The organism is Asanoa iriomotensis (genome assembly GCF_016862515.1).
GTDB lineage: Bacteria > Actinomycetota > Actinomycetes > Mycobacteriales > Micromonosporaceae > Asanoa > Asanoa iriomotensis.
In genome coordinates, this window is record NZ_BONC01000009.1 from 115,344 (window position 1) to 156,757 (window position 41,414).

The following is a 41,414-nucleotide window of genomic DNA, read 5'->3' on the forward strand; positions in this document are numbered from 1 at the left end:
GCCATGAACCAGGCGCTCGCGTTGATCCACTGCGTGGTGGGGTCGGGCACCGCGCGGTGGAACGCGACGAACGCCACGCGGACGTCGCCGATGTCGTCGAGGAACAGCACGTTCACCTCGGTGACCTCGGCCGTGATCCGGAACGCGCCGGCCCGCTGGTGCCCCAGCACGAGCCGGGCCAACTCCTGGACGTATCCGGGGTCCGCATCGGCGAGCCCGCCACGCACGGGGCTCACCCGCAACCGCTCGGCCCACTGCTGCATCCTGTCGAAGTCGCTGACGCCGCCGCCTTCGCCGTGACCGGGACCGGCGGGCAACCCCGCCCATCCCCCGATCGCGATGACGGCGACCAGGCCGAGCCCGGCCGCGGTCACCCGCCTGCGGCGAGCGCGGCGCTGTCGAGCCCGCAGCCGACCGCTCGGATCGGGCACCGCCCGGACGCCGTCCGCCGCGTCGGAAAGCAACTCCCGGACACGCTGATCCACACTCATCGCACCTTCTCCTTCACCGGCTCCGCAACTCCGAGCAGGTCACGCAGCCGCGAAAGGCCACGCGACGACTGGCTCTTGACCGTGCCCAGCGGCCAACCGAGCAGCGCGGCCACCTGCGCCTCCGACATGTCGTCGAGATACCGCAACACGACCACCACGCGCGTACGTGCCGGCAGCTTCCGCAGCGCGGAGAGCACCGCCTGCCGTTGCACCACCCGGTCCGTCGCGTCGTCGACCGCCGGCTCCGGCGCCCGCACGCCGACCGCCTCCCGCGAACGCAGGCGATGCCACCAGGTGATCTGCTCGTTGGCCATGGTCCGGCGCAGGTACGCCAACGGGTCGTCGACCTTGTGCCAACGCCGCATCACTTTGGCCAGCGCCGACTGCACCAGATCCTCGGCGTCATGACTCGAACCCGTCAGCAGGTACGCCATCCGCAACAGCTCGCCGTAGCGAAGCTCCACGAACTCGTTGAAATCGCGATCGTCCCGCGCCACCCGGCACCCCTTCGACGGTTGCTGATACCTACCTGACCTGATCCCGGCCAGGAAAGTTCCACGCCGGTCGGCGGGTGGCGAACGCATTCACCGCACGGATGCGGTCGGCAGCCGAGGTGTCGATCGCCGGTCTCATCGAGCAGGCCGCGCCAAATGTCGCTTACGGCCCGCGGCGACGTTGCCGCCGGCCCAGACGCAGGTCGCGGGCGCTGCGTTGCTCGTCAACGTCTGGGCGCTGGCCCGTGCCGAACCCTCTCACGATGGGGTGCCGTTGACACTGGACGCACCCCGCCAGACGGCGGGGTGCGTCCACGATGAACCGACGTCGGTCTGGCCGTCAGACGCGTCGACGCCCCCATCCGCCGGCCGCGATCGCCACGCCCACAGCGGCGAACGCGACCTGGATGAACAGTTCGATCCAGTCGATGCCCGCGGTGTCGGCGACGCCGATCCAGCCGGCGACCAGCGTGCCCAGGAAGGCGGCGACCACGCCGATGACGAGCGTCAACCAGATGGGGATGTCCTGCTTGCCGGGAACGACCAGGCGACCGAGCGCGCCGATGATCAGGCCGATGACGATGGCGGTTATGACGCCCGAGATCTCCACGAGTACTCCTCAAGAGCATGTGCTGCGTTTGACGGTCGGCGCCAACATTCCCTCGAGGACTCAGCCGCGAAACGTCCGCTAGGGCGTCCAGCCCGGTGCGACCTGCCGTCCTGAACCCTGCAGGTATGTCGACGGTTCGCCGGAGCGGGACAGCACCCGCAGCGTGGCGTGCGCCGGGACGTAGACGGCGTCGCCGGCGGCCAGGCAGGCGGTGGCGTAGGTCTCGCCGTCCTCCTCGTGCACGTCGACCCACAGCTCGCCCGAGGTGACGACGAGCATCGACTCGTCGTCGACCTTGCGTGGATCCTCGACGTGACCCGCGTAGACCCGACCGGTGGAGACCGTGAGGTGCTCGGTGTCGGCGAGCAGGCCGACCAGGTGGGTCGGCGACTCCGCGGCGAAGCCCCAGACGGCGTCGTCGGGGCGCACGACGTGCAGCCTGGTCGTGCTCAGGCGCTCGGCCCGGGCGTCCGGCCAGCGGCCCGACCAGCGCTGGTCGCGGTACTGGACCCGCTCGAGCATCGATTGGTGCCGCGCGTACTGCGAGGCGGTGCCGCGGCTCGGTGGCGGAGCGAAGAACTCCAGGACACGCAGCGGGCGGGCCGACGGGTTGAAGCCGTGGTGCCACGTGTCACGGTGGAACAGGACCTGCTCGCCCGGTGCCACCACGCGGACCTCGCCGTGCTGCGGGTCGGCGAGGACGAGCTCGCCCTCGAGGACGCAATACATGACGTCGGCCGCGAACACGGTCTTGTTGGTGGCACTGTGCCGGAACGCGCCGCCGGGCTCCAGCTCGAACTCGAGCACGTGCAGGGCCGAGGACGACACGTACACCCGGTCGGTCACCAGCCCGGCCTCGGTGTCACCCCAGACGTGATGGGCGGTCTCGCCGCGGCGGACGACGGCCGCCCGTTCGAAGGTCGGACGTGGCGTCGCTCGACGGCGCGGCATCGCGTCCGCCCGGATGCTCTTGTCGGCCTCATCCATCGCCGTTCTCCTTCCGACCAACCGCGCGGCAACGGATAGTACCATGATACCAATTGGTATTACCCGGATCGGAACGCACGGCCCGAGGACGGCTGGACCATGGGCACGGCGCTGCCGGCGGTCAGCCGGCTGCGGAACCGGTACCGGTCGCCGCGATAGGTGATGAGACCGGCCACGATGAGCCGGCCGGACTGATCGCTGACCTCCGACTCGGCGACGAGGACGGGCGATCCGGGCACCGTGCCGAGCAGCCGCGCGACCCGGATGTCGGCCGCCCGCGCCTCGACCGAGTAGTCGGCGGCGACGGGGGTGTGCCCCGCGGCCGTCAGCCGGGCGTAGAGCGACTCGTGCGACCAGTCCAGGTCCGGCAGCTCCGGGTCGATCGCCAGCGGCAGCAGGGTCGAGTCGATGGCCACCGGCAGGTCGTCGAGCGTCCGCAGCCGGTCCAGCTCGAACAGCGACGCTCCTGGCGCGATGCCGAAGGTCTCGGCCTCGTCCAGGGTCGCCGGTCGCGTGTGGACCCGCAGCGGCTGTGCGGCGACGGAGACGTACGTGTTGGCGACGAGGTCGTGGAAGGACAGCAGGGTGTTCGGCGGCTCGGCGAGCCGGTCGGCGGCCACGAACGTCCCTCGTCCCTGCACGGAGTAGACCAGCCCGTCGCGGGACAGCGACGCGAGCGCGCGCCGCACCGTGACCCGACTGACCCCGAACTCGCCGCTGAGCTCCCGCTCCGTGGGTAGCTGGTCGCCCGGCCTCAGGTCGCCGCGGGAGATGCGGTCCGCCAGGACCTGGCGGACGCGGGTCGTCAGGCGGCCGCTGCTCGAGGTCGTCACGGATACGGAGACTATCGCGGACTGCCCGGTTGCATGCATTGTCTTACGTGAGGTCTACTTGTATCGTCCGGGGACGATCATCCAACGGTGCGGCGTCGCCGACCGGAGAGGACGTGATCCCGATGAGCAGAAAGGTTCTGATCGCTGCGGCCGTGACCATGGTGGCCGCGCTGGCCACGGCCTGCACGACGCCTGGCTCGGCCCCGGCCGCCAAGGTCGACCCCTCCCAAGCCGTGCAGACCGACATCTCCGGCCTGCCGGCCACCACGCTCAGCGTCTGGACCTCCGAGAGCGGCAACCGGCTGGACATCCTCAAGCGCCTCGGTGACCGCTTCCATGAGAAGTACCCGAACGTCACGGTCAACTGGACGGTCCGCGACTTCGGCTCCTACCCCGCGCAGATCAAGCTGGCGCTCAGCTCCAACGACGGCCCGGACGTGGCGATCGGCAACCTCGGGTGGTCCCTCGACGGCCCGCTGATCAAGGCGGGCCTCTTCCGCCCGCTCGACGACTACGCCAAAGCCTACGGTTGGGACACCCGCTATCCGGAGGTCGGCCTCCGGCAGCTCAGGTTCACCGAGGACGGCAAGAAGTACGGCGAGGGCCCGATCTGGGGCACGCCGTACGCCTCCGACGTCATCGGTTGGTTCTACAACGGCGACCTCCTCAACCAGATCGGCGCGCAGGCGCCGGCCACAATGGACGAGCTCGAGGGAGTGCTCGCGAAGTCGAAGGCGGCCGGCCAGCAGCCGATCGTGTTCGGCAACAAGGACGGCTGGCCGGTCTGGCACCTGGTCTACGACCTCGTCGGGCAGTACTGCACGCCGGATCAGGTCGCCGGCGTCGTCTACGGCGACCAGGGCGCGACCTACCAGGACGCGTGCATCGCGCAGGCGGTGAACAAGGTCGTCGAGTGGAAGAACGCCGGCTACATCCGCGACGACGTCAACGCGATCGCACAGGCGGACGCGGGAGCCAACTTCCGGAAGGGCCAGGGGCTGTTCTTCCCCGCGGGCTCCTGGGAGGCCTCCGACATGCCCGCGCAGGTGGGTTTCTTCCTCACCCCGCCGCGCCAGCAGGGCGGCCCCGTCAGGGCGGTGGGCTCGTTCGGCTACGCCTTCCACATCGCCGCGCGCAGTGACAACGTGGCCGCCGGGGCGGCGTTCGTCGACTGGATGTCCAATGAGGACGCGGCCCGGGAGTTCTTCGCCTCCGGCGACATCGCGCCGCTTCCGGTCGACAGCCCCAAGCTCAAGGACGGCAAGGTGTTCTCCGACATCTACGGCGCGTGGAGCACCGTGCTGGAGAACGACAACCTGCTGCCCTACCTGGAGTTCGCGACGCCCACGTCGGCCGAGGTCAACTACCCGGTGCTGCAGCGGATCCTCGGCGGGCAGCAGAGCGTCGACGACGGCCTCAAGGCGATCGAGGAGAGCCGGGCGAAGTTCATAGCGGAGAACGCGGGATGACCGCACAGGGCGCTCCGGCCGTCAACAGTGCCGCACGGCGCCCCGCCGCGCCGGCGCCGCTCCCCCACCCGGGGGCACGGCGCCGGCGGCGACGCCGCAACCTGACGGCGTACCTCTATATCGCACCGGCGATGGTGCTGTTCCTGGTGTTCGCGCTCGGCCCGTTCCTGCACGCGGTGTGGCTGTCGTTCTTCGACTGGGACGGCATCACCATCGGCACCTGGACGGGTCTGGGCAACTACCGCGCCGTCCTGACCGACCCGATGATCAGGGAGGCGTTCGGGCATTCGCTGGTGTTGATCGCGATGTTCGCGACGATCCCGGTCGCGATCGGGCTCGCCATCGCCACGATCATGACCACCGTCCGGGTGCGCGGGTCGACGGCGTTCCGGGTCGCGATCTTCCTGCCCCAGGTGGTCTCCTCGGTCGTGGTCGGCGTCATCTGGAACTGGCTGTACGCCCCGGACGGGCCGATCAACGAACTGCTGCGCAGCGTCGGTCTCGGCAGCCTGGCCCGCCCGTGGCTGGGCGACTTCACCTGGTCGCTGCCCTCCATCGGGCTGATCGGCGCCTGGATGCTGATGGGCCTGTGCATGGTGCTCTTCGTCGCGGGCATCCAGCAGATCGACGGCAACCTGTACGACGCCGTCCGGGTCGACGGCGGCGGGCGGTGGCGCGAACTGCTCACCGTGACGATCCCCAGCCTGCGCTACGAGTTCGGCGTCGTGCTGACCCTGACCATCGTCGGCGCGCTGCGCACCTTCGACCTCGTGTTCGTCATGACGCGCGGTGGACCGGGGACGGAGACGACCGTGCCCGGGCTGCTGCTCTACAACCGGGCGTTCGTCGACGGGCGGGTCGGCCAGGCCTGCGCGATCGCGGTGATCCTGGCGATCCTGGTCTTCGCCATCACCGTGACCATCGACCGCGTCGCCGCGAAAGAGTCGTGACCGTGGTCAGCACTCGCGAGCGGGTCCTCGCCTACGCCTTCCTCACGTTCTTCGCGCTCACCGCGCTGTTCCCGATCGTCGGGGTCGTCATGCTGGCACTCAACCCGCGCGACGCCCAGGTGTCCGGCTTCAGCCTCCCCCAGGAGTTCCACCCGCAGACGTTCGTGGAGGCGTGGGAGATCGCGCAGCTCTCGACGTACCTGCGCTCGAGTGTCATCGTGTCGTTCTTCGTCGTCATCGGCACGACCGCGCTGGCGATCCTCGCCGGCTACGCGTTCGGCACCATGCGGTTCCGCGGCCAGGACTGGCTGTTCTACCTGATGCTGGCCGGGATGATCCTGCCGTTCGAGGCGGTGATCGTGCCGCTCTACTACGACCTGCGCCAGTTCAACCTGACCGACACCTACGCCTCGCTGATCCTTCCGCAGATCGGCGTCAACGTGTGCTTCGGGACCTTCTGGATGCGGGCCTACTTCCGCTCCGTACCCCGTTCGATGCTGGAGGCCGCACAGGTGGACGGCGCGGGCTCGATCCGCACCCTGCTCCGGGTCGCCCTGCCGCCCGGCAGACCTGCCGTGCTGACCCTGGTCGTGCTGCTGTTCATGTGGTCCTGGAACGAGTTCCTGCTGCCGCTGGTGATGGTGACCAAAGAGACGCTGCGCACCGCGCCGCTCGGGCTCGCCTTCTTCGCCGGCCAGCACACGACCGACCGGGTCGGCATGGCGGCCGCGGCGGTGATCGTCTCGGCGCCGGTCATCCTCGTCTTCGTCATCTTCCAACGCTCCTTCATCAGGGGCATGGCCGCCGGCGCGGTGAAGGAGTAGCGCGTGGCCCACGTGGACCTCGTGGGCCTCTGGCACGAGGCCTCCTTCCGACTCGTCGAGACGTACGACGTGGCGGTCGAGCGGGGTTGGCGGATCGCCCTGGACCGGCAGCCGTACGGCGAGGTGGTGCAGGTGCTCTCGGGGCACTGCCGCTTCTCGCTGGGCGGCGAGCACCGGGACGTCGGACCGGCGGAGGTCGGTGTGCTGCTGCCCGGCCCGGACCGGGTCACCGCCGACGTCGGGCCCGAGCCGCTGCGGTTGCGCGGCTTCGGGTTCCGGGTCGAGCTGTTCGGCGCGATCGAGCTCTCCGGCCTGCTCGGCCTGCCGCTCGCGATCTCGCGCCCGTGGCCCGACCTGGTCGACGGGCTGGCCGAGGCCGTGCGCTGGGGTCGCGTCGGCGGCCCGGCGGAGGCGTTTCGCGCCCGTGCCCACGCCGAGCTTGCCACGGCCTCGCTCGTCGAGCACCTGGGCGAGGTGCGGGCCCTCGGGGGCGCCGTGCGGCCGGAGGTCGCGGCCGCGCTGGCGCTCATGGAGCAGGAGGCCGGCGGCGCCCTCGACCTGGCGACGTTGGCGGCCGCGGTCCACCTCTCGCCGAAGCATTTCGCGCGGCTGTTCAAGCGGGTGACCGGCGTACCGCCGATGACCTATCTGCAGGCCCTGCGGGTCAGCCGGGCCCGCGCCGTGCTCGCGGAGACGCAGCGGCCGGTCGCCGCGATCGCGAGCGACCTCGGCTTCGCCGACGCCGCACACCTCAGCCGCGCGTTCCGCCGGGCGTACGGGACGACTCCACGCGACTTTCGGTCAGGTGCACGCTCCTCGGCGTCAAGAACTCGGGCGCCGGCGGGATGACGATGGCAGGTACCACCGAGGCAGAGGAGACACCGATGGTCGAGGTCACGTTGACCCAGGCACAGGTTGACCGGTTCCACGAGCGGGGCTTCCTGCGGCTCGCGGCGATCACCAGCCAGGAGGAGGTCACCCGCCTGCAGGGCGTCTACGACGGGCTGTTCGAGCCGGGTGCGCTCGTCTCCGAACGGGACCGGTACGAGCTCGCCGGCAGCCCCGACGCACCGCCCGCGCTGCCGCAGATCGTGAACCCGGAGCGTTACGCCCCGCAGCTCCTCGAGACCATCGCGTACCGCAACGCCACCCGGGTCGCGGCCCAGTTGCTGGGCGACGACGTGAAGCCCGGCGGCATGCACGCGATCCGCAAGCCGGCCAAGGACGGCGCGGCGACCCCATGGCACCAGGACGAGGCTTACTGGGATCCGGCGTACGAGCACCGGGGCATCAGCATCTGGATACCGCTACAGCCGGCGACCCTGGAGAACGGCTGCATGCAGTTCGTGCCCGGCAGCCACCACCTCGGCGTCCAGCCGCACCAGCTGATCAACGCCGACTCGCACGGCCTCGAGCTGGCCTCGCTCGAACTGGTCGAGGAGGCGGTGGCCTGCCCGCTGCCGCCCGGCGGCGCGACCATCCATTTCAGCCGCACCGTGCATTACGCGGGCCCCAACACCAGCACCGAACCGCGACGCGCCCTGATCATGGGCTTCTCCACGCCGCCGACCCTGTTGCCGCAACCGCGGCACATGCCGTGGCAGCGCCCCGAGTGGTACGCCTGACACCTGCCGAAAGGATCAAGAACATGCCCATGCGCCTCGGAGTCCTCGGACTCGGCAGCGTCTTCTGGGGTCCCTACTCCTCGTTGATCCAGCGGCTCGCCGCTGACGGCCAGGCCGAACTCGTGGCCGGGTACGACGTCGACGCCGGCAAGCGGAAGGCGACGGCCGCCCGCTTCGGCATCGACACCGACCTGGACGGCCCGGACGCGCTGCTGTCCCGCGACGACGTCGACGCCGTCCTCGTGCTCACCAGCATGAACGAGCACGGCGACCTGGCCCTCGCCGCCCTCGAACGGGGCAAACACGTGCTGGTCGAGAAGCCGATGGCGACCAGCCTGGAGCAGGCCCGCACGCTCGTCGACGCGGCCGCGGCGTCGGATCGGCTGCTGGTCTGCGCGCCGCACATCGTGCTGTCGCCGACCTACCAGGAGATGCACAATCGGGTACGGGCCGGCGAGGTCGGACCGTTGCTGCTGGGCCGCGCGCGCTACGGCTGGTCCGGCCCGTGGTGGGGCAAGTGGTTCTACCAGCCCGGCGGCGGCTCGCTGTTCGACCTCGGTGTCTACAACCTGACCGCACTCTGCGGTTTCTTCGGGCCGGTGCGCCGGGTGACCGCGATGGTGGGAGTCGCGATCCCGCAACGCGAGGCGGAGGGCGAATTGCTCGAGGTCCGCTCCGACGACAACGCCCACGTCGTGCTCGACTTCGGAGACAACCGGTTCGCGTCGATCGCGTGCGGCTTCACGATCCAGAAGTACCGGTCGCCCGCCATTGAGCTCTACGGCCGCGACGGGGTGCTCCAGATGCTCGGCGACGACTGGGCTCCCGAAGGGTTCGAGCAGTGGCGCAACGACCGCGGCTCGTGGGAGGTCGTGCCCGAGACCGACCGGAACTGGCCCTGGACCGACGGCCTGCGGCACCTGGTCGACTGCGCCAGGCGCGGCGTCCCGACGGTCAACCGACCCGAGCATGCCTACCACGCGTTGGAGGTCATGCTCGCGGCGAAGCGGTCGGCCGAGGAGGGCCGGGTCATCGAGATCGAGAGCAGCTTTCCCGCCCTGGACTACAGCGCGGTGGGCGACACCGGCGCCGACCACCGCCGGCTGCACGACCCCCGCTCGACATGACCGTTCTGGCGCTCGACCTGGGCGCCACCAATCTCCGTGGCGCGCTTGTCGACCGGGACGCCATCCTGCGCCGGGAGACCATCCCGACGAAGTCCGTCACGCTCCACGATGGACTAGAACGGCTGGTAACCGGACTGCTGCGGGTCCCGATCGCCGGAGTGGGAGTCGGCGTGCCCGAGTACGTCAACCAGGGCACAGTGACAAGCGCCGAGGTGCTCGACTGGACCCCCGACACCGCCGCACGCGTCGAGCGGCTGGTGGCCCGTCTGACGGGCGGTCCCGTCCCGGTCTTCGTCGAGGCCGACGTGCGGTGCGCGGCGAGCGCCGAGCACAGCCGACTCGACCGTCCCGACCGGATGAGCCTGCTCTACGTGTCCTGGGGCTCGGGCGTCTCCAGCACGCTCGTCCTGCCCGGCGGCGCCTGCTGGGCGGGAGCGCGCGGCGAGGCGCTGGCCCTCGGCGAGTGGCGCGACGAACGGGACCGCCGCCTCGAAGACGTCGCCTCCGGCCACGGCATCGAACGCGCGTACGCGGGAGGCGGCGACATCGACGCGATCGAGATCCACCGCCGCGCACTCGACGGCGACACGTTCGCGCGGGACCTGTTCGAGACGGCCGGCCTCACCCTCGCGACGGCCATCCGCCACCTGGTCGACGTCCTGGACCCGCACGCTGTCGTGCTCGGCGGTGGGCTGGGCGTCACCGAACACCTCGGCCAGACGGCTTTGCACACCCGCCTGGCCTCCGGTTGGCGACGCCGCGTCGCTCCCCCGGTGCTCCCTGCCCGCACCGGCGCGGACGCCGGCCTGTTCGGCGCCGCGATGCTGGTGCGTCCACGCTCCTCGGCCGGCGCAACCCCCTGACGAAGCCGCCCCTGCCTCTGGCCGGGGCGGCTTCGTTCACGCCGAACTTATTCGATGAACACCTTTACTGAGTCGGCCAAGCCGTCGTTTCGATTGATGCCGACGAAGAACTCGCTCCCCACATGGGTGACATCTTCGATCTCGTCGGTCAGGTTGTTGCTCGGAATCCCGATGTCGCTCTCCACATTGCCTCCGGACCAGTTGTACTGGTAGACCCAGTTCCACCCGGTTGCGGGCGTCGAGGTGTTGATCGACTTGGTGTTCCAGACATAGTTCTCGGAGCAGTCGATGCCCTGGTCGGAACGATTGTCGTGACTCGTCAGGTTGCTCTTCACCAGCGTCCATCCGCTCGTCAGCGCACCGGCGCCGGCATGGGTCCACATGCTGCCCAACCGTCGGGCGGCATACTTGCCGGCTCCGCCGGCAGCCGTCGCGCTGTAGCAGAGGCCGCTGATGTTGCCGATCGGCAGCCGCACTTCCGCGGTGGTGCCGACAGATCCGTCGGCGTTCAGGCGGACGATGGTCACCTTGTCGCTCAGGAACGCGGACTGGGTTCCTTGGGTGGCGATCAACGCCGGGCCCTGGCCCAGATAGTTCGCGTTGTACGCGAGGTCGTTGCCGTGCCCGAGGGTAGGGATGGAGGTTGGCGCCCCGGCGCAGACCCAGCTGGTGCCGTCCCAGGTCGAGCCGTCGCGCAACCACCTGGACAGAACAGGCTCCGCGCCGGCCGCCTTGGTGAAAATGATGTAGAGCTGACCGCCCGGCCCGGCCACCATGCCTTGCATGACCGTGCGACCCGCCTTGCACGCACTGCTGTTCGGGATGTTCAGCCGTTCCGCCCCGCTCCTGTCCGTAGCAGCGGAGGCGGACGCCGCCGGGACAACAGCGATTCCGATTGAGAGTGCGAGCGCGGAGGCGACGCTCGATAGTTTCTTCACTTCGGTATCTCTCCCTCAATACACCGAGTTGACGGTCAGGCAGTATCCCTCTGCCACGAGAGCAAGAACTCCTACTCCCGTAGCTGCCGCCACACCCCTCAATGCCACCTTCTTGCCGACCTCGACATAAACATACGCCGCTCCTCCCTGGACATACGCCGGCCAATCGGTGTACCAGCCGCAGAAGGTCTTGATTCCGTTTACTACCTGCTTCTCGACCCGCTCCGATTTTTCCTTCTGGTCCGCCCAGTACTCCTCGGTCGAGAAACAAGCTCCCTTTCCGTTGGGTACTGGATACTTGTAACTGCAGATATGGGGGTTCTTGGCGTCTCTGCGGAGGGCGCTTCTCGGATCGCCCTCCGGGTAGTACGGCTTCGCGCCGTTGCATTTCGGGTCGAGGAGCGACACGCAGGCCGGGGCGAACACCAACTTCGGCTTCTTCGACCCGCAGCCGGGCTGCAAGGCCGCGGCACCGTCGCAACGACCGGGCAACGAGCAGGTCGGGGCTACGTTCCGGCCCTTGCAGTCGTCGTATGGGTCGGCCTTGAGTCGCTTCTCGTGTTCCTTTACCCGTTTCTGATACTGGCTGACCGTCTCCTCTTCGAAGCGCAGGCCCGAAGCGTCGCTGAAGGTACCTGGGCTGTTGTTGCTGTAGGCGTACCCGCTGATCTGTTGTGGATCATTGACGTCGGTCACCGGGTCCGCGCTGATGAATCTCCCCGCCACCTGGTCGTACTCTCTCGCGCCGAGGTGGGTGAGCCCGGTGGGATCGACGGTGCCACCGACGAACCCCTTGTCCATGCCGGCGGGCCAGGTGCCGCTGGGGTTGGCGCGTTGCTCGCCGTAGGGCAGCATGCGCCTCTTGGCCACGGCGAGGGTGCTGGCCTTGACGCTGAGTTCGGCTGTGCCGTGGTGATCCGAGCCGATCCAGTCGAGGCTGGCCGCGGTGCGGACGGCAATGGTCGCTCCGGCGTGGGTGTAGTAGCGGGTGGCCTTCTTGACGGTGCCTTCGGTGCGCACTTCGGTGCCGCCGGGGAGGTACAGGGTTTTGCCGGTGGCGTCGGTGCGGATGAGTCGGTTGCCGTCGGCGTCGTAGAGGTAGCTGACGTCGTTACCGGTCTGCCCCGAGGACACGACGCGGCCTTCCCGGTCCCAGATCACGGTCTGGATGGCGCCGGTCGTGGTGGGTCGGGCCTTGGTGTTGCCCGCGTTGTCGTAGGTGTAGTTGCGGGTCCAGGTCGCCCCGCCTTTGGCCTCGACGCTGGCGACCGTGTGCGGGCGTGCGGTTCCGGCGGGGTTGTAGCGGTAGGTGTAGGTGGTGTCGGTGGCCCCGTGCCGTGTCTCGGTCTTGCGGTTGCCGTCCGGATCGATGGTCCACGAGTGCCAGTAGGGCGTCGGAGCCCCGTCGACCTGGGTCCAGGCGGTGGGCACGCCGGCGCACGCACCGGATTCCGGTGTCCACGCTTCGGTCAGCCGCCGCAGGTGGTCGAGCTTGAAGCACTGGTGGTCGGCGGTGCCGCCCGTCGGGGTGTCGTGGATCTCCTTGACGTTGCCGACGGCATCGTAGGCGTAGCTGTAGTTGGCCGCTTCAGGCTTGGCTTCCGGGACGGCGTTCAGGTTGGTCAGCCGACGGGTAGCTTCGTCGAACGTCGACTTGAACGCCACCCGAGAGCCGAAGGCGCCGAGTTGGCGCTGGGTCAACTGCCCGAGCTTGTCATGGGTGACGGAGTGGACGTAGATCTGAGCGGCCGACGCGAGCGTGCCGGCGTCCCCGACGTCGGTGTATCCGTAGGTGAGCGTCTCCGAGCCGAGGTCGGCGGCGGCGGGCAGGGTGACCTCATAGGGCTGACCGTTCGACTTGTAGGTCGTGGAGGTCGTGTAGGTGCAGGTGTTCGGCGCGGCGGCCGCGCAGAGGCCACCTGCCGAGGCCGGCAGGACAACGGAGGTCGCGGTGGTCCGGCCGTACTCGTCGAAGCTGTCGGTCTTGACGGTGTACGCGTTTCCGCCGGCGTACCGGGTGGCCGAGGTGAGCTTGCCCTTGCCGTACGGGAGCGTGTCGTAGACCCATTCCGCGCGCACGCTGGTGCTGGTGGTGCTGTCATCCCGCATGGTGGCCTTGCGGCCGAGTTCGTCGTAGGTGTACGCGGTCGTCGCACGGCCGGTGTCCAGTGGCGCGTCGACCGTTTCCACGTTGCCGGCCTTGTCGTAGGTGGTGTAGGTCGTGCCCTTGTCGGGGTCGGTGGTGGTGACCTGCCGACCGCGTTTGTCGTAGTCGTAGGACCACACGTTCAGACCGGTCGCGTCGGTGACGGTCTTGAGCCGGTCGAGCAGGTCGTAGGTGTAGCTGGTCCTGTCGAACGTGGCCGGGTCGTCGCCGCCGACGTCGGCCGGGTTCTTGTACTGGCGTAGTTGGGTGGTCTTGCCGTTGGCGTCGACGACGGTCGTCGTCGCGGTGCCGCCGGTGGGCGGGGTGACGCTGGTGCGCTCACCGTTGTAGGCCGTGGTGGTGAACCATTTCTCGACGCCGTTGCCGATCAGGGCCTCCTTGGTGGTGCGGCCGGCGCCGTCATAGGTGTGCTTGGTGATCGACGGGATCTGCCCCTGCGGCAGGGCCAGGCTGGTGCCGACGGCGGCGTTGGTGGAGTCGTAGTAGGGCAGCGACGTCCAGGCCGTCCTGCCCGCGCTGTCGGTCACCGTCTCCGCGATGGTCCGTCCACCGCCGGTGGCCTGGACCTGCTGCTGACGCTTGCGCAGGAACCCGTCGAACAGGTCGACGGTCTTCCTGAAGGTCGCGTTGGGCATCAGCCGCTCGGTGGTCACAGTGGACGGTCCACCGGCCTTGCGCACCTGGTAGGTGAACCTCACGCTGGGATTCTGGGTTGCCTTGTTCCGACCGGGCAGCCACACGGCCTTGAGCCGGCCCAGACCGTCGTAGGTCAGGTCCGTCACGGCGCCGTTGGCGTCGGTCTGCTTGGTCGGCGTCGCCCAGGCCGGCTCCATGATGGACGTGGCGACGTGGTTCTTGGCGTTCTTGGTCGCGGTCTGGGTGATCAGGCCACCGTTGGCGGTGCTGTGCGTCGTTGTCGTCGCGTAGCCGCGCGGATCGGTCTCCGACACGACCCGGCCGTTGTCGTCGTAGCCCTTCGTGGCGGTGCGGGTGTACTCCGGTGTGGAGCCGTTGAACTTCTCGAGCTCCTCGGTGCGCACCACGTTGCCCTTGGAGGGTTGCTTACCGAACGACGACTCGTCCACGTACACGTCGTAGAACGACCGCGACCGGTTGAGCACCGTGCTCGGCGCCGCCGGTTCGGGCGCGCCGCCGCAGGCGATGTTGAGGGTCTCGGTCTGCGACACGCGGTCGATCATCCAGGTGGTGTCGTTGCGGGCGTACGCCGTCCGCGTGCAGGTCGTGTCGTTGGTCAGTGACTCGTCGCCCTGGTCCTCCACCGTGATCGGCAGACCGTCGCCGTTGAAGCCCGTGACGGCCTTGACGTACCGGTAGCCGCCCGCGGCCAGCGGGGTGCGCTCGCGGGTCTCGTCGGTGTTGGTCTTCCACGCCTTGGTGGTGATGCCGTTGCGCGTCCGGGTCGCGGTCGGGCCGTTGATCCACGGATCGTCGCGGGTGGAGGAGACTTCGCCGCCGCCGGGACCGTTGAGGACGATCTCCTGCAGCTGGAACCCGGCGAGGGCCTCGTGATCCTCGATCCGCCCGCCCCAACTGTCGTTCACCCAGACGTCCTTGACGCCGCTGGTGGCCTTGTCGCCGTCCATACCACGCAGGTAGCGGTACTCGACGGCGGTCTGCTGACCGGACGGGTTGCCGTGGCGGACCTGCACCCGGCCGTGGCCGCGCCAACTCGACCACGTGCGGTGCTTGTCCTTGGTCATCTCGTCGTTGTTGTACGCCCACGCCGGCGTGTCCAGGTAGTCGTAACTGGTCACCTCGGTCGGCTGGTCGGTGACGGTGTCGTCGAGGTCGATACGGGTGACGACGTACTTGTGGAACCAGTCCCGCGACAGCTCCTGCCCCGCCGGGGCGTACCACGAGGGCATGCACCGCTTGGTGTTGGTGGCCGGGTCGGGCAGTGTCGAGCGCGTGCAGTCGGCGCCGGAGTAGGTGACGGTGATGTCACCACCGGACTCGGTGTGCACCGCCTTGATCCGCCACCGGGCCAGCGCGGTGCGCCCGTCGCCGGGCCCGTCGACGCGGTTGGGCAGCGGCACGCCGCCGGTGTCGAACGTGATCTCCGGCTCCGACTCGGCGACGCCGCCGGCGGTGGCGACGTGACCGGTGCGGGTGATGCCGCGCAGCCACATCGGCGTGGACTCACCGGTGCCCGCGTTGATGAACTCGTGCCGCAGCGCCCACGACTCGACATCGGCGTACGAGCTGGCGCCGTTGCGGACCTGGGCAGTCACCTTGTCCAGGCGCCTGGTGGTCCAGAACGTCGGCGAACCCTGGGTGGTGCACTTCTCACCGGACTTGCAGTACTGGTCCCACGGGGTGTCCTGCCACGCGGACTTGACCGGGTCCGACGTCCACGCCGCGCCGGTCCAGCAGCCGGACAGGCACCGCTCCTTGGTGTCGAACACGACCCGCAGCGGCGCTGCCTGGGAGTACTCCGCGTTCTTGCGCATGCCGTACTCGATGCGCTGCAGGTAGCCGCCCCGGTCGTAGGTGGTGCGCTGGTCCGGGTCGAGGTCGCGGGCGTACGCGCCCTGCTCCTTGCCGTAGAAGTAGGCCATGGTGTTGCTGTTGGGGTCCACGACGTAGTCGAGGTTCCACCGCCACGCCTGGTTGCAGTACGCGTCGGCGAATGTGGCGTCGTAGCACGGGTCACCGGAGTTGTTGCCGAACACCGGCACCGTCCACGTCGAGTTGGTCACCGCGTTGCCCGTGGTCCAGCCCGGCAGCTTGTGGTAGCCGAAGAAGTACTGGACACCGTCGGTGGTGGTGACCTTCCAGTACTCGCTCTGGTCGTCGTCGAGCTCGTTGCCGTCGTCGCCGTTGTCCCGCGCCGGGTCGACGACCTTCTCGACCTTCGTGCCGTCGTCGTTCCTCAGCCGCCACACCGACCCGTCCTTGATCAGCTCACCGGCGTGGCCGTTGAGCGACAAGGTGGCGTTGTCGGAGAACCAGCACTGGTCGCCGGTCTTGTGTCCGGGGTTGTCGTCGGCGCAGGAGGCGTACTTGCGCTCGATGAACCCCGGCCAGGCGTCCCAGCCGTCGCCGATCCACGAGCCCTGGTTGTTCGTCAGCGCGGTGCGCCCGTCGACGCTGCCCGACGAGTACGCCAGACTCACCGACGGCGCCGGACCACCCAACGCCGGCGGCATCCGCAACGGGTACGACCAGGAGAAGTCCCCGCTCTGGGTCGACACCTGCCACTGCCCCGCAGGCGAGAGGCTCGTGGCCGTGTAGTCGCCGTTGACACCCGACCCGCCGGCCTCGGCGGCCAGCAGCATCGGACCGTCGGCCGGCAGCGCCACATCGGCGGAAAGCAGGTGCTTCGCGGTGTCGTTGTCGGTGACGATCGGGGTGCGGGTCCGGCACGCGCCCGACTCGGGAGTGGTCAGCGCACAAGCCGGCAGCGCCACCAGCCGCAGCCTCGACGCCCAGTCACCGCCGTAGGCGTGTGCGAACCCGGAATAGTCGACCTGGATACCGGTACGCGCCGCGGACGCCTTGCGATCGGCCCGTGACGCCGAGAGCAGCAGGCCCCGCACCTCGGCCCTCTCGGTGGCCGCACGGTCGTGCACCGTCACGTCCACCCTGCCGATCCCGCTGTCGGGCCGACCCGCCGCCCCGGTCGTCGCCGGCGCGGAGATCGTCACCGGCAGCAGCCCGGCCTTGGCCCGCACCGGACCGGTCAGGCCCGCACGCGTACCGACCGCGTTCGCGGCCGCCGCCGTGGCACCGGTCAGCTCGGCCGTGCCCGAGCCGTGCGGCCAGGTCACCTCGCGCGGGCCCGACACCCGCGCCGACTCGGCGTGCACCGACCTGCCCGGCTCGGGCTGATGAGTGACCGTCCGTACCCCGGCCACCTCCTTCGGCTTCGGAGGATCCCACTTGGCCGCTGCGCCGGCAGCCTCGACCTGCTGGCCGAGCATGCCGACCGTCATCGCCACCGACAGCCCGGCAGCGCGAACCCAACCGTTCACGTTGACACTCCTCTGTGTAGTGGCCAGGAACTACGCCAGTGACTGGCAGATCTCCGACGCCGCCAGCACGCGCTGGTGGGCGTACACCTTGTCGGCCAATCCCTTGAAGAACTCGGTCTCCCCACCGGACCTGGCCCGGCCGATCACGAACGACCCGCCTGCTGCCCACGACCCGGTCGCGGTCGCCGCCGCCACCTCGCCGGTGCAGCTCAGTCCGTCGCCCATGACCCAGACCTTGATCTCGCTGGTGGTCTTGTCATACGTTCCGGCCAGGTGCACCCACACGTTGTCCGCGGGCGGGAACAGTGGCGCACCGTCGAACATGCCGGTCGCGCAGGCCGACACCGGTGCCGCGGTGTTGTCGGCCGCCCGCGTCGAGAAGCACCAGCCGCCCGCGCCGGCGTTGGCGTCCTTGTCGTAGTGCAGCTGGAACCGCGAGCCGTTGACGCCGTCCTGCGACAGGATCGTCTGGTCACCCGAGACGAGCGAGCTCGGCCGCACCCACGCCATGACCGTGAACGACTCGCGCGTGTCCAGCGCCGGACCACTCGTCGTGATCTTCCCCGTGCCGGTGAAGGAGGCCGCGTTGCCCGACTTGCCGCCGGTCACGAAGCTCGCTCCCGGGGAGAGCGTGCCGTTCTTGGCATTCACCGTCGACCCGATCGGCCCGCACAGTTGATCTGCCGTGTCGGTGTTGCCCTTGTCCGCGGCGGTCGTCGCGCCGACGGCTTCGTCCATGCGCCAGTTCCAGCACCTGTTCGGCAGCGGCTTGACCCAGAACTCGTGGTTGAACGCCGAGCCACTGGTGTTGCCGGCCTTGTCTATGGCCTTCACCGACAACACGCGGACCATGTCCTTGACCGGCGTGTACGGCACCGAAGGGCTCGTCACTGTCTGAACCGTGCCGCCGTCGACCTGCCAGGTCCATTCCACGGCGTCGCCCGCACCGGTGATCGCGAACGTGCCCGGCGTGTTGACCACCGCGCCCCACGCCTTGAGCGGGTACTGGCTCGACGACACGTTCGTGACCGTCGGTGGTGCGTTGTCGATGGTCAGGGTCTGCCACACGCCGACACCCATGTCGTTCCACAGGCCCACCTCGTCGCCCGTACTGGCGCGCCAGTAATAGGTCGTGCCGGAGGTGAGCGTCACCGGCACCTGCCAAGACGCGGTGCCCGGTGTCGACGTGCCGGCTGTTGTCACCGCCGGTGTCGACGTGTTGACCGGATTCCACGGGCTGTAGTTCCACGCGACGACCGGTGCGGTGTCCGAGGGCGCGGTACGGACCTCGAAGATGGTGCGCAGCACGCCGCCGTACGGGTCCGCGACCGTGACGTTGAGCGTCGGGGTGGTGTCCCGCACGATCGCCGGTGACGAGCACTGCTTGTAGCAGTCCGTGGTCTGGGAGAACGGCTGAGCGACGACCGGGTACGGCGGAAGGTCGTAAGTGACGATCAGGTACGTGCTGTCCGGGTAGAAACGCTTCCACCGCTGCTGGTCGCTCTCGCCCTGGCCGTTCTCGTCGCACGCGCACAGGCCGACCGTGTACAGCGTCCAGTTCGCCGTCGCCGCCGCCTGCAGATCCGTCTTGATCCGCGGGTCGTCGAGGATGACGTCGGCATCGCCCTGATCCGCCACGCCGCAACCACCGGTTTCGTTGGCGTTGCCCGACCAGGTGTCGAGCAGCTTCTGCGCTCCCGAGCCGAGCGGGTGCGAGTTCCAGGCCATCCGTCCCCCGTTGGACACGGTGATGTTGCCGCCGGGCCGGAACAGGTAGACCGGCGTCGCCCCGCAGGAGAACGAGTGATCCAACTGAAGGTCCATGTATGCGGAGACGATGTGCTGGCCGCGCAGCTCCGGCACGCTGAACTCGAAGAACGAGCGGTACTTCTCGCCACTGCCGTCCGGCGGCGCCTGCCGGCCGACCCGCATCGCCGTCGCGTCGTTGTTCTCCGCGTTGCTGGACTCGTACGCCCACTTCGACCGGTTCTTGTTGAACACCGGGTCGATGAACAGCGGGAACACCGTCGAGGCAGATGTCAGCAGCTCGGTGTCGGGCGTGAGCAACATGTCGTCGCCGGCCAGCGTCACCCGCACCGGTGCCGTTGCCGCACGCTCACCCGGCTCGCGGGCGTCCGACACAAGCTCCCGCGGCACGTCGAGGGCGGTCGCCTGCGTCCGACCGCCCTTGACCGTCTGCTGGCCGGTCGCCGAGTCCCACATCGCCGCGCCCAGCGCCGTCACGACCGCGGTGCCGGAAGCATCGACGATGTGCAGGCCGCCGTCAGGAGACGTCTGCGGCCGCAGGTCCCCGCCGAGGACGAAGCGGACCTTTGTCAGGGCCGGGTTGGCGGCCGCCTCCGGCGTCTTGACCTCGAGTACGTGGCGGAAGCCCTCGGCCAGTGCCGTGACGTGCAGGTTCACGTCGGGCAGAACCGACTCGTAGACAGCCGTGTCCCCGTCGATCCGCGGCGCTGGCAGCCGTCCCGGCCACGACAGTGTGAACTCCGATGCGCCCTCCTGCCACGTCACCAGCGGACCCGCACCGCCGCCGGAGAAACGCATGTCAGCCGTCGACGCGATGGGCGTGAACCCGCCTTCGACGGCGCGCAGCGTCGGATCGACATCGGCCCACGAGCCGTCCGCACGATGCACCCGTTGCGCGGTGATCGCAGCCACCAGCCGGCGCGCGCCGGTCGGCTCGACGTACACCTGCTCGAACTCCGTCCGAGCGTCCAAAGCCTCCACCGGCTTGTCGCAGGCGTCGGCCAGCAGCGCAGCCTGCCCAGCGGTTGCCGCAGTCGAAGCCGAACAGTCAACCGTCTCCGCGGCTGCCGCGACAGGCGCGCCCGACAACGGCACCAATCCCGCGCCGAGCGTCAACGCCAGCAGCGTGCCCACGATCCGGCCCTGTCTACGACCCATCCCACACCTCATCAGATCTAGTCGTTCGCCCGGTCCACGGTGGACGATGCGCGCGTTGACCGGTACGGGGGCACCCATCGGACAAACAACGTCGGACAAAACGTGGCGGCTGCGATGGTCGGAGGGCTCGCACCCGGCACACGAAGTCCCGGATACTCCTTCGATCCGGCAGCGGACGCGGCTGTCGGCACGAAGCCCGCCACGTGTGGGCGCCGGAGAGGCTGCCTGGCGGCAGGACTTGGAGGTTGGTGTTGGGCCGTCGGGAAACGCCCCTGGACCCGAAGGCAGGGCCGGTTCAGCGGCTGGCATGGCAGCTGCGGCAGCTGCGGGAGCGGGCCGGCAGTCCCAGCTATCGGATTCTGGCTCGGCGCGCGCATTACTCGGCGAGCACTCTGGCGGAGGCGGCGAAGGGTGACCGGCTGCCCTCCCTGGAGGTGACGCTGGCGTACGTCGAGGCCTGCGGTGGCGATGCCGACGAGTGGCGGGCAAGGTGGTCAGCCATCGCGAATGCGATGGCCGCACCGGCGACGCCGGTTCGCGACGAGGAGCCCTGCCCCTATCAAGGGTTGACGTCGTTCCAGCCCGAGCAGGCGGAGTGGTTCTTCGGCCGCTCGACGTTGGTTGACCGGCTGCTGAACCGGGTCGAGCGGATGCCGCTGAGCTGCCTCGTCGGGGCGTCCGGCAGCGGGAAGTCGTCGTTGCTGCGGGCTGGCCTGCTGGGCACCGTCGCCGCCGATCGCCGGGCGACGCAGCGTTGGCGGACAATGTTGATGACGCCGACCGAACACCCGCTGGAGGCATTGTCGGCCGAGGTTGCCAAGTTGTCCGGTCAGGACATCGAGCAGGTGCGCGAAGCGCTGGCGAAGGACCCAGCCGTCCTGGACATCGCCGTACGCAGCACCCTGGCCGAAGGTCACCCGCAGACCCGGGCACTGTTGGTGGTGGACCAGTTCGAGGAGATCTTCACCCTCTGCGCCGACGAGGACGAACGCCGCACGTTCATCGAAGCGCTGCTGGACGCCACTCACGGTGCGGACCGCCGCACCACTGTGATGCTCGGCGTGCGGGCCGACTTCCTCGCTCACCTCATGCGGTATGCGGAGCTGACCGAGGCGCTGGGCGACGAAGGGCACCTGATGGTGGGCCCGGTGACCGCCGATGACCTGCGTGAGATCGTCACCCGGCCGGCCGCGCAGGTCGGGATGGGAGTGGATTCCGATCTGCTGACCACGGTGCTCGCTGACGCCAGCGGCGAGGCGGGTGCGTTGCCACTGGTGTCGCACGCGCTGCTGGAGACGTGGCAGCGACGCACCGGGCCGACCCTCACCCTGTCGGCCTATCACGCGAGCGGCGGTGTCCGCGGGGCGGTCGCCCAGACCGCCGAGCGGGTATATGCCGAGCTCGGAGCAGCGGAGCAGCGAGCCGCTCGCCGGATCTTTCTGCGGCTCACGGCCCTGGGTGACGGCACCGAGGACACCCGCCGGCCCGTCGCGCGCACGGAGCTCGAAGGCGTCGCCGACGAGCCTGTCACGATCAAAGTCCTGGACGAGTTGGCCGCGGCCCGGCTCGTGGTCCTGGGCGACGGCACCGTGGCGGTGGCTCACGAGGCGCTGATCAGTGCCTGGCCACGGCTGCACCGATGGCTCACCGACGACCGCGAAAGCCTGCTCGTCCACCGGCGGCTCACCGACGCCGCACACACCTGGACGTCGTTGCACGGTGATCCCGGCGCGTTGTACCGGGGTGCCCAGTTGGTCGCCGCGCGGATGTTCGCCGACGACCATCGCGACGAGCTGAACCAGCACGAGCGCGACTTCCTGCGCGCCAGCAACGCTCTCGCGGAAGCCGAGCAGGACGGTGCCCGGCGCCAGGCCCGCCTCCTCAAACGCCTCGTCGCAGGTGTTTCCGTCCTCTTGGTACTCGCTCTGCTGGGCGGCGCCGTAGCGGTGCGGCAGCGCCAGGACGCCCGCGAGCAGCAGGTGGTCGCGCTCTCCGGCGAGCTGGCGCTGCAGGCGCGATCTCTGCTCGCCACCGATCCGGAGTTGGCCGGCTTGCTGGCCGTCGAAGCGGATCACCTCCACTCCAGCACCGAGACTCGGGGAAGCGTGCTGAGCGCGGCAGCCGCGCCTCGCCGCACCGAGCTCAACGTCGGCGGACCGTCCATCTACGCCGTCGCGTTCAACCCCGACCATTCCTTACTCGCCACCGCAGCCGGGGACGGCACGATCGGTTTGTGGGACCCCGTGCGGAATGAACGCATCGCCACACTGCAGGGGCACGCCGGCCGCGTCGCCAACCTGGCCTTCGCCAGCGAGGGAAAGCTGCTCATTTCCGTCGGGATCGACGGAACCAAAGGTTCCATCATCGTCTGGGACGTCGACACACGTGGGCAGATCGCCCGGCTGGAGGAGAACCACCTCGCCGGCACGGCCTTCAGCTCCGACGGAACAAAGGTCGCCATCGGCTTCGCGAGTGGCCCGGACGGCCTGCCGACCGGCCCGGACACCCCGGAACCCGGCGACATCGCCCTCTACGATCTGCGGTCCGGAACCCGCGCGCTGCTGCACGGGCACCACCTGCCGGTCAGGTCCCTGACCTTCAGTCACGACGGAAGGCTCCTCGTATCCGCCAACGGGAAAGAGAACCCGACCGTGTGGGACGTGGCGAAACGCCACGCGATTGCCCGACTGCCCACGGAGCACGTCGTCTCGGTAGCCTTCGGGCGCTCTGGATACACCCTTGCCGGTTTGGCCCACGACCGCGGGGTGTACCTGTGGGACCTCGGCGACGAGCGGCCGGTTCCGCTCCCGCCGCTGCCCCTGTCGGGCCGCTACGCGTGGGCAATCTCGGCTCCCGTGGACGACAAGCTCGCGGTGGCCGACGAGAACGGCGCGATCACCATCTGGGACCTGCGGCGCCGCGAGCCCTTGCAGACCTACCAGGACCGGGGCCGCAGCGAGACGGTCTCCGTCGCGCTGAGCCAGGACGGAGCCATGCTCGCCTCAGCGGGGTTCAACGGAACCGTCGTGCTCCACGATCTCAGCCACGCCCCGTTCATCGGTTTCGCGGCACAGGTGAAGGACGTCAAAGTCAGCCCGGACGGCAGCACCGTCGCCTCAGCGGGCAGCGACAGGACGGTTCGGCTGTGGGACGCGGACGGGACGTTCGTGGCCACGCTGGGTGGGCATCCGGACGAGGTTCAGGCCGTCGCGTTCAGCCCGGACGGACGCCTCCTCGCCGCGGTCACCCGAAACAACATCGTCACGATCTGGGACGTCCAGCGCCGAAAGCAGGTGACCCGGCCCTTCCCGACCAAAGGAATCGGTGCCTCGACGGACATCGAGTTCGATGCCGGTGGGCGTCTCCTCGCCGCCGCCACTCTCGGCCTTGGCTTGTGGGAGGTCACGGACATGAACAAACCGTCCGAGATAACCGCCAGGTTCCCGGCCCGCATCGTCACGTCGCTGGCCTTCATCCCGGACGGGCGCCGGCTCCTGGGAGCGAGCGTGGGCGGCTACATCAACACGTGGGACATCACCACGGGAAAGCTGCTCAACCGGGTCAACACACAGCAGAGCGCGGTGCAGGACATCGTGGTCGCCCCCGACGGCAGCTGGCTGGCCACCGCGGGTGACAGCCGCACCGTCAAGCTGTGGGACGCCGCGACCGGTCGGGAAACAGCCGTGCTGAGCGGCCATACCGCGCCCGTCCAGGTCCTTGCCGTCAGCCGGGACGGCCGCCGGCTCGCCTCCGCCGGCGACGACCACACCATCATCGTCTGGGACACCAGCACCCGCCGGCGGGTCGCCGCCCTCACCGGTCATCGCGCAAGAATCCGCGGACTCGCCTTCACCCCGAGCGGAAACCTCATCTCCGGCGCGGAAGACGGCCGAATCATCAGCTGGTCGTTCGACCTCCGTGCCGCCAAAGCCCAGATCTGCGCCGCCGCCGACCGCAACCTGACCCGACCGGAATGGGCTGCACACATTCCCTCGGAGCCGTACAAACCCTCTTGTGCCGCACCGCCGAGTCGCTGACGATGCGCGGCGTATGCGCCGCTACCCCGCGGGGTCGGGAGTGCAGACGGTCAGGAACGTTTTCGTGTTCTCGCGTTGGACGTCCGAGGCGTCCATCCAGCCGCGCTGGTCGAACAGGTAGCTTCCGGACGGGTGCTCGGCCGACTCGCGCAGCACCTGGGCGACGTCGGCCCTGGCGCCGAACGCCTTCGGGCCGTCGACGGAGAAGTTGATGGAGCCTGCCTTGGTCCAGTCGTAGTCGGCGGGCAGCGGTTTCTGGACCTGGAGGGGTCCACCGGTGTCCGGTGAGGATCCCCCGGCGGTGCTCAGCAGGTCCATGCGTTCCACCAGCACGCCCGGCTTCGGCGCGGTCCACACCTGCTCGGTGCTTTTCTGGGTGCCGGAGTCGAAGATCAGCGTCACGCGGATGACGCCCTCGCACGGGGTGCCGGTCCAGAGTTTCAGGACGCCGTCGTCGACACGGAACCCGGCCGCTACCGGCAGCGACGGCGCGAACTGCGCTTGGGTGTCGCAGGCTGCGGTCGCCGTCGCCACGAGTATGGCGGCGCAGGCGATGCGCAGCCATCTAGCGATATCCGCCATCGGAAAGTCCCGCGTCTTCCTCGGTCTCGTTGCCGCCGGTGACCTGCTCCCACGCGTACGAGGCGAGGAAGCCGGTGTAGCCCTCGGCTGCCCATTGCTGGGAGTGGCGCTCCTCATGATGCAGCAGCCGGTCCATGTCGAGAGCGCCACGGTACGCGCCGCTGTCGCCTTCGTACCAGGCGTGGCCCGACGCCGCCACCTCTCGCAGCTGCTGCGCCGGATCCTGCGGGTCGTCGATGTTCAGCATGAACGTGTCGCCCCACGTCGTTCCGCCGCGCTGGCTGAACTGGTCCTGGATGAGGTTCCCGCCCAGGCCCATCATCATGCCGTTCGGGGTGGTCACCAGCCGTCCACCGTTGTCGTGCACGAATCCGACGTCCTTGTCGTAGCTCCAGGAGTTCTCCTGTTGCCGGTCGGTGATTCGCCGCAGTTCCTCGGATCCGTACGGCGTCGGTGCGAAGTCGGTCGTCTCGCCTTCTGTCCCGTAGTCGGTGCCCGCGTTCAGGATGTAGGTCATGCGCACGGCCTTGGCCGCGTCGTCGCCGCTGATGTCGGTCGGCATCAGGAAGTACGACTTGAAGATCCCGTCGCCGTCCTCGTCCTCGCGGATCTCCTCGAGTTTGTCGAGGATCGCGAAGTCGTCCGGCGTGATGTGGTGTTCGGCGGCGATCTGCTTGACGGTGTCGATCGAAACGCCCCGGCGTACGGCGTTCTCGAGCCACTGCCGGTAGTGGCCTGAGGCCGGCGGCCCGGTCAGCAGCCCGGCGTCGCGCAGCGCCTGCTCCATCTCGGCCACCTGGGCGTCGAGCTCTCCGCCCTTCCTCGCGTCGTCGAGGGTGGTCGCGTCGTGGTCGCTGATCTTGCGGTCCTGCGCGAGTTGCATCACCCGGGCCAGCGCCGCGTCGATGGCGTTCGCCGTGGTGAGGATCGCCTTGGTCTCCTGCTCCAGCTGCCGCCTGATGGTTTGGCGGTGCCGCTGGGCCTCGGCAAGTTCTTCGGCCTCGAACCGCGACCCCGGCGGCGGGTCGGCCGGCTTGATGTCCACAACGGTCCCGTCGGCGCCGACGCGGAACTGGTAGGCCTGCGCGAGGGAGTCGTTGTTGGCGACCCGACTCAGGAGGGCGGTGACGTCGTCCGACGCGGTTCGCAGGGCTTGTTCGACGGCGGACAGCTCCGCGACCAGGATCTCGGCGTTGTTCCGCGTGTCGCCCAGCGATTTGCGGGCGCCCTCGCCCGCGACGCCGCGCCAATCAGGCAACCTCCGGGCGTCGTCGAGCTCGTCCTGCAACCCGACGAGTTTGTCCCGCCGGCCACGCAGCTCGCCCGCCGACGCATCGACCGCCCCAGCGTGCCACTTACGGACGTCGTCGTAGCCGACCGTCATCTCCCAAAAGCCTTTGTCGCAGCGTCCTCATTTTGGGCGTACGCGTTCGCGTTCGATGCGACCGACTCGCTCCACCTGTCGATCTCGCCGGCCCAGCCCTGCGCGCGCTCGTTGAACGTCGACGCCAGAGTGGGCGCGTTCCTTGCCGCCACCCCACCCGGCATGGCGGTCGCGAGCGCCTCCAGGCCGGTGCCCGGGTCCACCAGCCTGGCCTGATCCGCAGCGGACCCCGCCGCCTTGGCCGCGTCCCGCAGTTGACCGATCTGAACCTCGAACTCGCCCACAGGCCGTGACTACCACCTTCCGCTTCGGTCATCATCGACCGCACTCATATCCGGGAACCTCGATCGCTCTGCTACCGTCCGCCAAACTAGCGTGACAACTCCGAGTTCACCGGCCCGTACCGTGTCCGCCTCACGACACGGCAGACCGCGAGCGTGGTTCGGAGGCTGGCCGTTCGGCTGACCCCTTGACCGTCATCCGCCCCGCCGCATCCGCGATCCCGTCGCCCGATCCCGTGGACGGGACCCGCTGAACACAATCGGTGCATGCTGAAGTACACGCCGGACATCGGACTCCTCAAAGCGCTGATCGCCATGAACGACGGCAAGACCAGCGTCATCGTCACCCCACCGGACCAGCAGGTGGTGGCGTGGGTGCACAACCAGGGCTACCGCGTGACCCTCGTTGCGGGAACCGCCGAGATCCGGCCCGGCGACGTCATGGACGTCCCGCTGCATCCGCTGACCTTTTGAGCCGACCACCGGCGCGATCGTTCGTAGGCGTAGAAGGCGCTGTCATCGGCTGGTAGGAGGTTGCGCGCGCCCCACCGGTCAGATTGTGTGGTGGCGTGTTGATCGGACGTGACGACGAGAGCGGGGCCATCTACCAGGCCCTCGACGCCGCAGCCGGCGAGCGCGGCGGCGCCCTGGTGCTGCGTGGAGAGGCCGGGATCGGCAAGTCCACGCTGCTTGACTTCGCCGTGACCGAGGCGACCAACCGCGGCATGACCGTCGTCTCGACCGCCGGCGTGCAGGCGGAGGTCGACGTGCCCTACGCGGGGCTGCACCGGCTCCTGCGCGGCAGCGAGGTGGGGCGACGGGCGATCGAGGCGCCCGACGTACCGCCGCTACGGGTCGCGGTCACGATCCTCGAGCTGTTCAGCGAAGCTGATTCGCCGACGCTCGTGGCGGTCGAGGACGCGCACTGGCTCGACAAGTCCACATGGGACGTCCTCACGTTCGTCGCCCGGCGGATCCATTCCGACCCGGTCCTCATGCTGATGACCGCGCGCGAGGGAGCCGTGTTGGATCAACGGATCGTCGCCGCAGGACTGCCCGAGCTGCCCGTAGGCCCGCTGTCAACGGATGCCGCAGGAGCGCTGCTCCACCGTATTGCGCCGGACCTGCCGGCGGCGCTGCGCGACCGGGTTCTCGACGAGTCGGCCGGCAATCCGCTCGGCATCGTCGAGCTCGGCCGCGCGGCGACGCGGTCGGGCGCGGGCGCGCTGCTTCCGTCGACGCTGCCGCTGAGCACCCGGCTGGAGCGCACGTTCGACGCGCTGGTGGCCGAGCTGCCCGCCCCGACCCGGACACTGCTGTTGGTCGCCGCTTTGAACGACGGCGACAGCCTCGATGAGACGCTGGCCGCCAGCGGGAAGATCGACGCCAGCGCGATGGAACCCGGCGGCGCGCCAGCCACCGCCGACGACGTCGCGCCGGCCCTCGACGCGAGACTGGTCAGGGTCGACGAGTCGTTCCGCCTTTCCTTCAGGCACTCCCTGCTGCGCTCGGCGATCGCCGGCGGCGCCACCCCGGCCCGGCGTCGCGCGGCTCATGCCGCGCTGGCCGAGGTCATCACCGCCGAGCCGGACCGGCGGGTCTGGCACCGGGCGGCGGCGGCGACGAAGCCGGACGAGAAGCTCGCCGCGGAGCTCGCCGAGATGGCGATCCGCGCCGGGCGACGGCAGGCGGCCAGCACCGCGGTGGCCGCGCTCGAACGGGCGGCAGCGCTCAGCGAAGATCCGCACCAGCGGTCGAGCCGGATGCTCTCGGCTGCTGAGATGGCCGCCGAGCAGGGCGACGCGGTGACCGTCCGGCAGCTCCTGCTCGAGGTCGAATCGCGGCACCTGCGTCCGTCCGAGCAGGCCCGGTTGTCGTGGGCCCGCGAGACGTTCCTGGAAAGCGGGTGGAGCGGGACGAGCAAGCTGGCCTCGTACGCGCAGATCATCGACACCATGCGCCGCGACGGTGACGTGACGCTGGCCATGGACTCATTGCTGTCGATCAGCGTCCGCTTCTTCTGGTCGGGCGCGGACCCGCAGACCCGGGCGCTCTACCTCACCACCGCCGAACGGATGGATGTGCCGGACCTGGATCCCCGCCTGGTCGCCACGATCGCGGTGGTCGCGCCGGAGACGCACGGCGCGGTAGCCCTCGATCGCATGCGCCGGCTCCGCGAGCGCGTCGATGTCAGCCCGACCGAGCAGCACTGGTTGGGTTTCGCGGCGAGCGTTCTCGGCGACCACGGGCTGGCACTGGAGTTCCTCGCCGGCGCCGCCAGCGGTGTGCGCCCTCAGGGCCGGCTCGGCGTGCTCGCCCAGGTCCTGCTGGTCCAAGCGTTTTCCGCGTCCTACCAATGCGACACCGAGGCAGCCCTCACGGCCGCGACCGAGGCGCGAACGCTCGCGGCCGAGACCGGCCAGGTGCTCTGGGCGGTCGCGGCCGACATGGCGCGGGGCGCGCGGAGGCGCTGCGCGGCAACGGGGCGACGGCCCGGGAGCTGGCGGACGCCGCCGAGAGCGCGCTGCTCGCGGCCGGGGTGCTCCCGCTCCTGCAGATGGTGCAGCACATCCGGGGCATCGACGCGCTCGTCAACGGCCGCTACGAGGATGCCTACCAGCACCTGTGGCGTTGCTTCGATCCGGCCGATCCGGTGTTCCACCCGCAGGTGCGGTTCTTCGTCTTCAGCCTCCTGGCCGAGGCCGGACAGCGCAGCGGGCGCACGGCCGAGGTCCGCGCGCTGATCGACGAGCTGGCTCCGGTGGCGGCAACGGGCGGCGCCCCGGCACTGGCCATCGCCTTGGCGTACGCGCGCGCGGTGACGGCCGACGGCGACGACGCGGAGGCGGCATACGACGCGGCGCTCGCCCAGGACCTGACCCGGTGGCCGGTCGAGCGGGCACGCCTACAGCTCGCCTACGGGGCCTGGCTGCGGCGTCGCCGAAACGCGGCCCGGTCACGCCAGCCGCTCCGTGCCGCCGCGGCAACCTTCGACCAGCTCGGCAACGCGCCGTGGGCCGACCAGGCGCGAGCCGAACTGCGCGCCTCGGGCGAGTCGCTGCGCCGGCCGATCGACGCGCGGGTGACCCTGACCCCTCAGGAGCTGCAGATCGCAAGACTGGCCGCGGAAGGGCTCAGCAATCGGGAGATCGCCGAGAAGCTGTTCCTCTCGCCGCGGACGGTCACCACGCATCTCTACCGGATCTATCCCAAGTTGGGCGTCAGCGCTCGGACCGAACTGGCCCGCGTGATGATCAACAAGGGTACGTAGTCGTACGTACGCGGCGGGCCCAGTCGCTTACCTATGTTGATTCGCATGTCTACTCCCGACACCTCCCCGGCCGGCCCGCCGCGCCGGACGCTGCTGCGCTCGGCCCTGCTCGGCGCGGCCGCCGTCGCCACCACCGGCGCGGTCGCCCCGTCGCCCGCAGCGGCAGCGCCGTCGACCGCAAAAGGCCGGCACGGCGAACCGAAGCCGACGATCGTGCTGGTGCACGGCGCGTTCGCCGACGCCTCCGGTTGGAACGACGTCGCACACCGGCTTCTCCGCGCAGGCTACGACGTCCTGGCGCCGGCCAATCCGCTACGCGGGGTGGCTTCCGACTCGGCCTACCTCGCCGCGCTGCTCGGACAGATCACCGGGCCGATCGTCCTCGTCGGTCACTCCTACGGCGGCATGGTGATCACCAACGCCGCGAACGGCAACGGGAACGTGAAAGCCATGGTGTACGTCGCCGCGTTCGCACCCGACGAGGGTGAGACGCTGTTCTCTCTGCAGACCAGGTACGTGGGCACCAAGCTGACCGCGGACGCGCTGGACATCCGCTACTACACGATGCCGGACGGGACGGGCAGCGCCGACGGGTACGTCAAGGCGAGCGTGTTCCGTGAGGTGTTCGCCGGTGACCTCCCGCCCGCCCAGACGGCGGTGATGCACGCGACGCAGCGCCCGGGCGACGTCCACACGCTGGAACAGCCGTCGGGTGCGCCGGCCTGGAAGGCCGTCCCGTCCTGGTACCTCGTCGCCCGCGACGACAACGTGATCCCCGCCGCCGCCCAGCGCTTCATGGCGCAGCGGGCCGGCGCCAGCACCGTCGAGGTGCGGGCCTCGCACGTCGCGATGATGTCGCGTCCGGACGCCACGACCGACCTCATCACCGCCGCCGCCCGCGTAGCCAGCCGCTAGTTCCTGGAGGTCGACCGACATGGCCAAACCCGACACGATCGTCCTGGTCCACGGCTTCTGGGTCACGCCCCGCTCGTGGGAACACTGGAAGGCGCGATACGAGAACCTCGGCTACCGGGTGCTCACCCCGGCCTACCCCGGCTACGAGGTCGAGGTCGAGGCGCTCAACGCCGACCCGACCCCCATCACCCAGGTGACGATTCCGCAGATCATCAGCCACATCGAGGCGCTGATCAAAGAGCTGCCCAGCCAGCCCATCATCATGGGCCACTCCGCCGGCGGCGCGTTCACCCAGATTCTGCTCGACCACGGGTTCGGCGCTGCCGGTGTGGCGCTCAACTCGGCACCCACCGAGGGGGTCAGGGTGCTGCCGCTCTCCCAGGCCAAGGCGACCCTCCCGGCGTTCAACAGCCTCTCCAACCGGCACAAGGCGATCGCGTTCGACCACGAGCAGTGGCACTACGCGTTCACCAACACCTTCAGCGAAGCGGAGTCGAGGACGCTGTACCAGCGCTACCACATCCCGGCTTCCGGCTCGATCCTGTGGGGCAGCGTGCTGGCCAACTTCCAGCCCGGCCACCAGGATGCCTGGGTCGACTACCACAACGACAACCGGGCACCCTTGCTCTTCGTCGCCGGAGAGAACGACAACCTCATGCCGCCGTCCATCCAGCGCTCCAACGCCAAGCATTACAAGTCCCGCACCGTGACCGAGGTCGTCGAGTACCCGGGCCGGGCTCACCTGATGCCGGCGCAGGAGGGCTGGGAGGAGATCGCCGACTACGCCCTCGAGTGGGCCGTCGACCACGCCCGTTGACGGAAGCCCGCAACCTTCGTCGATCATGATCTGGCCGGCCGCATCGGCGACGAGGCGCGCCGGCCACCAATGTAGGCACGTGGAGAGGCGTGCTGTCATCGATCCGTCCATTGAGTACCGGCCCGTGCGGCACAGGAGAAGACTGTGCGCCGTTGGCGCTGCGTGACCTCAGGCGCCCGCATCGCGGAAGGAGCACGGGGATGGCATTCGATCTGACGGGTCGCGCGTTGTTCCCCGTCGGTGACCTGATCGCGGTGGCGGATTTCCCGTTGGCGGAGTTCCTGCCGGCAGACTCGGTCGACGAGGTTTTCGAGGGGCTCTACTACACGGACTCGACGCTCTACCGCGACGGCGAGAACCTCGTGTTCGACGTACGCCTCGTCTGGGACGGCGAGCTTTCGATCTCACCGCCGGGCACGGACGCGTTCGCGGTCGTGGTTGGCTCGGCGGGAGCCGGGCTGACCACCGCGCACGCGGAGATCGTGCTCGGGCCGGACTTCTCGCTGGCGTTGCGCGAGGTGACGGTGGGGATACGGGTCTCGCCGCACGTGCTGCGCGACGTGGCCACGGGCAACGCCGCTGAGATCTCGGTGTCGGGAGACCTGCGGGTGGGCGCGGGCGGGCTGACGCTGGGGAACTTCGTCGGGGGCACGCTGGCGCCGGCGTACCTTTGTGGAACAGAGATCGTGGTGGCGGCGGCGGACGTGCGGCCGGTGTTCGGCGGCTCCGATCCGCCCGAGTTCCTGGAGAACCAGACCGACTTCCAGGGCGTCGCGTTCGCGAAGCTCGGTGTCACCATTCCGGCGGACCATCTGGAGCTGGATCCCGGGTCGTCGCTGACGGTGGAGCTGACCAACGCCGCGATCGGAACCACCGGTTTCACGGGCGCGGTCGGCGTGATGGCCGACGCGGCGCACCCCGTGAGCGGGAAGCTCCTGGGGTTTCCGTTCCGTTTTCGCGAGCTACGGATAGACGTCGACCAGAACGCGATCCTCGACGCCACACTGGCGTGCGACCTGCGCGTCGAGGCGCTGGAAGACGGCGACGGCGAGAAGTGGCTCGGCGTCGACGTCGCGTTCAGCGGCGACGGGGATCTGACCGCGACGCTGTCCGCAGTGCAGCCGCCGGAGGCGCAGGGCAACACCGAGGCGGTCGTCACCGCCGAGTTCGCCGGGGTCGTCGCGCTCGATCTCGCCTCGCTTCGCATCACGCGGATCGACACCGTCTGGTCGTGCTGGTTCTCCGGGGCGCTGCAGCTCCAGGTGCCGGGCGCCGACTGGCCGAAGGTCGCGTTCGACGAGATCGGCGTGAGCGCCGACGGACGGTTCCACATCGCCGACGGGGGCGGCATCACCTTCGCGACACCGATGGTGGTGGACTGGCACTTCGCCCGGCTGTCGGTGTCGAAGTTCCGGTTCGGGCACGCGGAAGGATCGATGGAACGCCTGCGGATCGCGCTCGGCGCCGAGGTGGTGCTGGTCGAGGGAATCCCGGCGGGCGCGGCGGTCGAAGGTCTGGTGATCGAGTGGACGCCGGGCTCCGGCGCCGGAGCCGACGTGCGGTTCGAGGGGATCGGCATCGAGTTCGGCGTGCCGGGCAGCTTCCGCGCGGCGCTGTCGATCGCATACCGCGACGAAGCGGGAGTCGTCCAGTTCCGCGGCAGCGGGACGATCGAGATTCCCGCGCTCGACGTGCTGCTCGACGTCGCGGTCGTGGTGGGACGCGAGGACGCGCCGCCCGACCCGTTCGTCTACATGTACCTCTTCGCCGACGCGAAGCTGCTCCCGGCGGGGATCCCCGTGGGCAGCACGGGGCTCGCCATCTACGGGTTCCAGGGCCTGATCGCGTACCAGATGGGGATGGACGTGGACCCGGCACTCCCCCCGGACCAGCGCGTCTATGCCCTGTTCATGAAGGATCCGGTGGGCATCACGGCGGGGACCAAGTGGGTGCCGGCGCGCGGGCAGAACGCGCTCGGCGCCGGCGTCGTCCTCGGGACGATGGACAAGGGCTTCGCGATCAACGCCAAGGGAATGCTGGTCGTCGCGTTCCCTGACATCGCGATCCTCCTCCACGCGAAGGCCAACTTCCTCAAGCAGCGGCCGAAGCTCAACGAGCGGCAGGAGGGCGCGCTCGAGGCGCTGATGGTCTACTCCGCGGGCGAGTCGACCTTATCGCTCGACATCGTCGCGAGCTGGGAGATCGCGTCCATCGTCTCGGTGGGCGGGCAGGCCCGGGCGTTCTTCGACTTCACCGACCGCAGCGCCTTCTACCTCGAGATCGGGCGCGACGAGGAGGGCAAGCGCGTCGTCGCGCAGGCGATCAAATGGAACGGGGAGTGGCTCTTCTCGGCGGGGTTCTGGTTCCGTCTCGACGCACACGGTCTCGTCACGGGTCTCCAGGTCGACATCGATCTGCGCAAGAGCAAGGGCGGCTTCTACGTCGAGGTGAAGGGCAGCGGGCGGGCGGAGATGGCGCTGTTCTGGGAGCCGTCGCAGTGGGAGGGCTCGCTCGCGCTGTCCGGGCGGATATCCGCGGGATACAAGGGGATCTCGATCGGGATGCGCCTGGCCGGCGAGGCGCGTGCCCGGGTGAAGCGCCCCTTGGAGGTGCACCTGCACGTCGAGGCGTGCATCGAGGCGCTCTTCTGGGACATCTGCAAGTCGTTCGACTTCGACTGGAAGCAGGTGCTCCCGCCCGTCCTGGAGCTTCCGTTCCGCCGCACCGGGGCGACCCCGCGCCACTGGACTCCGGTGCACGTGGCGGGGCCGCCCGAGCGGGTCGAGGACGGCATCGTGGCGCTCGAGGCGTCGTCGACCCCGATGATCGCGCCACACAGCGGCCTGGCGATCGACTTCGCCAAACCGATGGTCGATCTGACCGGGCGCTTCAACGAGGCGGTGACCCTGCCGGACGGCGGCTTCCTCACCGTCGGCGAGGAGTCGGGCTACGCGGCGGCGTTCCTGCTCGACGCCGTCGAGCTCGTACGCGATCCCGACGGTGTGCGCGAGGCGGTGCCGATCTGGGGCACCTGGGCGCGCGAGACGCTCGAACCGAACACGACCCTGCGGTTGCTCTCCTCGGAGCGCTTCGGTGACGACGGCTCGCTGTCGGACGGCTACGTCGACGGCTTGGACATCGACTACTGCGCCGAGCCGACGCCGACCCAGCAATGCGTGTCGCTTTCGAGCGTGCAACCGGGCTACGGCCGGCTGCGCGACGGCTCGCTCTACGAACTGGTTCTCGACAAGGGCGGCGCGCTGCCGGCCGAGGGGTTGATCCTGCGCCCGCGCGACCGCCTGACCATCCGTTGCAAGGTGAAGGTCAAGGTGGCGCAGCTCGAGATGATCACGCCCGACGGCGCGCTCGAGCGGCTCGAGGTCAAGGCGGATTCGGCCGGCATCTTCACGATCTGGGGCAAGGTCGTGCCGGACCGGCGACTCGTGCGGTTCTGCTACGCCCGCGGGCACGGATGGCTCGACTGGGTCGTCGCCGCGCAACTCGGCGGCACGCTCACGGGCACCGAGGCGTGGACGGTGCCGGCGGAGATGCGGGTGTTCCGACCGAACCAGGCCTACGAGCTGGTTCTCAAGACCACGCCCCGGTTGCTCGCGCCCGACGGCACGGCGAGCGAGCCGCTCGGATCCGCGGTCGTGACGAAGCGCCGCTTCCGCACCTCAGGGCCGCCGGCGTACGACGGCGCGCTGACCAATTACATCGCGGACACCTACCCGGCCGACGGCAAGCGGCCGGCGTACACCGGCTACGACCTCGTCGTGCGGTTCGTGGAGGGATACGTCCCCTACCTCTACCTCAGCGTCGGCGAGGCGCTGGCGATCCGGCTCTTCGACGGACTCGGGCGACCGGTGCGCGACGACGACGGCGGGGAGGTGCTCGTGCCCATTCCGGAGCCCGGTCCGGAGCTCGTGTCCTCGACGCTCTGGGCCTGGGGGCAGATCATCGAGGCGAACGTGGCGAACGGCTGTGTCGACCGGTTGCCGCCGCCGGTGCCGGCAGACACGGTGCGCCGCCTGGTCGACGTCGAACTCACACCGAACTCGCAGTACACGGCGGTGCTCGTGTCGGACGCACGGCCGCACCAGGCGCTGGCGCGATGGGGCTTCACCACGTCGAGGTTCGCGACCTTCACCGATCTCGTGACGCGCGACCGCGAGATCGCGCCACCCCGCACGGCCGCGGGCGCCATCGCCGGCGCGGACTTCGAGGCATGCGTACGCGCGATCGGCGTTCCCACCGTCGCGTACGTGGACCGCTTCACCGTGACGCCGATCCTGGACCCCGGCGGGACAGAACCGGTGGCGCTCCTCCTCGAGGCGCCCGAGCCGTTCGAGCACGGGACCCGCCTGCGCATCACCGTCGACGGGGCGGCCACGACGGCGCTCGCGAACGTCGACGGCACGCGGCTGCTCGTGACGCCGGCCGGCGGGGCGTTCACGCCCGGACCCCTCGACGTGCGGCTGCGATGGCGGCGCGACGCCGGCGCGGCATTGCCGGTCCTGGCCGTCGCCGGGAACTCCTCGGACGAGGTCGTCGACCTCGTCGTCGAAGGCGGTGCGTGATGGCGATCGTCGCGGGGTCCGACATCCACGTGATCGCGTGCCGGCGGGGCTCGCTGCCGACGGGCCAGCACGAGCGGGTCTTCGGGGTCCGTTGGGCGGGCCGACCCGATCTCGGGTTTCCGTCGAAAGGCTTCGTGCTGAGGCGGATCGTCGCCGGAGCGCCCGCACCGGTCGTCGTGGGGCGCTACTTCCTCCCACCGACCACCGACTGGGCGACGTTCAAGACCGCCGCGGAGCAGCGGCGCCCGGCGATGGGCCCCTACTTTCCCGACTTCCTCCCGGAGAACCTGGAATACCTGCTGCCGATCGTCCGCCTGGCGGATCCCGGTGCGCCGGCGGCGGAGCTACCCGGGCTCGTGGAGCGGGCCGCGGACTTCTTCGGCGGCATCCACACCGGCGACCCGGCGCTCGCCTGGGCCCTCTGGCCCGACGGGAACGTGCCGTCGCTGCCGGCGCTGCTCGCCGACCCCGCGGCCCGCGCGGCGCTGACCTCGTTCTACCGCGCCCGCTGCACCGCGTACCTGCTGGCACTCGCCCTGCGCTTCGAGTACGCGGTGCTTTTCGGCCTGGCGACCGACGACCTCGCGCCGGCCGGGAACGCCGCCGTCAGCTACCAGATCACGGGCGAGTGGTCCGAGGCCGGGACCTCGACGACCGACCTGGACGTGCCGAAACCCCCGTGCGAGCCGCCTCCCCCCGCCGAGGTCACGGCCACCCGGATCCCGGGGAACGTCGCCCATCCGGCGTTCCGGGCGTTCGGCGACTGGGTTCCCCCGGCGCCGCTCGCGCCGGCCGACCAGGACGGCGTGCCGCTGCCCGCGACCGCGACGGTTCCACGCGTACCCGCCGCGCTCACCGGGCTCTCGTGGAGCGCCCAGCCGCCGTCACCACGACTGATCGGTTACGGCGCGGCGCTCTACCTGGTCGACCGCTTCGACTTCGGCGCCGACACCGCGGAGCTCGAAGCTACGCCGCCGTTGCCGGCCGGCGCACAGTTCACGCCGCTCTTCGACGGCGAGCCGCTGCTGCGCCCCGCCGCGGAGCCACACACCGTCGACCGTCCCGGCATGGACTGGCCTCCGCTCGAGGGGCACTACAGCTACGACGTGAAGGGCGTGAGCCTGCTCGGCTTCGTCTCGAAGACCGGGGCGCGCGCCTCGGTGCGGCACCACGACGACCTCGCCCCCGTGCCTCCGCGCGCGCGGCTCGCCGGCGGGCCGGCGCTGACCGTCGGCCCCGCCGGCACCGTCACGGCGGAGATCGGGATCGACTGGGCGAGCGGCGAAGATTTCGTCAGCCCGGACGTCGTCGACTTCCGCGTGGCCGGCAGCTTCCGGCCGCTCGACGGCGTCGCGGTCGAGGTGACCGAGTTGCTCTCCGCGAATCCGCTGGTCTGCACAGTGCGCGTGGCGGCACTGGCCGGCCCGTCCGACGCGTACGCCGGGCGGCGGTTGATCCTCCCGAACGGCGAGTTCGTGATCGTTTCACACGGCTCGGGCGGGTCCGCGACGATGACCGTGCGGCGCTCCGCCGGCCGCACGCCGGCCGTCGGCGTGACCGGGGTCGTGTTCGTGCCAGGCGCGCCGACGGCGCTCACCCGGGTGGCCCGGCTGCAGCGGCTTCCCGCCACCCCGGCTCGCGTCGAGAGCCTTGTCTCGGCGGACCCGGCCGACCTGCGGCTGCGGCTGTCCGCCGATCCGACCGCCGAGTCCGGCCGGATCTACCTCCACCTGCTGCGCACGACGTTCGACGCCGAACGCACGAGCGACGGCTACCGGGTCACCGCACCCCCCGCGGAGGGCCCGGGAGCGCAGGCGTGGGAACGCTGGCTCGGGCTGCCCGATCCGGCCACGGCCATCGTCGGATCGCCGGCGCTGTTCTTCCCGCCCCACCACGTCACGGTGACCGTCGCCGTGCCCGTCGGCTTCGTGGGGGGAAGCCTGACCTTCCACGTGACCGCCGCCGACGGCACGCCGTACGTGACGAGCCCGGCCCTTCCGGCTTCCGAGCCGGCGCTGATCGGACTGCGTGGCAACGAGAGCGCCGCCGCGGCGGTGGTGGCGTCGGTGCGGCGCCCGACCGCACCCGAAGCGCCGGTGAGCGTCGATCCCGCGGCGCGGCTGTGGGCCACGTCCGCGGCGAGCTACGCCGAGGCGGCCCGGTTCGACGTCAGGTGGGCCCCGGTCGCGGGCGCGATCCGCTACGAGATCTGGCGTGCGTTCGAGGGCGCGCTGGCCGGTGCCTCGGCGGCGACCAACGACGCGCAACTGCGTGCGCTCGCGGCCGCGCAGCCGGACGCGTTCGAGTTGCGCAGCGGGGAGGTGTTCGGCACGCACCACGTCGACGAACTGCCCGGCCTGGCGCCGACCCGCGTGGTCTACCGCGTCCGCGCCGTCTCCGCCGCGGGCGTGGCCGGCGTGTTCTCGGGGGTGATCGGTCCGGTGTACGTCCCGGACGTGCGTCCGCCGCCGGCGCCGAACCTCGTCCGCGTGGTCGCGACGAAACCGGCGGAGGCCGACCGCGGCATCGCCGTCGAGTGGTCCCAAGCCGCGCTCGACGGGGACATCGGTTTCGAGGTCGAGGTCCGTGCGACCGACCTGGCTGCCCCCTTCACCACCGCGGGTGTCGTCGGCCCCGGTGCCACGCCGGTCGCGGGACGTTTTCGGTTCGTGCACCACAACCGGATCCCAGGCCGGCGGTACGAGTACCGCGTGGTCGCCGTCCGCGAGGCGCTCGATCCCGCGGACCCGGCGGCGGCCGCCCGCCGCCCGATCCGGAGCCATCCGTCGGCGACGCGCACCGGTGTCGCGATCTCGACGACGCCGCCCGGACCTCCGGCCGGAGTCACCGCCCTGTGGGACGCCGCCATGGGTGCGATCCGGCTCACGTGGAGCAACGCCGAGGCCTATGACGCGCTGCTCGTCTACCGGCGCGCCCCAGGACGCTTCGGGTTCGAGCGGGTCGTCATGCTCGACGGGACGGCCGTGGCGCACCACGACCCGGGCCTGGCCGCCGGGACCTGGGCGTATCAGCTTCGCGCGCGGACAGCGACGCGCGAAGCCCGTAGCGCGACCGTGGAGGTGACGGTGCCATGAGGGATTTCCTGCGGTTCTTCCTCTCCGCCACCGACCAGGCGCGGGTCGACCCGGCCTCGGTCACCATCACGGAGGCGGCGCTCACCAACGCGCAGCAGGCACTCACGATCACCTTCAAGATCACGAACCCGGCGGCGGGTCCGCCGCAGATCCGGCCCCTGTTCCCCGGTTCGGTGGTGTACGTCGCCGACCCCGCGGCACCAGGAAGCCTGCCGGAGCCTGCGGCCACCGACGTGACGCCCGCCGGCTACGCGACCTGGCGTACGCGTGGGTCGTTGCGTGTGAAGGTCAACAACACCACGGTCGAAACCGCGATCCGCGACCACGGCGCCACGCTGGAGGTGCAGCCGAACATCGCCTGGTACGCACCGGTGCAGCTCACCCAGACCTTCATGCTGACGACGCTCGTGTCGGGCCTGAAGAAAGGAGACATCAAAGGCGCGACGGCAGTCGTCAAGCCGGCGCACGCCGACTGGCCCAAACACGCCGTGTCGGGCTTCCTGAAGGGCGTCTACTCACCTGAGCTGCGGCTGGGCGCGACCGCGGCCGCCGACGACGTGGCCGCGCACGCGATGCCGGCCGTGGTCATGGCCACCGACGGCACGGTAACGCTCACGATCACCATCGCGCGCACGCAGCCCCCACAGGACGGCCCGGCGGCCGCGATGGACCTTCTGTCACCCGGGGTGTCGCGCGAGGACCCGCGCCACGCGATCAACGGCGGGATCCCGGCCCACCACGTCCTGCGGGTGCTCGGGCCGCACCTGATCGACGCGGCCGCGACCGATCCACTCGCCGACGCGGTGCTCAAGCCAGGACGGGCCTACTTCCCGTTCACGCTGACGCGTACCTGGCAGAACGTGCCCAACTTCTCGGTGCAGTTCCCGCCACGGAGCGCCATCGTGGGCACCGGATCCGGCGGGTCGATCGTGCTGCCGATCCCCGCGCACGGCGTCGTCTACGTGCCACGCGACCCCGTGGTGCCGCCCCAGCCGCCGCCGGTGCTGACCTTGAACTCGATCCTGGCGCCGGCCGGGAGCCCCACGACGTTCCTCGCCGGGTCGACGGCGGATGCGTGGAACGTCAAGAGCGGCACCACGGCGATTCCACTCTCCGCGACGGCGCCGACCCACGTGATCCTCCGCCGCCCGTTGCGGGAGGAGATCCTCGCCGACACCGCCTTTCCTTCGCCCGGCGGCATGCGGTGCACCTACATGTCCTTGCGCCGCGCGACGCGCGCGTTCGTGGACCACCGGGTGACCGGCGGGCGGCTGGTGAACGAGGGGGCGACAACGTCGAAGATCACGCGCGACCTGATGACCGCCGCGTGGAACGCCGCCTCCGCGAGGATCCTGGAAAACGGCAGGCCGGCGCCGTCCGCATCGCCCGGCCTGGCCCGCGAGCTCGAGAAGATCTGGCGCCTCTTCTTCCCCGCCGACGTGCCGGCGCACGACATCGACGGCACCGGCAACACCGCACGCACGGTCATCTACGACGGCGGCCAGATGTTCTACGCGCTGTGGCAGACCATCGAATCCGTGCTGGCGGCCGAAGGCTCGAAACGCAACTTCTCGGACGACCACGTCGGCACGGGAGCACCCGGCGCCGTCGCCGCCATCGGTCTGTCGCCCGCGTTTCTGACCCGGCCACCCCACGCTGGGGCGAGCCCGACGCCCGCCGAACTCACCGCGAACCTCAACGCCATGCTCACGCTCCTGACCCCCGGCGCGGTGCTGCAGTTCTGGCACCTCCGCGACGACTACCGCCTCGAACGCGACCGCAACGGCCCGCCTGCGAGCTACGGCCATTCGCCGATCTTCCGGCGCTACCTGCCGAGCGTCAACGGCGTACCCACCGGGATCGTCGTCATCGACCAGTTCGGGGGCGATTCGGAGTGCCCTGTCGACGCGGACCGCATCACCTGGCACGGGGCCGGACAGGACGTCTGGATCGCGGCACAGTGGAACGACTGACCAACGTCATTCGGGATGGTTGTGCGTGTGACCGCCGACCATGAATGGCGACCGGACACCCTCGTACGTCAGATGCACCACCATGCCTGCGGCCGCGTGGTCGAGGTTGTGGCAGTGCGCCATCCAAACGCCGGGATTGTCGGCGCGCAACGCCACCTGCCACACCTCGCCGGGCTGCACG

Annotated in this window: 28 protein-coding genes (1 of these 28 only partly in view); 16 read left to right on the top strand and 12 right to left on the bottom strand. The window is 70.0% G+C overall.

Features of this window, described 5'->3' with window-relative positions; genetic code table 11:
- From Air01nite_RS09270 to Air01nite_RS09290, 5 genes are all read right to left on the bottom strand, one after another.
- On the bottom strand, positions 1–485 hold the 5' portion of the coding sequence (locus tag Air01nite_RS09270) for a hypothetical protein (RefSeq protein WP_203701562.1). 892 nt of this gene lie to the left of the window's left edge; 485 of the gene's 1,377 nt are visible here — the first part of the coding sequence; the start codon lies at positions 483–485; the stop codon falls past the left edge of the window.
- A gap of 2 nt (positions 486–487) precedes the next feature.
- On the bottom strand, positions 488–988 hold the full coding sequence (locus Air01nite_RS09275) for a SigE family RNA polymerase sigma factor (protein ID WP_239090599.1): 501 nt from the start codon (positions 986–988) through the stop codon (positions 488–490).
- A 337-nt stretch (positions 989–1,325) separates the two neighbouring features.
- The gene (locus Air01nite_RS09280) at positions 1,326–1,595 is read right to left on the bottom strand and encodes a GlsB/YeaQ/YmgE family stress response membrane protein (protein WP_203701564.1); all 270 of its coding nucleotides are present in this window, start codon (positions 1,593–1,595) and stop codon (positions 1,326–1,328) included.
- 78 nt (positions 1,596–1,673) lie between these two features.
- Entirely contained in the window at positions 1,674–2,582 is a 909-nt protein-coding gene (locus tag Air01nite_RS09285) for a cupin domain-containing protein (RefSeq protein ID WP_203701565.1), read from the bottom strand.
- A gap of 59 nt (positions 2,583–2,641) precedes the next feature.
- Complete coding sequence (locus Air01nite_RS09290) at positions 2,642–3,415, bottom strand: GntR family transcriptional regulator (protein ID WP_203701566.1); 774 nt, start codon at positions 3,413–3,415, stop codon at positions 2,642–2,644.
- A 122-nt stretch (positions 3,416–3,537) separates the two neighbouring features.
- On the opposite strand from Air01nite_RS09290, the gene Air01nite_RS09295 reads away from it, so the two are divergent.
- From Air01nite_RS09295 to Air01nite_RS09325, 7 genes are read left to right on the top strand one after another with little or no spacing between them, the layout of a single operon-like run.
- Positions 3,538–4,884, top strand: a complete 1,347-nt coding sequence (locus tag Air01nite_RS09295; protein ID WP_203701567.1) for an ABC transporter substrate-binding protein — start codon at positions 3,538–3,540, stop codon at positions 4,882–4,884.
- Positions 4,881–5,834 (top strand): carbohydrate ABC transporter permease, encoded by a 954-nt coding sequence (locus Air01nite_RS09300; protein WP_203701568.1) that lies wholly within the window; start codon positions 4,881–4,883, stop codon positions 5,832–5,834. Before Air01nite_RS09295 ends, Air01nite_RS09300 begins: the two co-directional genes overlap by 4 nt.
- A 2-nt stretch (positions 5,835–5,836) precedes the next feature.
- Positions 5,837–6,658 (top strand): carbohydrate ABC transporter permease, encoded by an 822-nt coding sequence (locus Air01nite_RS09305; RefSeq protein ID WP_203701569.1) that lies wholly within the window; start codon positions 5,837–5,839, stop codon positions 6,656–6,658.
- A 3-nt stretch (positions 6,659–6,661) separates the two neighbouring features.
- Positions 6,662–7,507: a helix-turn-helix transcriptional regulator gene (locus tag Air01nite_RS09310; RefSeq protein WP_203701570.1), complete on the top strand. Its 846-nt coding sequence runs from the start codon at positions 6,662–6,664 to the stop codon at positions 7,505–7,507.
- A gap of 35 nt (positions 7,508–7,542) precedes the next feature.
- Entirely contained in the window at positions 7,543–8,283 is a 741-nt protein-coding gene (locus Air01nite_RS09315; RefSeq protein WP_203701571.1) for a phytanoyl-CoA dioxygenase family protein, read from the top strand.
- 23 nt (positions 8,284–8,306) lie between these two features.
- Positions 8,307–9,410, top strand: coding sequence for a Gfo/Idh/MocA family protein (locus tag Air01nite_RS09320; protein WP_203701572.1), 1,104 nt, complete (start codon positions 8,307–8,309; stop codon positions 9,408–9,410).
- Positions 9,407–10,273: an ROK family protein gene (locus Air01nite_RS09325; RefSeq protein ID WP_203701573.1), complete on the top strand. Its 867-nt coding sequence runs from the start codon at positions 9,407–9,409 to the stop codon at positions 10,271–10,273. Before Air01nite_RS09320 ends, Air01nite_RS09325 begins: the two co-directional genes overlap by 4 nt.
- Before the next feature lie 47 nt (positions 10,274–10,320).
- Here the strand turns inward: Air01nite_RS09325 and Air01nite_RS09330 are convergent, their stop codons facing one another.
- From Air01nite_RS09330 to Air01nite_RS09340, 3 genes are all read right to left on the bottom strand, one after another.
- A complete protein-coding gene (locus Air01nite_RS09330; protein ID WP_203701574.1) occupies positions 10,321–11,211 on the bottom strand; it encodes a hypothetical protein in 891 nt (296 codons plus the stop codon).
- A gap of 15 nt (positions 11,212–11,226) precedes the next feature.
- On the bottom strand, positions 11,227–17,334 hold the full coding sequence (locus Air01nite_RS09335; RefSeq protein WP_203701596.1) for an RHS repeat-associated core domain-containing protein: 6,108 nt from the start codon (positions 17,332–17,334) through the stop codon (positions 11,227–11,229).
- Between the two features lie 69 nt (positions 17,335–17,403).
- Complete coding sequence (locus tag Air01nite_RS09340; RefSeq protein ID WP_239090600.1) at positions 17,404–20,376, bottom strand: LamG domain-containing protein; 2,973 nt, start codon at positions 20,374–20,376, stop codon at positions 17,404–17,406.
- A 356-nt stretch (positions 20,377–20,732) separates the two neighbouring features.
- On the opposite strand from Air01nite_RS09340, the gene Air01nite_RS09345 reads away from it, so the two are divergent.
- Entirely contained in the window at positions 20,733–24,335 is a 3,603-nt protein-coding gene (locus tag Air01nite_RS09345; protein ID WP_203701575.1) for a WD40 repeat domain-containing protein, read from the top strand.
- A gap of 21 nt (positions 24,336–24,356) precedes the next feature.
- Here the strand turns inward: Air01nite_RS09345 and Air01nite_RS09350 are convergent, their stop codons facing one another.
- The 3 genes from Air01nite_RS09350 to Air01nite_RS09360 are packed head-to-tail and all read right to left on the bottom strand — an operon-like array spanning position 24,357 to position 26,585.
- Entirely contained in the window at positions 24,357–24,917 is a 561-nt protein-coding gene (locus Air01nite_RS09350; protein WP_203701576.1) for a hypothetical protein, read from the bottom strand.
- Positions 24,901–26,301, bottom strand: coding sequence for a hypothetical protein (locus Air01nite_RS09355; protein WP_203701577.1), 1,401 nt, complete (start codon positions 26,299–26,301; stop codon positions 24,901–24,903). The genes Air01nite_RS09350 and Air01nite_RS09355 overlap by 17 nt, the downstream gene beginning before the upstream one ends.
- Positions 26,298–26,585: a hypothetical protein gene (locus tag Air01nite_RS09360; protein ID WP_203701578.1), complete on the bottom strand. Its 288-nt coding sequence runs from the start codon at positions 26,583–26,585 to the stop codon at positions 26,298–26,300. The genes Air01nite_RS09355 and Air01nite_RS09360 overlap by 4 nt, the downstream gene beginning before the upstream one ends.
- A gap of 264 nt (positions 26,586–26,849) precedes the next feature.
- Here Air01nite_RS09360 and Air01nite_RS09365 point away from each other — a divergent pair, with 264 nt between their 5' ends.
- The 8 genes from Air01nite_RS09365 (at position 26,850) to Air01nite_RS09400 (ending at position 41,233) form a co-directional block, all read left to right on the top strand.
- Positions 26,850–27,056: a hypothetical protein gene (locus Air01nite_RS09365; RefSeq protein WP_203701579.1), complete on the top strand. Its 207-nt coding sequence runs from the start codon at positions 26,850–26,852 to the stop codon at positions 27,054–27,056.
- 95 nt (positions 27,057–27,151) lie between these two features.
- A complete protein-coding gene (locus Air01nite_RS09370; protein WP_203701580.1) occupies positions 27,152–29,326 on the top strand; it encodes an AAA family ATPase in 2,175 nt (724 codons plus the stop codon).
- Positions 29,251–29,853: a helix-turn-helix transcriptional regulator gene (locus Air01nite_RS09375; RefSeq protein WP_203701581.1), complete on the top strand. Its 603-nt coding sequence runs from the start codon at positions 29,251–29,253 to the stop codon at positions 29,851–29,853. The genes Air01nite_RS09370 and Air01nite_RS09375 overlap by 76 nt, the downstream gene beginning before the upstream one ends.
- 45 nt (positions 29,854–29,898) lie before the next feature.
- A complete protein-coding gene (locus Air01nite_RS09380; RefSeq protein ID WP_203701582.1) occupies positions 29,899–30,768 on the top strand; it encodes an alpha/beta fold hydrolase in 870 nt (289 codons plus the stop codon).
- A 19-nt stretch (positions 30,769–30,787) separates the two neighbouring features.
- Complete coding sequence (locus Air01nite_RS09385) at positions 30,788–31,585, top strand: alpha/beta hydrolase (RefSeq protein ID WP_203701583.1); 798 nt, start codon at positions 30,788–30,790, stop codon at positions 31,583–31,585.
- A 200-nt stretch (positions 31,586–31,785) separates the two neighbouring features.
- Positions 31,786–36,165 carry a hypothetical protein gene (locus Air01nite_RS09390; protein ID WP_203701584.1) on the top strand — a complete coding sequence of 1,460 codons (4,380 nt, stop codon included), beginning with the start codon at positions 31,786–31,788 and terminating at the stop codon, positions 36,163–36,165.
- On the top strand, positions 36,165–39,260 hold the full coding sequence (locus Air01nite_RS09395) for a hypothetical protein (protein WP_203701585.1): 3,096 nt from the start codon (positions 36,165–36,167) through the stop codon (positions 39,258–39,260). Before Air01nite_RS09390 ends, Air01nite_RS09395 begins: the two co-directional genes overlap by 1 nt.
- Positions 39,257–41,233, top strand: a complete 1,977-nt coding sequence (locus tag Air01nite_RS09400) for a hypothetical protein (RefSeq protein ID WP_203701586.1) — start codon at positions 39,257–39,259, stop codon at positions 41,231–41,233. The genes Air01nite_RS09395 and Air01nite_RS09400 overlap by 4 nt, the downstream gene beginning before the upstream one ends.
- 6 nt (positions 41,234–41,239) lie before the next feature.
- Here Air01nite_RS09400 and Air01nite_RS09405 read toward each other — a convergent pair whose 3' ends face one another.
- On the bottom strand, positions 41,240–41,413 hold the full coding sequence (locus Air01nite_RS09405; RefSeq protein WP_275408190.1) for a multicopper oxidase domain-containing protein: 174 nt from the start codon (positions 41,411–41,413) through the stop codon (positions 41,240–41,242).
- Between the last annotated feature and the right edge of the window lies 1 nt (position 41,414).

Bases quoted from the DNA above. Each gene is read 5' to 3' on its own strand.
- Air01nite_RS09285 (WP_203701565.1), bottom strand. From the start codon at position 2,582: ATGGATGAGGCCGACAAGAGCATCCGGGCGGACGCGATGCCGCGCCGT.
- Air01nite_RS09295 (WP_203701567.1), top strand. From the start codon at position 3,538: ATGAGCAGAAAGGTTCTGATCGCTGCGGCCGTGACCATGGTGGCCGCG.
- Air01nite_RS09300 (WP_203701568.1), top strand. From the start codon at position 4,881: ATGACCGCACAGGGCGCTCCGGCCGTCAACAGTGCCGCACGGCGCCCC.
- Air01nite_RS09315 (WP_203701571.1), top strand. From the start codon at position 7,543: ATGGTCGAGGTCACGTTGACCCAGGCACAGGTTGACCGGTTCCACGAG.
- Air01nite_RS09320 (WP_203701572.1), top strand. From the start codon at position 8,307: ATGCCCATGCGCCTCGGAGTCCTCGGACTCGGCAGCGTCTTCTGGGGT.
- Air01nite_RS09325 (WP_203701573.1), top strand. From the start codon at position 9,407: ATGACCGTTCTGGCGCTCGACCTGGGCGCCACCAATCTCCGTGGCGCG.
- Air01nite_RS09335 (WP_203701596.1), bottom strand. From the start codon at position 17,334: ATGACGGTCGGCATGCTCGGCCAGCAGGTCGAGGCTGCCGGCGCAGCG.
- Air01nite_RS09340 (WP_239090600.1), bottom strand. From the start codon at position 20,376: ATGGGTGCCCCCGTACCGGTCAACGCGCGCATCGTCCACCGTGGACCG.
- Air01nite_RS09350 (WP_203701576.1), bottom strand. From the start codon at position 24,917: ATGGCGGATATCGCTAGATGGCTGCGCATCGCCTGCGCCGCCATACTC.
- Air01nite_RS09355 (WP_203701577.1), bottom strand. From the start codon at position 26,301: ATGACGGTCGGCTACGACGACGTCCGTAAGTGGCACGCTGGGGCGGTC.
- Air01nite_RS09365 (WP_203701579.1), top strand. From the start codon at position 26,850: ATGCTGAAGTACACGCCGGACATCGGACTCCTCAAAGCGCTGATCGCC.
- Air01nite_RS09380 (WP_203701582.1), top strand. From the start codon at position 29,899: ATGTCTACTCCCGACACCTCCCCGGCCGGCCCGCCGCGCCGGACGCTG.
- Air01nite_RS09385 (WP_203701583.1), top strand. From the start codon at position 30,788: ATGGCCAAACCCGACACGATCGTCCTGGTCCACGGCTTCTGGGTCACG.
- Air01nite_RS09390 (WP_203701584.1), top strand. From the start codon at position 31,786: ATGGCATTCGATCTGACGGGTCGCGCGTTGTTCCCCGTCGGTGACCTG.
- Air01nite_RS09395 (WP_203701585.1), top strand. From the start codon at position 36,165: ATGGCGATCGTCGCGGGGTCCGACATCCACGTGATCGCGTGCCGGCGG.
- Air01nite_RS09400 (WP_203701586.1), top strand. From the start codon at position 39,257: ATGAGGGATTTCCTGCGGTTCTTCCTCTCCGCCACCGACCAGGCGCGG.